This window comes from Kosakonia pseudosacchari, from assembly GCF_900184035.1.
In the GTDB taxonomy this organism is placed as follows: domain Bacteria; phylum Pseudomonadota; class Gammaproteobacteria; order Enterobacterales; family Enterobacteriaceae; genus Kosakonia; species Kosakonia pseudosacchari.
The window spans coordinates 56765-113569 of sequence record NZ_FXWP01000013.1 but is presented as its reverse complement, the minus strand read 5'-3'; the positions used below and the strand labels follow the sequence as shown (position 1 = coordinate 113569).

Genomic DNA, 56805 nt, shown 5'->3' with positions numbered 1-56805 from the left:
ACCACGTTAACGCGGATACCGCGCCCTTGCAGATCCAGCGCCCATGAACGGGCAAAGTTACGAACCGCCGCTTTACTGGCGCTGTAAACGCTGAAACTGGCGGTGCCTTTCACCGATGTGGTGGAGCCGGTAAGAATGATTGAAGCGTTGTTCACCAGCAGCGGGAGCGCTTTTTGCACGGTAAACAGCACTCCACGCACGTTGGTCGCAAAAATGCGGTCGAAATGCTCTTCCGTAATCGCCCCCAGCGGCATCATGTCGCCGCCACCGGCGTTAGCAAACAGGATGTCGAGCCGCCCGGCGCTTTTCGCAATCTGGGCAAAGACAGCATCGAGATCCGCCATTACCGACGCATCGGCGCGAATTCCGGTGGCGCTGGAACCAATGCGTTCAACCGCTGCGTCCAGTTCCGCCTGGCGACGACCGGTAATAAAGACACGCGCCCCCTGCTCTGCCAGCTCTTGTGCGGTTGCCAGACCAATGCCGCTTGTCCCGCCAGTTACCAGTGCGATTTTGCCATTCAGTTGTGTGCTCATTGTTGTACTCCTCGGTTCAGTTAAGGGATGTTCCTGCAACAGACCAGCTTGCCGTCTCAGGTATGGCGCTACTCTACCTTTGACGTTTTTATTGAAAAATACCGAAAAATGAAAATGACTATTCACCTCTGTGTATAATCAACAGCACACCAACGGAGGAACTCGCATGGATCAATTACTGGCAATACGCGCTTTCGCCCGCGTGGTCGAAGCGGGAAACTTTACCCGGGCGGCGGATTCGCTGGAGATGCCCAACGCGACATTGAGCAAACTGGTGCAGGAGCTGGAAGCACATCTTGGTGTGCGGTTATTGCAGCGCACTACACGCCGCGTAATGGTGACGCCGGAAGGGCGTGACTATTATGAAAAAACCACCCGTATACTTCGCGATCTCGACGATATCGATGGTTCGTTCAATGCCGCGCGCGGCACGCCAGGCGGGCAGCTTCGCGTCGATATTGGCGGTTCTACGGCGAAAGATGTATTGATCCCTGCCCTGCCGGATTTTCTGGCGCGCTATCCGGATATTCGCCTCGACTTAGGCGTTGCCGACCGCACGGTGGATCTGATTAGCGATAATGTGGATTGCGTGATCCGCGGCGGGCCACTGGATAGCTCATCGCTGATTGCCCGCCGTATTGGCTCTGCCACGCTCATTACCTGCGCAACGCCGGAATATCTGAAAACATTTGGTACACCGGCCTACCCGGAAGAGCTAAAAAACGGCCACCGGCTGGTCAGCTACCTTTCGCCGCAAACCGGCAGAGCGTTTCCGTTGCGTTTTGAGCGCGATGGCGAGAAAACCGAAATCAAAGTGGCGCACCGGATTGGTATTAATGAGAGCAACGCACATCTCGCCGCCGGGATGGCGGGGCTGGGGATTATCCAGACCTTCAGTTATTCACTCGGTGCCGCGCTAAAAGCGGGTACGCTGGTGGAGATCCTGCGGCCATGGCGGCCAGAGCCGTACCCTTTTCATGTGGTGTATCCGCAAAACCGCCACGTTACGCATCGTCTGCGGGTGTTTATTGACTGGCTGCTGGAGATATTTCCCCAGCGGGTGGGAAAATAACCGCGAAATAATCCGCAACAACGTTGTCCTGAATCTGCTTATTCGCACGCAAAAGCGCCAACTCAGCGATAACGCGTATCCGCGGCTGCGGTTGGCAGCAATGCTATGGTGATATTGAACGGTGAATTTATCGTGCCGCGCGTTTTCTCGCAGGCTGAACGTCTTAAAAAATAGGATAGGGATAAGGCCAGGCAGTTTCGGTTTAATATCCTTAATACCCGCGAACAGGATAAAACCGACACTTCATCATTTATGCGACACGCGGCATGCGCCACAACGCGCGATATCCAGCCACGCAATTATTACTGTATGTAATTAAAAGATGAGTATGAAAAAGGAACCTCAACTGACGGTCAATAAGGTGGGTTTTTATGATTTCCGATATCAACTGGAGCGTGCCGAGCCTGCTACCAATCGAGAATATTCTCAATAGCGTCTGGCGCGGACAAAATTTCTTAGCGACATATTGTGGAAAGACCTGAGCTAACCATATGGGTTCATGTTTAATGAAGCATTTAGCCGCGCTGAAATTGCCGCTTGCGCTAACGCAAATCCAAAAGAAAAAACGCGCCAGTTCCGCGATAACGTTTACCGTTTCAAACAAGCGCTATACCTGTAATGACTCCTTGTTAAGAAAAATCTACACCTGACAAGCGAAAGTCAATGCAAAGATATAGGTTATTTCGTGATGAACAAGCGGCATTAACTAACGATTCCGATAAAAATAACCCTTAAATTCTGTGGCTTTTTTTAATGCCGCATTGGTACTAAATTACCCTGAGCAAGATACTTCCAAAGTCATAGGGTTGCACAATCACATATATATTTGCTAAAACCTATAATTCCGTATTGATTTTTATGTCGTTATCACTAAAAATTAATTCCGATAGATTATTCATTTTTCCGCACACGGAGTGACGCTATGTCAGAAGCACTTAAATCACTTAATAACATTCGCACCCTGCGAGTTCAGGCCCGTGAGCTTACCCTTGAAGCTCTTGAAGAGATGCTTGAAAAACTGTCAGTTGTTGTTGAAGAACGTCGTGAAGAAGAATCTTCTCTACGTAAAGAACAAGAAGAGAAAGAAGCCAAGCTGGCTGCGTTTCGTCAAAAACTGCTGGATGAAGGTATCGATCCAACCGAACTTTTATCCTCGCTGAAAGGACAAACGACGAAATCAAAATCTGTTCGTGCACCACGCCCTGCCAAATATAAGTATATTGATGAAGACGGCACGGAAAAAAGCTGGACCGGCCAGGGCCGCACGCCGAAAGTGATTGCCAAAGCACTGGAAGATGGTAAAAAACTGGAAGATTTTGCCATCTAAAAATAAAGGGTTTGTCTTTATCCCACCCTGCATTTTTATCGCTTTCTAACGCAACATCTGCATGCGTTATTGTTCCCCGCCGCCCCGGCGGGGATTCTGTTTTTGTTGTTCAAAAGACCACTTCAGCCTGCACACCAAAACTTATTTGATAATCCTTACCGTCGTTAAAGCTCTGGCTATCGATCTCATGCTCTAACGCTTTCAGGTAAGTACTATAGAGGCGAAGTTCCGGTCGGGAATTAAGAATGCTGGTATCCACTTTATACACCTGCGCCAGCGTCACCTTATAACCAGATTCATCCGATGTGGAATTATTGACACGATTTTTGTGCGTGAAATACCCCAACTCCAGCGCCGTCTGCATGTTTTGATTCCAGATCCATGACGGACGAATAACCGCACGCGCGGTGGTAAAGTCCGTATGCGCCCCGGTATATGTCGAGTAAAGATCGTGGCCGCGACCATACACCAGCGCGTGCGCCATGATAATCTTCTCACCCAGATAGATCTCCCCCTGATCCACTAACCGCCAGCCAATACCGCCGCTGTGAATACCGTAGTAAGAACTATTGTAATCAAAATCAGGATTGGCGCTGGAAATATTCATAAACTGGCTGGCAAGGGAGTTATTTGCCACTTGCAGCGTCAATTCATTTGAGCCTTTCAGAATGGGCTTACGCAAAATCGCCTGCCCAAGCCAGGAGGATTTCACCTGATAATAATCATTATCCGCCTGCGCTTTTTTCTGCTCATCCGTCTGGTTAGCAAACGCATATTTCGCGCCAAGCTCCAGCGTCGTATTTTCCGTGACAGGAAGATTCTTGTAGCGAACTTCAGCGATATTGACGTTAACCTGCGTGGTATCGCTACAATTGGAAGAACCCGCCGCACAGACTGTGCTGTAGTTATCAATATCGTTACGCGTTATTGCCATACTGAGTGCGCCAACCGGCAGCTTCCAGTTTTCTATCCCTACGCCTGCACCGGAAAGTGTGCGATTGCTTTTCCAGTCCAGAAGCTGAATTTCATACTGTGGCAGCGTATGTTTCCCCACCCAGACCGAAGCCTCCGGCGCAAAAGGAAGTAGCCCGTTGCCTTCAACATAGAGCTTACTCAGTTTGCCCATACCGCCGCCCGACATCCCTTTTTCAAAGGACTCATTACTCTGGGTTAACCCGAGATCGCCCTCAAATTGCACGTTCGCCCAGATAGATTTGTCGCCATCGCGCCATGCCCGTTTTTTTAATGACAAGTTGTACCAACCGTCATATTCGTTACCAAAACGCCCCAGCGAGCCCACTGCCCAGGATTTCGGTCCGCCATTGGTGGTGGTTGCCCAACCTGAGCGGAAATAACCGGAATATTTAAAGCCGGTATCGTCCTGCACATATTGGCTTATTTTTTTCAGTGTCCCAGGCGATAGCTCCGGATCCGCTTTCGCTTGCGCTGCCGAAGCCTGCACCGTCGCAGTAGATTGCGCCGCAGGCGCGGCTGACGAGGCAAGGTTGCGTTGCTGCGCGCGATCTTTTTCTTCATAGGCTTGCAGTTTCTGCTGCGTAACGCGCAACTGCGCTTCCAGCGCCGCCATGCGCTGTTCAAGCGTTAGCTGCTGCGCCGTTGCCCCGCTGCCCGCGCCGTAACAGGATAATAACGCCACGGCAATACATGTCTTTTTAGAAATTATGTTGTTTACCTTCATGAGTTCCCCTCGGTATTGCCCCCAAAAAACAAAAAGACCCGCAACCGACGGAAAACACGCCGTCAGTTGCAGGTCTCGCCTGAATAAAATCAGTAACGTCCTGTGGGGGTAGATCACTTAACGCATAAACACGTTTTCACAGCTTGCGGCGACAACCGCCCCCGCCGCAAATAACCTCCCGTTCGCCGCGAGAGTTACACCAATAGCGCCATTACCGGCTCGCCAAAACGGGACTGGGGTTTATCGCTAATGTGGAATTCGCGCCAGGCTTCGCTGTTGGTAATGACCACCGGCGTCACCGTGTCATAACCCGCCTGTTTAATTTCATCGAGATCGAAGGTCAGCAGAAGCTGGCCTTGTTTGACTTCATCGCCTTCATTCACCTGCATATGGAAATATTGCCCCTCGAGTTGCACGGTATTAATCCCGACGTGGATCAGGATTTCCGCACCCGCCGTGGAGCGAATGCCAATGGCATGACCGCTGGCGAAGGTGCTGGCGATATGGCCGTCGACCGGAGAATAAATCCGTCCCTCATCCGGAATAATGGCAAAGCCCGGCCCGACAATACCGGCCGAAAAGACCTTATCATCCACTTCTGTCAGCGGAATTACCGCGCCAGAAACCGGCGCGGTAATCTGCTCAGGTGCCAGCGCAACGGTTTTCGGCATCACCGGTTGATGCGCGGCATGCTTTTTTCCATCCGCAGACACGACAGGCATCGCTTGCACGGAAGGTTCGTCAAAACCCACGATCAGCGTCAGCACCAGGCTGCCAATAAACGCCACGGCACAGCCGATAAGAAAACCGATAAAACCGTCGCCGTAGAAGATAGGCAGCGTCAGCAACCCAGGCATCCCCATTGAAATCGCCGAGCTTTTGGCATATCCCACCACCGCACCGCCAAAGGCCGCCGCGATCACCGCGCAGATAAACGGTTTTTTCAGCTTCAGGGTGACGCCGTAGACGCCCGGTTCGGTAATGCCGAACAACGAGGCGATAAAAGTACTGCCCGCCAGCGCTTTCAGCTTTTTGTCTTTCGCGCGCAGCATTACCGCCAGCAACGCACCGGACTGGGCGAAAACCGAGGGGCTGGAGGCAGCTTTAAGAAAGCTGTGTCCCATTACCGAAATGTCGTTGATAAAGACGGTAACAAAGCCCCAGTGCACGCCGAAAATCACCAACACCTGCCAGGCGGCAGCCATCAGCGCACTGGCGATAATCGGGTTGAAGCCGTAAATCGAAACAAATAAAGACGCGACAAACTCACTGATAGAAATGCCAATCGGCCCGATGGTCATTAACGTAAGCGGCACCATCAGCGTCAGCAGGAAAAACGGCGTCAGAATATTGCGCACGCTTTCATGAATATGCCGATTGAGAAAGCGCTCAATGATCGACATCAGCCAGACGCTGAAAATAATCGGGATCACCGAACCGGTATATTTCATCATCACCACTGGCAGGCCAAAAAAGCTCACCGGCTGGCCGCCATCAAATAGCCCTTGAATAGTCGGGTAAATAAGTGCGCCGGCAATCGACACGGCAACAAAAATATTGGTTTCAAATTTGCGCGCCGACGTGATGGCTAACAGCATCGGCAGAAAATAGAACAGGCTGTCGGAGGCGGCATGCAAAATAATATAGGTGCTCTCTTTATTGCTCAGCCATCCGGCCGCCAGCACAATCGCCAGCGCGCCTTTTAGTACACCGGCTGCGGCCATCGCACCTAATAATGGCGTGAAAATTCCGGCCACCAAATCGATCAAACGACCTAACAGCGAGGCTGTATTTTGCGCCGGTTCCGCAGGTTGTTTCTTTTTATCATCCTCCAGTAATCCGGAGATGGCGCCAAACGCGCGGAACACGTCCGGCACGCGGTTGCCAATCACCACCTGTAACTGGCCGGAGCCATTCACCACGGTAATGACGCCGTCCAGCGCTTCGAGCTCTGCCAGCCGCACTTTACTGCTATCGATAATTTTAAAGCGTAAACGCGTCGCGCAATGTACCAGCGTCGCAACGTTGCTCTCCCCACCTACCAGCTGCAGAATATTTTCTGCCAGTACTTTGTTATTCATAATGAGACTTCCCGTTTCACAAACGACAGTAATAATCAGGACACCCTGGTGTTGCCTGCATCCGCTGGCCAGCTGGAAAAAAGCAAAAAAAAACCTGGATAAAATAGTGTGTAAACACACTGCTTTATCCAGGTCTCGCCCAGAATTTCTCTGGTGACGTCCTTAACTAACGCCCTCTTTCTAACAAGCCGCGCAGGCAATTACCACCGCAAATGATCAATTTGTGAAAATCATCACGCAAATAGCGTTGCCACGGAATTGAACAGCCAGGCAAATACAGAACTCCGGTCACATTTATCAAAATTATGCATTGTCTACCTGAACGACGCTCTTTATAACCATGCCCACAGGACGTTACATCACCTTTGGCGAAACCTGCTTTCCGTTGCTCCACCAGGCAACGGAAAGCAGGTTTTTTTGTTTTTTAAGAGAGGGAAAAACATAATGTCACTTCCAAAAACGCTATTAAGCACCTTACTGGCGCTCTCCCTTGGCGCGGCCAGCACTACCCTACAAGCCGCTACCGAACAACCCGTGACCGGAAAAACCCGCATCCTGATTTTGTCTGATATCGGCAACGAGCCCGATGATTCGCAATCGCTGGTGCGTTTTTTGGTGTACAGCAATGAGTTTGATGTCGAAGGGCTGGTCGCCACCACCTCCACCTGGCTGCGTGACAAAGTGAACCCGCAGATGATGCTCAAACGTATTGATGCCTATGAACAGGTGCTGCCGAATTTACGCAAACATGCCAACGGTTACCCCAGCGCTGATGCGCTGCGCGACGTCGTGCGTGCTGGTCGCGCCGGTTACGGCATGGATTATGTCGGCGCGGGAAAATCCACGCCGGCGTCACAACTGATAATCAACGCCGTGGATAAACACGATGCGCGCCCGTTGTGGATTGATGTCTGGGGCGGCGCGGTCGATCTGGCGCAAGCGCTATACGACGTGCGGGCGACGCGTTCACCGCAAGAGGTGGCGGCGTTCGTGAAAAAGATCCGTGTGTATGCCATTTCCGATCAGGATAATACCGGCGAGTGGATCCGCGCGCAGTTCCCGGATCTGCGTTATATCACCAGTATTCATGCATGGAATGATTACTTTATTGCCACCTGGACAGGCATGTCGTCGCGTTATGCCGAAGGCGGCGATATGCGCCAGGTGAACAACGACTGGCTGGCGAAAAATATACGCAACCGGGGCCCGCTGGGTGCGCTTTACCCGGCAATCGAGTACACCATGGAAGGCGATACGCCCTCGTTTCTCTACTTATTGAATAATGGGCTGAATGCGCCGGAACACCCGGAGTATGGCGGCTGGGGTGGGCGTTATGCAGCGGTCAATCCTGATAGTCGCAGCGGTTTGCGCACCAGCACCTCGGATACCGTGACCGGCGTTGACGGCAAAAGCCGCCGCACTGCCAGCGCCACTATCTGGCGCTGGCGCGAAGCGTTTCAGAATGATTTTGCCGCGCGGATGGCGTGGAGCATTACCCCGGAGGTGAAAAAGGCGAACCACAACCCGCAGTTGGTGCTCAACGGTAAACCCGGAACGGAGATAGTGACATTGCAGGTGAAGCCCGGCGAGGTGGTGACGCTGTCGGCGAAAGGCTCGCATGACCCGGATAACAACCGCCTGAGTTACCGCTGGTGGCAGTATAAAGAACCCACCGCGACCAGCATGGGCATCCATTTCGCACCAGAACTGACGCTGGAGAACGGTGATTCAATCAATGCCCGTTTTACCGCACCACAGGTTAAAACGGCGACGCCGTTCCACATCATTTTGCAGGTGCAGGATGATGGCACGCCGCCACTTTTCGCCTACCGCCGCGCGATTGTCACCGTGACGCCATAAGCGCTAAATGCCGGATGGGTGTAAGCCACATCCGGCATCTCTTGCGCTCACATTACGGCGCTAAGATTGCCCCATTACTGCTGATCACATCGCGATACCAGAAGAAGCTTTTCTTACGCCGACGCGCCAGCGTGCCATTCCCGGCATCATCGCGGTCCACATAGATAAAGCCATAGCGTTTCGACATTTGCGCGGTTCCGGCGCTGACCAGATCAATCGGCCCCCAACTGGTATACCCCAGCAGTTCCACGCCATCTTCAATCGCCTCTCTGACCTGCACCAAATGTGCCTGCAAATACTGGATGCGGTAATCATCTTCAATTGTGCCGTCCGCGGCGGGAACATCTTTCGCCCCCAGACCGTTCTCCACAATAAACAGCGGTTTCTGGTAACGATCGTGCAATTCATTAAGCAAAAAACGCAGCCCTTGCGGATCTATCTGCCAGCCCCATTCGGAGCTTTCAAGGTACGGGTTGGGGATCATGCGCATAATATTGGTGCGCGAGCTTTGATAGAGCTCCGGCTGTGCGGCGGCGCAACCGCTCATGTAATAGCTGAACGAGATGAAATCGACCGTCTCTTGCAGATCCCGCTCATCCTGCCCGGTGATAGTGAGCGTAATATTGTTTTCGCGGAAAAAGCGGCCAATCCACGCCGGATACGCACCACGCGCCTGAACATCGCCAAAAAACAGCCAGTCGCGATTGACACGCTGCGATTGCAGCACATCTTCTGGTTTACAGGTCATCGGGTAACGAATGCCACCCAGCAACATGCTGCCGATTTTGGCATCCGGGATGATTTCATGGCAGGCTTTTACCGCGCGGGCGCTCGCCACCAACTGATGATGAATGGCCTGATAGATCTCCTGCTTGCTTCGCTCACCCGCAAGCCCGACGCCGGTAAACGGCGCATGCAATGCCATGTTGATTTCGTTAAACGTCAGCCAATATTTCACCTTATGGCGATAGCGGGTTAAGACCGTGCGCGCGTAGCGCTCGAACAGATCGATCACCTTCCGGCTGCTCCAGCCGTCATAGTTTTTCACCAACCCGTAAGGCATTTCGTAGTGTGACAGTGTGATCAACGGCTGGATGCCATAGCGCGCCATTTCATCAAACAGCCGATCGTAAAAAGCCAGCCCCTCTTCATTTGGTTCGCTTTCATCACCATTCGGGTAGATGCGCGTCCAGGCAATCGAGGTACGCAGCACTTTAAATCCCATCTCGGCAAAGAGCTGAATATCTTCCGGGTAGCGGTGGTAAAAATCGATGGCCATATCTTTAATACCGGTGCTGTTCGCGTCACGTTCAACGACATTACCGTGTATTCCCTGCGGTTGCAGATCGGAAGTGGAAACCCCTTTTCCTCCCTCGTTCCATGCGCCTTCGACCTGGTTTGCGGCAACTGAACCGCCCCAGAGAAAACCTTCGGGAAATCTCATTTGCATCGTTACTTTCTCCTTTGTCTTGCCGTCGTTAACCACCGCTCAGGCGATTGATATGAATTGTCAGGAACATCACTTCATCGGTGGTGAGCTGGCACTGGTAATTTTTTTCAACATAATCATTAACTTTCATCGCACAGGCGTAGGCGGCCGGCATCATGCTGGTGATCCCCTGATAGATACTGTCGTCGCCGTGCGCGACGGTATTGCGGTGCAGCAAACGCAGTGCAAAAAATTTGAGGTGTGTGATAAGCCGCTGATAATTTAGCGATTCTTCGTCATAGGTCAGGTGCAGATCGTACTTCAGGATTGTCAGCACATCTTTAATGATGGTGGCGCTCTGCATGGTGCTTTGCATGTCGCTGTTATTTTTGGCGTTCGCCAGATGCAGTGCGATAAAGCCGGCTTCATCCTCCGGCAGGCTAATGCCGAGTTTAGTGTTGATAAGCTGCAATGCCTCAAGCCCCACCGCATATTCCTGGGCATAAAACCGTTTAATGTCCCACAGTAAAAAGTTCTTAATGACCAGCCCGTTGGCTTGCCGCTGGATAGCAAAATTTAAATGATCGCTTAACGCCAGGAACAGTGTGTCCTGCACCGTGATCGCCAGCCGCTGCTGAGCCAGCGTAATGATCTGCTGCGTGACAGCCAGGTAAGGGGGCGGAATTTCCGCCAGAAGTTGCGAAAGGACGTCCGCCAGCCCTTCCGACTTTTTGACGAACTGGCTTTCAATCTGGCTACTGTCGACCTTATCGCCCTGTCGTTTGCCAAAACCAATGCCCCGCCCAATGGCTACGATCTCTTCATGCTTTGCATTGGTGAGCAGGACAGCGTTATTGCTGAGTATTTTTTCTACTTTCATTTCAGCTTTCTCACTGTTAATCCTGATGTCTTTTCCGGGAGCAAGCGCCCGGAAAAAAAGCAAAAAAAAACCTGACTCCATTACCGCCACACTTAGCAGCAATGGAATCAGGTTTCGCTCAGTTTTCTTCTGATTACGCCCTGGGAACCCTTATAACGAATCGGACAAGGCGGCTCAAGCCTTCAAAACAGGAACTGTGATGATAATCATGGATGTGTGATCAGTATCCTGATAACCGTGCAATCCGTTGCAGGCTTATACATATATTTTTTGCTATCGGCGGAAATATTTTACCGGGAACATTGACAATCCGCAGAATAAAATAATATTGAATTCGAATCCTTGGCCTGTATAAATGCCATCAAAAATTAATCGCTAAGCTGTTGCGTTTTATCTAATAAATAAAAATTATTACGACTCGCTAAACAGGCTTGTTTTAATAGACCGGACTCTAATTGCAAACCAGGTTCGCAACACAACTGATATATATATTTTTCCAGCAAAGAAGGCGCCGATTGCTCGCCAAAACAGCATGCAGGTTCGCATCCATCACTACAGGCCAGGCACTTCTCATAAGCCTCGATTAACACCCAGCCCTGAACCAGCGTTAACACCGGAGCAGACTGTAATTCCAGCAGGCAGTCACTGACATAAAACGAGTAAGCTTCAAGGGCTGTGCGGCTTGTCGCCTCCATATCGCGCTTTTTTAGTAGCCGCCATATCCTGCCAAAATGACGGACGTGTATGCGGTGAGTATGATCCAAAAACCATGCTTTCGTGAAAGGAGAGCGGCTGTAAGTGTGCTTATCTCCTTCATTATCAGCGAATATATTGCAGACGCCCCTGTTCGCTAAAAATAATACCAGAGACATCTTTTGCAGTTCAGAAATATAAGATTTATTCATTGCTTCACAAAAGAATATAAGAATTTACTGTAGCACCCATAATCAATAATACATTTTACATGAAACTTTGCCACAAAGATTTCAATGTTACTTAATAAAAATTTGTTACCCGTATCCCAAAAACAATACTTAAATAAAACGCAAACTAATGTTTTCTTAATAAAGAGACTTAAAGCGGAGCAAATGGGTAGAGTTTGCACAAACCAGCATAAAGTAGAGGGTTATTGTACAGGCATTCAGCGAATGCCCGTGGTAACTGCAAGGCGATTCCCCTGAGCCTCTTAAAGTTGTTTACGCAAAAAAATCCGGCTGGTTCCCTCAGGGAGGCAATCTATCCGGCCAAACTCTTCCCACCCATTCTTTTTATAAAACTCTGGCGCCTGGAAACTGATGGTGTAAAGGAAACCGGAGATACAGCCGCGCTTTCGCCCTTCCGCTTCAAACTGCCGCAGTAGTGTTTCGCCTAAACGTTGCCCACGAAGCACTTCCGGAAGATAAACCAGATCAATAAACAGCAACCCCAGAGAAGTACGGCCAATCATCCCGCCAATGACTTCACCGGTTTTTGCATCTTTAACCAATACGCTCAAAGGTTTACGATCGTTGATACCGGTGATTTCATCATTAAAAGCATTCAGTCCTTGTTCCACCTGGAAAAAATTAGCCGCGACCGCCTGATCTGAAACGCTAACCACATAATTTGCCATGACTTCCCCCGCACGAAAGCACGCATAGATTCCTTGATTTGCACCAATAAAGATGAAAATTCAGTGCAAAACTCCCGCTAAAGCTTATTTAAATCATACCGTTATCTTTGTTAACCACTTTTTGCTCAAAGTCAGGCTCCCGGCGTGTTCATTGATAGAACCGGTCCCTGGGATTAACCGTTGTAAACAGAAAAAAGAAGGAAAAAAAGTGAAAATTAAAGCATTAGCGCTCAGCGTACTCTCTGTCACCCTGCTGGCCGGATGTGCGGGAACCAGCACGCACCCGGTAAAAGCCTCCAACGGTACAACACTGGAGGTTGCCACCATTTTTAGCCCGCTTGAAATGAATAACAATCGCTATCCTGATGTGAAACTGCGTGAAGTAAGCCCCGCCCATGCGGGCGCCGGCATGGGGCTTTCGCTGCTCAGTGCCGCGCTTGGTGGCGGTGCGGGCAGTGGCGATGCTTTTGATAAAAATAGCTATAAAGGCACCACAATAGATTCCATGCCGGAACCGACATCGCGCTATTTAAGCCCAAAAGCTGAAGTGAAAATTCGCGAATGGCTCGATAAGCAGGGTGGTAATTATGTCTACAAACAGCCGCTGTATATCGCCGCAGCGCAGTGGTCGCTGGTCTACACCGATATGTCTGCGGGCAACAGTAATTATGATCTGGCCTACCGCGTGTTGTTCTATAAACGCGCAGAAGATGGCAATGTGCTGAGCACTTTTGTGAAAGCGGAATGTGCGCCAACGGTGAAAACCGCGCCGCTGGCCGACTGGCGGGCGAATAATTACCAAAAAGTGACGCAGGAAACGCAGAAAATGATGGATGCGTGCCTGCTTGAACTGGAAAACCAACTGCCACGACTGTTGAAGAAATAATCTGAAAAAGCCGCAAATAACTGCGGCTTTTCTTCCACTCTGTATTGATGCCTCTGGTTCGTGCCAAACAGCAGTGTTATACCATTGCTGGCAGCAATAAATAGTATGCTAATGATGGCACGGATGGCCATACGCACTGGTTTGGAGTCAGAGAGGGATTTTCAGATGAGCAACTCTATTTTTATTTCCAAAAGAATGCGCAACTTCATTTTACTGGCGCAGACGAAAAGCATTGCCAGAGCGGCAGAAAAAATACACATGACGGCGTCGCCGTTTGGCAAAAGCATTGTCTCGCTGGAAGAGCAGATTGGTTATCCGCTCTTTACCCGCAAAGATAACAGTATCCGTTTGAATAAAGCCGGGCAGGAACTTTATCAGAAACTTTTCCCGGTTTATGAACGCTTATCAGCAATTGAAAATGAACTTCACTCTTCCGCCCTGCGTTCGCGCAAAATCGTGATTGGCGTCGACAATACCTATCCCACCATTATTTTCGATCAGCTGCTAAGCCTGGGGGATAAATATGACAATATCAGCACCCAGGCTATCGAATTCAGCGACAACGGCGTGATTGACGACCTGCTTGGCCACCAGCTTGATTTTATTATTTCGCCCCAGCAGGTTTCCCCGCGTGTTCTGGGTCTGGAGAACCTCACCGCCACCGAGTTGCCTCCGCTGCGTCTGGGGTTTTTGGTTTCCCGCCGCTACGAGCAAAAACAGCCGCAGGAGTTGTTGCGTGAACTCCCGTGGTTGCAGATGCGCTTTCAGAACCGCGCAAATTTTGAAGCCATGCTCGATTCTCACATGCGCCCTTGCGGGATCCATCCAACCGTTATCTACCGGGCCTACAGTTTTATGGCGAAGATCAGCGCGGTGGAACGCGGGCAGTTTCTTACCGTGATCCCCTATTTCGCATGGCATCTGGTTAACCCCAACACACTGCGATATTTCGATGCGCCAAACGGCCCGATGTATATGCAGGAATATCTCTATTCGTTGAAAAACCATCGATATACCACCGAAATCTGTCAGTGTATTAATGACGATCGCGACGATCCGTGTGGTTTAGCCGAGCATCGATCCTGTGTTCAGTAAATTAGTGTGCAATTCGAATACGCGGCTAAGATCGTGATGAAGATGCCCGCCGGGAGCGGTTTCCAGATAGCGATGAAGGTAATCCCGGTAGTGTGGGTGTGCGCAGTTATCGATAATGGTGCGGGCACGTTCAATGGGCGACAACCCGCGCAGATCGGCGATGCCCTGCTCCGTAATGATCACTTTGACGCTATGCTCGCTGTGATCAACATGGCTGCACATCGGCACAATGGTAGAAATTTTCCCCTCTTTGGCAATCGAGGGCGCCATAAATATCGACAAATAAGCATTACGCTCAAAGTCTCCGCTGCCACCAATACCGTTCATCAGGTTAGCGCCCACGACGTGTGTTGAATTGGCGTGCCCGTAAATATCAAATTCCAGCCCGACATTCAGCGCTATTACTCCAAGCCGGCGGATAATTTCAGGGTTATTGGAAATCTCCTGTGGTCGCAACACGATACGCTCGGCGAAAAAATCCATGTTGTCGTAAATGTTACGCAGCGTCTTGTCGGAAACGGTCAGGCTGGATGCGCTAACGCCGAGGATTTTTCCTGTTTCAAGTAAATGCGCCACCGACTCCTGTAACACTTCGGAGTACATCATAAAAGCCGGGATATCCGGTCTTTCACCGAGCCGCGCCATCACGGCATTATTAATATTGCCTACGCCGCTTTGTAACGGCAGAAACTCGCGTGGAATACGCCCCTGCGCCATTTCCTGGAGCAGGAATGTCACGACATTGTCGGCAATTTGCTGGCAGACAGGTTTTGCACCATCCAGCACATTGCCAGCATCCGGTAATTCGGTATCCACCACAGCCACAATTTTTTGCGGTTCCACCTGCACATAGTGCAAGCCAATTCTGTCCAACGCGCTAAAAATAGCGACACTGTGGCGATACGGCGGCGCCCCAGGCGTGGCTATATCGGCGAGTTCAGCCACCCGCGGGCTGTGGTAGTGATTAAGCTCAATAATGATTTTTTTCGCTTTTCGCAACCAAGTCGGCGCATTGCCAATCCCGCTGGAAAGCCAGATTTTGCCATCGGATGTCAACGCAGAGGCTTCGATCACCGCGATATCAATATCACCAAAAAAGCCGTAGTTCACCATCTGCGCAACTTCACTCAAATGCAGATCTACAAACTTAATCTGCCCCTGGTTGATTTTTTGTCGCATTCCGGATGCGGACTGATACGGCGCGCGCCAACTGACCGCATCCGCCTCCGATAAGGCATCATCAGCCGCCGTGCTGATGGACGCGCCGGTCAGCAAACGAATTTGAAAAGGCTGCTGCATTTGATGCAGCTCCCGTGCCCGACGAGCGATGGCGGCGGGAAGTGCTTTGGGCGAACCTGCCGCAGTAAAGCCACTGAAAGCCACCATATCATCGTGCTGGATGATTTCTGCCGCTTCGTTGGCGCTCAGCCGGGGCCAGGATTGTTTCATTGTCGTCTCCGTTAATCAGCGCCCAAGGAAGTTCGGTTTGCGTTTTTCCATAAACGCGCTCATTCCTTCCTGATAATCCCGGCTGTCATAAACGGCGCGACGCATCCCCTGAATACGTTCAAATTCGTCGGAATTCATGGTGTGTGCTTCGCCAAGCACGCGTAGCTCTTCTTTAATGACCGCAATGGCAAGCGGTGCCTTTTCCGAGATCTGATGCGCCATCTGCAAGGTGAAATCTTCCAGATCGCTGGCGTCGACAACATGGTTCAGAATGCCAACCTCCCGAGCCCGCTGCGCCGTGATGGGTGCCGCAGTGAAAATCAGCTCTTTAACGATATGGAACCCGGCATCGCGCGTCAGGTTATGGATGCCGACCAGGTTATAAGGAACGCCGAGATTAACAGGCGTCATAGAGAAAGTTGAAGAACTGGCGGCAATGATCAGATCGGAACTCATGATCATTTCAAACGCCCCTCCCCAGACGCTTCCTTCCACCATGGAGATCACGGGCTTGGGATATTTTTGGATCATGCGGGTGATCTGGCGCAGCGGGTCATCATAAGAGAGCGGATCGCGCCGCCCCGAAGGTAACTCATGTATATCATGCCCGGCGGAGAAGACTTTCGCGCCGCGAGGCGCTCGCAGGATCACGCAACGGATCTCCGGCTTGTTAAGATCCTCAAGCGCTCGCATTAAATCATCAATAAACACTTTGCTGAGCGCATTAAGCTTGCGCGCGTAATTAAACTCAATGACAGCCACTTTTTGAATAATGTTTACAATCACATACTCATACGACATATCAGTTCCTTTTTACTTTGCAAAATAGTGATGCTGAAGGTATTCACGGATGTGCTGTAAACCTGTTCGCGGTGCTTGCTGCTGATTTTTCACTTCATCAAGCGTTTGGTTAAAATCTTCGCGGAAAGCACGGTGGGCATAAAGCTGGCGCATTGCCTCCTCTTCCACCTGTTTTCGTAGCCATGCCACGGTCTGCTGCTGGCGCAATAACTGAAGACGGCCACTTTTTGTCATCACATCGTAGAAATGAACAATGGTCTGCCAGACTTCCTCCATGCCGTGCTTTTCCAGTGCGCTACAGCTCAACACCGCCGGTCGCCACTGCGGATATTTGTGACGAACGATAGCAAGCGCGCTGTCGTAAATTTGCCGGGCGATGGCGACTGCCGCGCGGTTGTCGCCATCATCTTTGTTGATAACAATGATATCGGCCATTTCCATGATGCCTTTTTTGATGCCTTGTAACTCATCGCCGCCACCAGCGATTTGTAGCGAAACGAAGCAATCAACAACACCTGCGACCTCCGTTTCAGACTGGCCAACACCAACTGTTTCCACTATCACCACATCGTAATTAGAGGCTTCGCACAGCAGTATCAATTCACCGACGTGCGGACTGATACCGCCTGTAGCACCGCCGGAAGGCACCGGCCTAATAAACGCCGCATCGGCTCTGGCCAGTTCCGTCATGCGGGTTTTATCACCCAGCAAACTGCCGCCGCTGAGTGGGCTACTAGGATCGACCGCAATGACCGCCACCCGTTTGCCAAAGTCAACGAGCATCATGCCAAAGGTATTAAGAAAGGTACTTTTCCCGGCACCGGGTGTCCCGGTGATACCAATGCGTATTGCCTTACCCGTCTCAGGCATAATCATGTCCAGCAAGTGTTGGCTCAGCCTCTGATGTCGTGAAAGCTGACTTTCCACCAGCGTCATAGCCTGTGCGAGCGCGACGCGATCGCCCGCGCGCAACCGCCGAACACATTCATCAAGGGTTTGTTCATTAATCATGGCGCTGACTAATCCGAGCCAGTACATCGCGCACGCTTTCCAGCATCGGCGTACCAGGGCCGTAAATGGCTGCCACGCCACGTTCACGCAGGAAGTCATAATCCTGTGGCGGGATCACGCCGCCGGCAATCACGCAAATATCCTCACGGCCATATTTTCTTAACTCGTTGATTAATTCAGGGATCAGCGTCTTGTGGCCTGCTGCCAGTGACGATGCACCAATGACATGCACATCATTTTCCACGGCCAGCCTGGCAATCTCTTGCGGTGTAGAAAACATAGGGCTGAGATCGACATCAAAACCCACATCGGAATAAGCGCTGGCAATGACTTTTGCCCCCCGGTCGTGCCCATCCTGTCCCATTTTCACTATTAAAATGCGCGGACGACGACCATGCTCAGCCAGAAAATGTTGCGTTTGCGTGATGATGGCGTCGAATTCAGCCGCCGCTTTACTGTCCTGCTGATAGCTTTGCGTTATTATCCCCGTAACGCATTGGCTGGGGACCAGGTAGCGGTCAAACGCCACTTCCAGCGCACTGGAAATCTCGCCAAGCGTCGCACGCAATCGTGCGGCATGAATCGCCGCAGCAAGCAGATTTTCGTTGTGTTGGGCGGCGTGGGTCAGCGCGGACAGCGCATCGCGAACGGCAGCGGCATCACGCGTAGCGCGGATCTTTTCAAGTGCGGCGATTTGCTCGTTACGCACCTTCACATTGTCGATTTCCAGTACCGGCGTAACCGCTTCTTTATCGAGCTTGTATTTATTCACACCAACAATGGTGCGTTTCCCCTGGTCGATAAGCGATTGCTCGCGCGCGGAGGCTTCCTCAATCATGCGTTTTGGCAAGCCCGATTCGATAGCCTTCGCCATCCCTCCGGCATCATCTATCTGGCGGATAATTGCACGCGCCTCTTTGATGATTTGATCGGTCAGGGATTCGACATAATAGGAACCGCCGAGCGGATCGACGGTACGGCAAATCTCCGCCTCTTCCTGCAAGATAATTTGCGTGTTACGCGCAATACGCGCCGAAAAATCCGTCGGTAGCCCCAGCGCTTCATCAAACGCATTGGTATGCAGAGACTGGGTACCGCCAAGCGTTGCGGCGAGCGCTTCAATAGTCGTGCGAACAATGTTGTTGTAAGGATCCTGTTCCGTCAGGCTCCAGCCGGATGTCTGGCAATGAGTGCGTAGCGCCAGCGATTTCGGATTGGTCGCGCCAAATCCGCTAACGGCTTCGCTCCACAGATAGCGGGCCGCGCGCAGCATGGCGACATTCATAAACAGATCCATGCCAATACCGAAGAAGAAAGAGAGCCGCGGCGCGAAGTCATCTATTTTCAATCCTGCGGAAAGCGCGGCTTTTATATATTCAATGCCGTCAGCGAGGGTAAACGCGACTTGTTGAATACAGTTAGCCCCCGCCTCCCCCATATGGTAACCGCTGATGCTAATCGTATTAAATTGCGGCATATTGGCGGAACACCAGGCAATTATATCGGCAATAATCCGCATTGATGGTTTAGGTGGGTAAATATAGGTGTTGCGGCAGAGATACTCTTTTAAAATATCATTCTGAATCGTACCCGCTAAGTTTTCAGGAGAAACACCCTGCTCTTCCGCTGCAACAATATAAAATGCCATGATAGGTAAAACCGCACCATTCATTGTCATCGAGACCGACATTTTATCCAGCGGAATAGTGTCGAAGAGTATTTTCATATCTTCCACGGTATCGATAGCAACCCCCGCTTTTCCTACATCACCCGCTACGCGCGGGTTATCCGAGTCGTATCCCCGATGGGTTGGTAAGTCAAACGCAACGGAAAGCCCTTTCTGCCCGGCGGCGAGATTACGTCGGTAAAACGCGTTCGACTCCCTGGCGGTTGAAAACCCGGCGTACTGGCGTATCGTCCACGGTTGGGCGGTATACATGGTGGCGCGCGGCCCGCGCGTATAAGGCGGAAGACCCGGTAGCGTGCCGGTGCTTTCCAGTGCGTTCAGATCGTCAGGAGTATATAACGGCTTAATCGCAATGCCTTCTGGCGTCAGTTTGACCAGAGATTCAACGCTTTTTCCCTTACGACTGAGCTCTTTATTCGCGACATTTTGCCAGTCAGCCATTGTAGCCATAAATATCTCCATTATTCCAAACCAATAACTCACTGGGCAGAAATAGTAATTTCCACTATCAATGTTGTCGCCAGCAAAAAAAGACCTGCGACAATTCATTTTTTGCCGCAGGTTATATTCTGATTTTTATCACGCGCCGATTAATAGCGTGAGCACGTCGCTTATTTAATATTTATGGAAAAAGAACCGTTCAGTTGTTTCCTGTACATGATCATCAGGATTTTCTGCAATATCTCCAGCGACGTGCCTTATATAGTGATTTGGCCCGGAAAGTTGCGGGAAAGACGGAGCCGCCGAACTGGCAGTAGAGGCGAACGTTAAAAGAAGAAAAAACCAGGCTACGCTTAACTTTTTTCCCATCATGCCTATACCTTTCAAGAGAGAGTTAACAGGCAACATACTGAGAGAGAAAGCGTCAGTAAGTGTCAGGGATGTTCAAACCTGTCCCGGCAGTTGTAATCAGTCATGGGAAATGAAAGCCGAAGGAAACAAAAAAACCGCCCTCAGGCGGTATGGTTACAGGTCAGATTCTAACGCATCCTGAATCGCATCGGCGAGGGTGGCAACTTCTTGCGAGACGTTACGTAAATCCATCTGGCTACGAATGCCCGCGTTGGCCGTGGTTGCAGAAACCGCCGCTTTTGAAATTTCCAGCGCTGCCTGTACAGCTAACAAGCGCTTTCTGTTTTCTACCGCCTCATCCCCTGTCGCCCCATCAAGATCAAAATACCCTTCTAACATTACTTTCTCCTTCGGGTTTACCAGCAAAGACCAAGCATACACAGTTGAGCGAGAGGATGAAAACGTAAACACGTTGCGAGCAACCTCGTAAAACGGAGTTGTGACAATAAAGTAATAGATGCCGGGAACAGGCAGCCAGTGTGAAGCGTCAACGATAAAAGGAATTATCAGACAGGAGAGACTCTCTTCGGTGAGCGCGGTAAAAGCAGTTACCTGCCAGGTGGCAGCACTGAAGCTATGAAAAGGTAAAGAGTACGATGACATCACGGATAATTTTGCCTGGCGGTTCATTTACGCTTTATACCGTTTAAGAAGAAACGTTTATAACGCAGAGCGTTGGCTAAAATGTTGGCAAAAAAAAACCGCTCGGACAGAGCGGTAGAAGAACATCACCAGGGAAAATAGGGTTAACGATGATAGCGCGTTAACTATAGTTACTTTCTGTCGCTCTGCCAGTTCAAAAAGCATTAATTAAACCAATTACATAGAGAGCCACCACCTATCAGAAATCGATTACAAATGAGAACAATCTCATTGCCGCCAGATTAATAATTAGCAAACTAATATACGTAACGAATATGCATTTGCATCCCTCAGGAGCAGCCCGGATTTCCTATTCCTGAGGGTCTTTTCTTATTGAAATAATTCCCTGACCTCTGAAATGAAATGCGGAGAAAGATAATCCCCTCCTGAACGACTCATCCTGCGGCTCACGTAAACAACCCAGTGGCGAATGTAAGTCTGCATTAACGCCTCCTTTTCCCTTCATACTCCAGGCCTGTTATTTTCTGCGCGCCAACGGCCATTTCAGGTCTGCCCAATCACGCTATTCGCCGCTTCAATGCAGGCAAAAAAAATTTTTTATTGGTGGCCTTGAAAAAAGCATTGAAGGAATTATTTATATAAGCGGACAAGCAAAGCTTGCCTTTAAGTTGAACTTTTGAATGGATTATTCAGGAGGTTAAGTTATGGCACTCAAAACCTTGTCAGCACTCCCCGGTTTCACAGACTCTGTTTTTGCTGACCGTTTCAATCGTATCGACCGACTTTTCAGCCAGTTAACCGGCGACTCACCGGTGGCGTCATTACCTGCTTATGACCTGAAAAAAGTCGATGCAAGCAATTACCAGTTACACGTAAGCGTCCCCGGCTGGAAAGAAGACGAACTCGAAATCGAGACCGTCGGCGGGGTACTAAATGTATCAGGTAAACGCGCAGAAAATGAATCTCATGATGAGCAGAGCTGGATATACAAAGGCATTCGCCGCGCGGATTTCCGTCTGAGTTTTTCACTTCCGGAACATACCAAAGTAAGCAACGCAAAACTCGAAAATGGCATATTGCAGGTGTCCATTTATCAGGAAATTCCCGAAAGCGAAAAACCGCGCAAGATTGCCATTGAAAACACACAAAAAGCCATTGAACATCAGGCTTGATAGCTTTTCTTCTTTCTCTACGGCCCGCGCATGCGGGCCTTTTCTTATCTGTTCCTGATACGTAGTTTTACCGACACCATAAATTTTTCGCAGAAGGCGTAACCAGCAGAAGAGCGTTGTAATTCATTACTGTGACGCGCCCATCCTCGAGCGACAGCATGAAAAGCCACACGATTCTGGCGCTGTGGAAAAGGATTACGGGTAATATGCTCAGGGATAGTGTATGGTTGCAGGCCATTTATCAGGAAATACTCTATGCCACAACGCAAAGACTCAAAAAACAATCGCAATTACCTCACCAAATGTGCCTGCCCTCACTGTTCACAACAGTCAGAACATAGCTTCTCCCGAGTCCAGAAAGGCGCAGCGTTAATGTGCCCGCACTGCAGTAAAATTTTCCATCATGACAAAGCTGCTTTCGCTTAAAACCGGGCTATGTTGAGAAACCGGTCTAAATATCAGGGCCGGTTATCGAATCAGACGGTTCTGACGATAAAAATCCGCAGCACTCATTTCTGCCTGAATCAGGCCAGCATCATTGTTTTTAAGTAACCGCAGGACGACATGCAAAGAGAGATTGCATGGGTAAAGCAACTGTTGGATCACTTCAGCAGTTGTCCAGTCGTTAACCTCACCAACGGTGTGGCTCACATCGCAATGTTCCTCACCCGGCTCTGTTCGCAGGCTCGCGCTCACGTTAAGCCGCGTAGAATGCGTAGAATGAGCTCTCATATTGCGGCCACAGTAGTGATTACCCTATCAGGGTCTTGCCTATGGAGCGGTTCCCGTGCACGCCCTGCGCCCCGTTATTTATAACTTTATAAGTATCAATCAATTCATCCACACTTCAGGCCAGCCGGATGCCGGAAGGATGTAGAACCACAACAAAACTATTTCATCCTTCATTATTGAAATCTCGACCATAATATATCCAGGGGTGATACGGCTAATAACAGGGGCACTTATGAAAAACTTAATACTCAGTGTGATTGCAAAAATCTCGAAAATGGATGCGGAAGCCAAGCTACTTGCCGCTAAAGTGGAAGCGCAGTCTTTACTCATCGGGGCATTACTGCTGACACTTGGCAAAAACGGTGGCATGAATGAAATGCTTGATAACGTAAAAAAAGCGATTAACGCAGCGCTTGATGCGGCTGATATGCCACTGAAATCAGATGCAGAATTACTTATGAATGAATTTAACAATCTTATTCAGTTAACTCAGTTGCTTGAAACAAACGACGCAGAAATTGATATAGAAGCGTTAAAAGGCGCGTCCGATAAAATTTAACGCAATTCGTTTATTAATCATAAGGCTGGAAAAATAAACCTCCGGCCTTCTATTAATTACTGCCACCGCACCATCTGTTAACCATATCATTTGTCGTGAACACCCTAAGCGCTACAAAGCCAGCAGCAATGCACAAAGCCTGCATATGATCATCGTTTATATTGCCATCCAGCAACGAAGCACAATCAAGCCACTGTCAGCACAGATACTGTTGCAGCCCATTTAGTTGATGACTGATGTTTTGATTCGCGCTCTGAGGGTGAAATCATCCGCGAGTCTGGCCCATCAAGTCTGTACCGGAAGTCTCTACCATGTCGATGATGATGCAATCCTGACACCTGGCATCAATCCGACCAGATACGCTGTCCCAATGTTATCCCGATCCGGTTTGGCCGTGGCTCCACTGGTTTTATTTGCCTAACTGAACGATATTAAATATTCACATCGCACCGGTATTCGCGACAGAACATTTCTTGTTCGTTAGTGAGCGCCACAGTATTTCTTAAGGAGAGGTTATGAAGCCAGTAGAAGACGCGATTAATGACCTGCAGTGTCGTGCTTTAGCGTATGAAATCATTTTTCAGTCCATTTGCTCAGAGTTGCCGCAAGTGTTCATCGAGAAAGCCGTGGAGAACATTGAGCTTAACTTCAAAGCATTTGAATCTGGCACGCATTCTGAAGCAGGGAAAGCAAAGCTTGAAGCGGCGAAAGCGATTGCCTCAAGAATCATAGGAGCAAAGATTTAACCTCTCTCCCAAGCGTGATCCTAAGGTGGAGGGGAAATCACCATCATTTCCTCTCCGCTTTTTTCTTTGCTGGGTTGTCGTGCTCGTTGTGGTCAGCAATGGGAGCCGGAAAAGCAGAGAAATAGTGCGTAAACATGCTCACTGACACCGGACCATTTAACCGGGCACGCGAAGCACATTGGCTCAATTTTCGGGCCTGTGTCGCGAATATGTCCCACAACGGAAATGAAAAAGGAAGTGAAGGAAGCGTAATACATTGTTTTTAAATGGTACGCCCTACAGGGTTCGAACCTGTGACCTACGGCTTAGAAGGCCGTTGCTCTATCCAGCTGAGCTAAGGGCGCATTACGTGGATGCTCACCGTTGAGGTGGAAACGCCTGGAATTATACGGTCAGCGCCTGGTGAGTCAATGTATTTTCCGCTGGTTGCTTGCTTAGTGAACGACGCTGCGCATTTTCGCAACATCTGCCCTGTTTATGCCCGAAAAGACCTGGTTTTTCTACTTATCCTGATCGCTTCCTGGGAAAAGTCCCATGTCTCTTTAAGTATTCGCGCCTATATCCCCTGCTTTGTGAAGGACAAAATGTTTCCATTAACTAATGTAATGGAGCCTATACGTGACAAATAGAGCGAAACAAAAAAAAGGCCGGGGTTATCAACGTAAATCAGAACCGATTATACAGCGCGATAATAATGATGGGATGCGTCACCGTCAGCCAGCGATTCCCGTGCCCACAAACAGGGTTGAACACGATTCCTGGTCGTTTACGCTGCGGTTATTACACGACCCGACACGAAACTTAACATTGCCGAAAGCAACTCACCAACCCTTGCCTGGTCTGCCGCTTAATTCTCAGCCTAACGCCATCTCGTTTATGGACATCCCGACGTTATATCGCTCTGATTTAGCGGTTGAGCCATTGAACATGCAGGTATTTTTCGCATACAGCGGCACGCAACACATTCTCTGCCACCACACTATCACCAGGTGCCACGCTTCTGGTGCTGCGTTTTGTCTGGATGATCCCACCCGGGAAGCGCCAGAGGATTTTGCCGATACAGGCTGGCAGATATCCGGTCTACGGGTTGAGAAAAAGGCAACCTGGCAGCGACCTTATACGTCCGATATTCTCAAACCGGGCACAAACCAGGGCACTCATTTTACCCATATGGCATCCATAAAATGGAGCGAAACCGCCACACAGTGCGATACAGCACAACAGCCAGGCGCGCAATTTGCGCATGGTTTTTTTTGGCCAACACTTTTCTGTCTCGAAAAGTGAAATACGTTTGCGAGGGAAAATGCGAACTGTCATCCGCCGGGAGAAAAATCGCCGCCACAGGCCCGACTACCGGGAGTTACCTTACCGGGAATATCCGCCGCCTGTGTTTGACAGGCTGGAACATCTTACTCAGCAGCTCAGTTTCGCCCTGCCCGAATGCATCATCAGCCAGATATTAATTTCAACCGATAGCTTTCTCAGCTATGCATGGAATAGAGGTCTCTTCTCCGGTAAACGCAACGCCGTGTTTTCATCGCTCGATTTAGCACATCATCAGTTCGCAAAGCCGCATCTCTCGCACCTGATCGTGGATATGGAAAGCCTGCTCACATCGCGTTTTAGCGCCCTGGAAACCCTGCGACAGCTCGCTTCGCATAATCGCAAACTTCATATCTATCTGTTAGCGACAAAAAGCGACACGCCACTGTTCAATTTCCTGCGCGCGGCGGGCCCCTTTCGCGTATTAAAACGGGATCTCCCTGTCACGCCATTCAGGCAGGCGCTGTTGACTCCGGCCTCGGCTGTGGATGTTTCACGCAAATTCCCGCCGGTAGAGTGGCAGATGTTCACCGCGCTGGCGCAAGGAAAAACGCTGAAACATGTCGCTCACCTGCTCAATCTGCCTTACCATCGCATTGTTTATCGTCTCAACACGCAGCTGAGCCAACTTGGGTTGCCCGACCGGCAAAGTTTGCTTCATTTACTGCATCGCTTAACGATTAATGCGAATCACTATTGGGGATAACAGTCGTTGCCTTCCTTCTCTCCTAAGAAATTACTTAGTCAAGTTTCGATGCCGGGTATATTTTTTACATAAAACCAACAATTACAACTATTCCTGGCATTATCTCTTTTTTTAAAATTCACGCTGATTTCACCCAGCACGCATATGGTTATCCGCCGTTATCGTAATGAAATTGCGGTAACAGTTATTAACAAGAAGAAAACAATCAAATAATTACATTGTTTTAACCATTAAAAAGAGCGTAAAAAACCACGTTTATCAAAATCAGCAAGCCTTCATTCCAAATATTCCACCACCTATTATTGCCATCAGAACTTCATATTCAGAAATAGCCTTCATGATCTCTTAACGCTTTTCTGCCAGAACTTCCCAGGTATAATTACAGTGACTTATTAATAATTACTATATCTCTCTGTATTAGCACGTAATTGATATTCCCCCCACATTCGTAGGTTACGAGTGGAAATAACTTAGCGAGTAAGGATGCTATCGGTTTTCCCAGGGAATGATTCTTCCTCATAGAATACTTGAAGTTACATTCACCCTTTCGATGTCTGTCGCACTTACGTAAAGGCGTGACATTAAAAAAACAAACTGAGGCGAAAAAATGAAACCGGCTTCCGTTATCATTATGGACGAATATCCTATTGTCAGGATGTCGATAGAGGTGCTTTTAGAGAAAAATCAGAACGTAAAAGTGGTACTAAAAACGGATGATAGCCGTGCGGCGCTTGATTATATCCGTACGCTTCCCGTTGATCTGGTTATTCTGGATATTGAACTCCCGAAAACAGATGGTTTTACATTACTTAGAAGAATCAAAGCGATACGAGAAGACGTTAACGTGCTTTTTTTATCATCAAAATCTGAATCATTCTATGCAGCACGCGCCATTCGCGCTGGCGCTAATGGTTTTGTCAGCAAGCGGAAAGAACTCAACGATATTTATAACGCAGTAAAGATGATTCTTGCCGGGTACTCCTTCTTCCCATCCGAGACGCTGAGTTATATAAATCAACCAGGCAAAAAGAAAGGGGAACAGCGGGATATGCCGCTCTCTAATAGAGAAGTAACCGTATTACGCTATCTCGCCAATGGATTATCGAACAAAGAAATTGCGGAACAACTTTTATTAAGCAACAAGACCATCAGCGCCCATAAATCGAATATTTTTTCGAAACTTGGCGTGCATACCATTGTCGAGTTGATTGATTACGCCAAATCACACGAACTGCTATAGCAATATACGCCCGGAAAAAGATCTCCGGGCGTATGCGCTATTGAAAAAAATTAATAGTAATTAATCGCGAAAGTCGCATCGGCATTTGCTGTGCCGGCTACAGGATTATCTGCCAGTGCGATGTAATTTGCGTAGAACTGCAGCGTTGCATTGCCATTGCTATCCACTGCGACATCCTGGCTGGCGTTCTCCAGCGCGAGCGGCGTGCGATCTCTGTCGCGCAGCTCAATAGCCACTTTCTGTGCCATCACGCTATCGTTTAACGCCAACAGTGACGGATTGCTGGCGGCCCTGCCTGAAAATGTGATCGACGCGCTGCCCGGTGGGCACCCGGCTAATCGCAAGCTAAAACGTACCGGGGGCGTTGTGTTACCCGCATTTTGCAACTGCTTCGTCGGCCAACGGCCTAATTTCACCGTCTTATCGCTGTCGGCCGTCTCGACATAACAGGTAAAATCCACCACCGTCGCGCGGAGCTGAATGTTAATTTCCCCAAGCGGCGTATCGGCAATTGCTAATGGGCTCAGCCAGCACCCAACCAGCATTACATGGCGCGGTTTGATAAACATCGCGGCTCCTTAATCATAATCAACGCGCAAATAGCCCCGCGCCACAAAATCGCCCTCGGCGGGTTTGAAGCCTGTGACACTCACCGGCCACGCACTGATATCAACACGCGCAGCGGCGTTGTCATCTAGCTGGAAAGGAATTTTGCTACCCAGCGTATTGGGGGTAAGCGGGTTCCCCTCACTATCGCCCACGATAAACCCCACGTCAGGGTTGTCAGAAACCATCATATCCCCGGTGGCTTTTTCCGCTTCCAGGCGCATAGAAAGATAGGCCTGGGCGTCAACATTGGTACACGCTATTGCCACGGTTTTAATTTGCGGATTAACGCCGTCCGGGCGGTTCCCCGGCCCGGCCTGGGTGAAGAGCGCGGCGCCAATATTATCAAATTCAAATTCAACGACCTGGCCTGCATTGAGCTTGCAGCTTTGCGGCACTTCCACTTTGCCGCTGTAGCTAATGGTATAGACCGGTACCGCGAGCGCATCGGTGTTTGTACTGGTGACATACACCCGAAACATGGTCTGACGCGGGATCGGCACCATATTGATAAACGGCCGCAACACCCTAAGTCTAAAGATAAGCTTCGAGTCCATTACGCCAAAAGGCTTGTGGTTGGGTACGTTAGGATGTGTTCCCATGCGGATGAAATTCCTCGGCGGAAAAAAGATGCCGGCATAATCATCCGTGATGCTCATCGCCCCTTCCAGATAATCATTTAACTTCAAGTACTTGTAACCACCATCAGTGGTATTTGTCGGCATGTCAGAGACATAGCTTCGGTAGGTATAATTCACGTTGGTACCGGTGGGACAGATAGCCTGAACGCCAACCCAGCCCGATTTTTCCGGCAGCGTCACCACCTCTCCAACATGGTTATTCCCGCTGGTAAACAGGTTCGACAGGTCATAATAGATATCCGTCGGTATACCGTTGGCGTTTACGCAAATAGTGGCCTGTGTTGACGTCGCTATCAGCAACAACAAGCCGCAAAGCAGCACATGAAATCTGTTCATAAAATTATCCTTGTTCACAACGGGCGCTTGTAATGACCACGGCCTGTTGCAGGCTTGCTTCCGGTAAGGCGTAGCGAGCCAGGCAGCGTGACTGCGCGCCGTCTCCCCACTGCACCAGCAGTTCACCCAGCAAGGGCAAACCGCTTAAGTACGCCTGGCCGTCCTCACCCACCATGCCGGTTACGCCGCTGCCGGTTTCACGCACCACCGAACCAAACGGCACCGGGCGATCGCCGCGCATGAGCGTAATCAGTGCGCGTACGCCAATCCGGGTGTCAAAGTTGGCGCGGACCAGCGCCCCCTGCGTGGGCACAACGCTACTGACGCTGTTTTGCACATCGGTGTGGATATCCATCGTGTTGGTATCAAGCGCAATGCGGTTGTAACGATAAACGGTGGCATAAGGGACGACCGCGTAGCCTCGCCAGTCGGTTTGCACCCCGGTCTGATTTTCCACACGCACGCCCTGCGCACCCGGCGCTTTGATAAGTACGTTGGTATCGCCAAGCGGCTGGCTAAAGGTCACCCCGTCGGCGTGCGCGACCACGCCACCGCCAAGTTGCCAGTTATATTCGTGCTGGTAGGGATCGTAGTTATAACCGAGACCGAGCGTGCCCCAGCCGGCTTGCCAGTTGGCATTGGCGCTACCGCTGTAGCCATTTGTGCTGCTGTGCCCCTGGCTTACGATGTAACTGAGGTTGCGTCCTTCAAGTAATGTGCCGCCCACCCCGCTCTGCCAGCCATTTTGCCCGTTGCTGTTACGGCTAGCGTTAAGGTTGACATACGTGCGATCCAGCGCGCTTCCCCGGCTGTAGCGCTGCCCGCTCAGGGCGCTAAACGGTACGGAAAGATTCAACGCAATAATACGATCCGTGTTATTGATGCCGGGTGAGCGGTTCCACGACCAGGTAAGCGAGTAGCTCATCCCCCGCCAGCCGCTGGCGTAACCGATTTGATACCAGCTGCTGGGCTTAATATTGTTCCAGTAAGTTTGTTGGCTGCCGGAAATATACAACGAGCCGTAATCCCCCAGGTTTTGCGAGATATTGACCTGAAAGCGCCCTTTTCTGTTGTTGTTGAGGTTGTGGTAGCTAACAAGTACCGGTTTTGGCCGCCGCCCCCCTTCACTCTCGTCCTGGTCTTCATACTCATAACCCTCCATGCGGCGATAGGCGACATCACTCAGCGTGTAAAAACCACGCGTCGAGTAGCGATACCCGAGCAACTGAAAGTTGGTGCCGTACTGGTTGAGTGATTTGGCATACAAAAAGCGCAGCGATTGCCCCTGATGCGTGCTGCCATCCGCCAGCTCACTGCGCGCCTGGGTAAAATCGAGCGATATCGCCCCCCAGCCGCCAAGGTTTTTGCCAGCCCCCATCACAAAGGCGTTATAGCGCTTCGCCAGTTGAGTTCCGCCATAAGCGGTGTAACCGCCGCCCAGGCCGCCGATCACGCTCCCCTGAACAAAAGAAGGGGAAGATTGTTGATCGTTGCCGCTGCGAAAATTCCCGGCCACGAGGTCATATTTAAAACGCCCTTCACGTTGCAGAATTGGCACCGTCGAATACGGCACCGTATAACGTTGTTGGCTGCCGTCCTTCTCATCGACTGTCACGTCCAGATCGCCGCTGGATGAGGTAGGGTTCAAGTCAGAAATGACAAAAGCGCCCGCCGAAACATAACTCTGATAAATGACATACCCGTTCTGGCGGATAGTTAATTTGGCTGGCGTACGCGCAATACCGCGTACGGTTGGCGCATAACCTTGCAGGCTATCAGGAAACATATTGTCGGAAGAGTAAAGGCGCACCCCGCGAAAACCGAGACTATCAAAAACGTCGCTGCCGGTATTACTGTCGCCCATCACCAGCTCGCTTTTCAGCGGGATAAGGGAACGTTGCAACCAGCTTCCGATATTCTTCCAGCTCCGGGTATGTTCCGTTCCGCTGCTGCTGTAGCGCCAGGCCCCATTATTACGTAACCGCCATGGGCCATAATTCAGCCCGCTTTGTAAGCTCAGAAAACCGTTATTGCTGCCGGAGCTGTGGCTGCCTGTAAAGCTATAGTTAAGCAACGCAGCGGTAATGCCATCGTCCCACTCCTCTGAAGGAATGTAACCGCGTGCGCTATTGAGCAACGAAGCCTGGGGTAGCCCAATATTCAGCCGCATTGATGAGAAATCAAACGCGGCTTCGGCACCCGGTATGGCGGTCGTGATATCGATACAGGCGTCAGCCTGGTTACTGAGCAGCGCCGGAAAAGCGCGAATATTAACGCCCAACCGCTTGAGCAAATCGATATTGAAGCAGGGCATCAGGCCGCCGGAAGCGGGCGTCGCCCCGTGATGGGCAATATCGAAACGCAGATCCTGCGTCGCGATAAATTCATCATTGCGCCAGATATCCACCCGATAAACACCCGGAGGCTGGTTACCTTTTTCAAAACGCGACAAATCCGCAACGGCAGCGGCATCTTCCGATAAAAACGCCGGATTGAAGTAGGTCTCAGCACGGCTCATCGCCGGGTGCAACACCGCCAGCAGCGACAACGCCAGCCGCGAGTAAGCTGAAGGAGACGTGCGCTTGTTCATAGGCATCCCTGTCATTTGTCTGTGTTATGGCAGACCAACGGTTTTCACCGGCGTCAGCGCACCGTAATCATTTACCGTCTGGAAAGTCACGCCGCCCTGAACATCAGGAGGAATAAGCACCTGGGCGCGGCTTTTGGGCGCGACCATGACATTGTCGAGCTTCTGGTTGCCCATATGAACATTCACCAAAGTGATGTAATACGCGGAGGGATTCGTGATATTCAGGTGTTTATCGAGACGCGAAAACTGCAGTTTTGCAGGCGCATCTTCCGTTAACCCGGTTAGACTTTTCGGGCGAACAAACAGCTTAATGCGAGAGAGAACGGCCAGTTGCAGCACGTTTTTGTCCGTGGCGTTTTCTTTATTCACCGATGGAATCGCTTTTACGCTCAACCAGAACAGAGATTCGCGGTCGTCGGGTAATGGTTGCCCGGCGTAAATAATCCGCAGCGTGTTTTCACTCTCCGGCTCACTAACAAAAAGCGGCGGGGTCACGACAAACGTTTTTTCTTTTTCTCCACGACTATTTTCCACCCACGAATTCACCAGAAAACGGGATTTTCCATCGCTATTAGAAATAGAAAGAGAGGTCTGCTTATCCTCGGCAGGATAAATAACACGGGTGGCGCCAAGTGCTATTCCACCAGCGGCTTTTACCGGCAGCGAAATAGATAATAAAAGACTGACAATCCAACCTGGTTTTAAAAATATGTTCATAGCGAAAACAACTCTTCAGAATATTATGATGCCTGCAAGAAATACGTCAGGGGTAGACCAGGGTAAACCAGACATCGGAACGCAAGTGTCCTGGCGTAATACGTTCCGTAATAGCCCGGTAGCGCGCGGAAAAATGCAGCGTGATTTCATCGGCAACCAGCGTGGAATAAGCGTGCGGCATACTGTTGGGTATAATTTGCCGTTGCTGTTGATCAAACAGCGCCAGCCCAATGCCTTCAGCCCCTTCTCCTCCCGTGCTGTGTGCGACAAAAACTTGCGGATCTTCCGGCGGCGTTTGCCCGGAAAACACCACACCGACATAGCGGGACACATCCGCATCACACGCCGTTAAACGCAGTGCAAACCCTGTGCTTATGGGAGAGAAACTGCCGATGCCGGAAAATGCATCCGTACGGTGCTGCCCCATCTGTACATGTAAATCTTCACTCTCCGGCGCAACCGCACATGCGCCATTGACCAGCGATCCGCGCAGGTGAACGCGTCCACCGTCAACGACTGCCGCCTTTGCCAGTAAAGGCATCATGCACAACATGAGTGCCTGCCTGAGACCTGTTCTCATCATGGGTAATTTCTCGCATTACACTATTAAGCGCCTCGTCCCTGAGGCCGCGTCATCCCTGAAAGTAATGGGTTACTGGTAGTTCATGATGAACGTCGCATCCGCATTTGCCTGCCCTGGTGTCGCGGTCGCGCTGGTGGCCTTATAACGTGCGGAGAAATGCAAGGTGTTGGTGCCTGCAAGCAGATCCTGTGCGGTGGAGAAGGTTGCGCCGTCCGGGCTCAGCGTTTTGGAGGCGTTATCAAGAATTTCGATCCCCACCCCGCTCGCCGTTGTGCTGTTGTCACCGGAGGTGACCGCCAGCAGCGTATTATCGGTGGCATCGGCCTGGCCTGAAAACGCGACGGAGGCCGTCGGGAAGATATTTGGATCACAATCATTAAGCACAATGCTGAACGGCACCGATCCACTGGTAGCCCCTACGCCCGTGAAGGAGGCGGTGCGATATTGCCCCAGAGTCACGGTCTGGTCGGCGGAAGCGGTGCTGACAGCGCAAGCTGCATTCACCAGTTCCCCTTCAAAATGCACATTGCCGCCGCTTACGGTGTCTGCTTGTACGGCTCCCGCCATCAGCATCAATCCTGCAGCAACAGAACTAGCCATTAATTTCATATTCATACTATTTTCCTTGAAATAAAGAGTTGCGATTCCGACATCCTGCCGAAAACCGTTTGAGACTCGCTTACGCTAAATACCAGATGAAAGAACCTTTTCCTGTGAAGATATAACGCATCGGGAACAACTTATTCGCTTCCCATTTCTCCCCAGGGAAAACACCCGATATTTTTCTCTGTGGACATAACAACTAGCCACAACATGACAATAGTGATTTCGTAAAAATTAAAATATTCGCCAATACTGTCATTACGCCAGGTCTGTTCTTATTACGGCTTAGGAAAAGGCCTGGCTTTTATTTATTAAACGGATAAGAAATAGCCGTAACTGCCTGTAACCGTGACTTAATAGCGGCGTTTCTTAGGGGTGATGAATTGTTGAAATTTGGTTAACAACTCGCGACGACAAAACCTGTGCTCTGCCGGGATTTCAGGCGCAGCGGTGGCGAAATCCGCAAACGGTAACTGACAGCGCGCCGCGCTTCTGACAAAATAGTCGCCATCCCCTTAGTTGATATGACAGATGGAATCCTCTCTCTGATGGCAGCAAAGATTATTGATGGTAAAACGATTGCGCAGCAGGTGCGCTCTGAGGTTGCTGAAAAAGTTCGGGCGCGCGTTGCGGCAGGATTTCGCGCTCCTGGCCTGGCGGTCGTACTGGTTGGCAGCAACCCGGCATCACAAATTTATGTCGGCAGCAAGCGCAAAGCCTGTGAGGAAGTGGGTTTCATCTCCCGCTCTTACGATCTCCCGGAAACCACCAGCGAAGCAGAACTGCTGGCGCTTATCGACAAGCTGAACGCCGATACCACCATTGACGGTATTCTGGTTCAGCTGCCGCTGCCTGCGGGCATCGACAATGTGAAAGTGCTGGAACGCATCGCGCCGGATAAAGACGTTGATGGTTTCCACCCGTATAACGTAGGCCGCCTGTGCCAGCGTGCGCCGCGTCTGCGCCCGTGTACACCGCGCGGCATCGTCACGCTGCTGGAGCGTTACAATATTGACACCTTCGGCCTCAACGCCGTGGTGATTGGCGCGTCCAATATCGTTGGTCGTCCGATGAGCATGGAGTTGCTGCTGGCCGGTTGCACCACCACCGTAACGCATCGCTTCACGAAAAACCTGCGCCAGCACGTGGAAAACGCCGACCTGCTGATTGTCGCCGTGGGTAAACCGGGCTTTATTCCCGGCGAGTGGATCAAAGAAGGCGCGATCGTGATTGATGTCGGTATTAACCGCCTGGAAAATGGCAAAGTCGTCGGCGATGTGATTTATGAAGAAGCCGCCGCGCGAGCAGCGTATATTACGCCGGTACCGGGTGGCGTTGGCCCAATGACGGTCGCCACCCTGATCCAGAACACGCTGCAAGCGTGTGAAGAATACCATGATGTAAAAGGCGTATAAAATGGCAACATTTTCTCTCGGTAAACATCCGCACGTTGAGCTGTGCGATCTGCTGAAACTCGAAGGCTGGAGCGAAAGCGGCGCACAAGCGAAAATCGCCATTGCCGATGGCTTTGTCAAAGTGGATGGCGCGGTTGAAACGCGCAAACGCTGCAAAATCGTCGCCGGTCAAACGGTGAGTTTTGAAGGTCAAAGCGTTACCGTCACCGCGTAATCACGCGTAGCAAGCCGGGTTTCGCGTCACCGCAGCCCGGCATTTTCTTTCTCATTCCCCTTCCGTCATCACGGTTAATTACCGATCAACCTCAAAGAATCATTAATTCATCTGGCTAAATGTGAAAATTTAGTTGCAGCCCGTTACGGCTTATCTCACGATAAGTAGAACGTTCTACTAAAACGTTCTACTAACAATGTCGGCGCCAAAAGAGCGCTACTTCGGGGGAAATCAGCATGAGTCTGATATCAGGGTTTGTTAAATCATTGTCTAAATTGTCGATGATTGGCCGCGCGTTAATGTTGCCAATCTCGTTGCTGCCAGCCGCTGGTTTGTTACTTGCTTTCGGCGATAAATTCCACTTACCGCTGATGATGAACGCAGGTGGCGTTATCTTCGATAACCTGCCGATGTTGTTCGCCATTGGCTCGGCGGTCGGGCTCGCTTCAGAATCCGGGATTGCGGCACTTTCAGCGGCGGTATCGGTGTTCATTACCAATATCACTATCGGCACCATGTTAGGTATCACGCCGGAAATGGCCTCGCAGGGCGGGAAATACGCCATGGTGGTCGGCATTCCAACCCTGCAAATGGGCGTTTTTGGCGGCCTGATCTGCGGTATTCTTGCCGCCTGGTGCTATAACCGCTTCCACACCATGCAGTTACCGGAATTCCTTGGCTTCTTCTCTGGTAAGCGTTTTGTGGCTATCGCCACGGCATTCTTATCCTTTTTGCTCGGTCTGCTGCTGCCGTATGTCTGGCAACATATTCAGGCGGGTATCGATGCGCTTTCCGTGATCGTCAATGGCGATAATCAGGCCGCTTCGACGTTTATTTTCGGCTTAGTCGAACGCGCGCTGATCCCGCTTGGTCTGCACCATATCTGGTATCCTTCGTTCTGGTATTCGTTTGGCGATTACACCACGCAGGCCGGCCAGGTGATCCATGGCGATCAAACTATCTGGTTCAAAATGCTGGAAGAAGGGGTGAAATCCTTTAGCAGTGATACCTACCAGAACGCCGGTAAATTTATGCAGGGTGAGTTCCCGCTGATGCTGTTTGCGCTGCCTGCGGCCTGCCTTGCGATGTACCACGAAGCGCATACCCGTAATAAGAAGATCGCGTTTGGTATCCTCTTTTCTGCGGCGCTGACCTGCTTCCTGACGGGCATTACCGAGCCGGTTGAATTCACCTTTATCTTCGTTGCGCCTATTCTCTACGTTTTTAACGCCATCATGGCCGGTCTGGCGTATATGACGATGTATCTGCTACACGCGCACATCGCGAAATCCTTCTCCGCCGGATTTATCGACTACTTATCGTTTGGCATCCTGCCGTCGTTTAACGGTTATCAAACCAACTTCCTTAACGCGGTGATCGTTGGCATTCCGATGGCGCTGATTTATTACTTCACCTTCCGTTTCGTGATCCGTCGCTTCGACGTGAAAACGCCGGGACGCACGGAAGTTACCGCAGTGGCAGATGATAAAACCGACACCGAACTGGCAACTGAGATCATCGCCATGCTGGGCGGCGCGCAGAATATCGACTCCGTCGGTTCCTGTATCACCCGTTTGCGCCTGGAAGTGGCAAAAAGCGACATGGTGGATAAAGATGGCCTTAACGGCCTGGGCGCGCGCGGCGTGGTATTTGTCGGCGATAGCGGTATTCAGGTTATTTTCGGCGCGAGGGCGCAATTTATCGCCCAGACCATGTCCACAATGATCGGCAAATAATAAGATACCGGGTTGGCGCGTCCAGCACGCGCCATATCAGGTGGAAAAACAGGGAAAATCAGGGAGCGAGTTTGAAGAAAGTCAGCATCATTGATGTCGCTAAACAGGCGGGCGTTTCCGTTTCCACCGTCTCGCTGGTGCTGCGCCAGAAAGGGAAAATATCACAAGCGACGATCGGTAAAGTCCATGCCGCTATCGATGCGCTCGGCTATGTTCACAATATTGCTGCCGCCAACCTTCGCGCCAACACGTCTAATCTGATTGGGCTTATCCTGCGCGATTTCAGCGACAGCTTCTCGATAAAAGTGATGGCCAGCATCGTGCAGGAGCTGGAAAAACAGGGGTACATGGTTTTTCTTGGCCAGCCGCTCAACGATGGCGATCACCTGGAACGCTGCCTGCTGTCTTTCAAACAACAAGGCGTGGCCGGAGTGATTTATCTCGCCTCCGATACGCGCAGCTCAACGCTTCCCGCTCAAATTCGTGACTGCCCGCTACCGCTGGTGGTGGTGTCGCAGTCGCTGCTCAATGAAGAGTGCAACCTTGTCATGCGTGATAACCGTCAGGCCGCCAGCCTGGCGACGCGCTATCTCATCGAACGCGGGCACCGCAACATTGCCTACATTGGCGGCATTGAAGGCGATTTGATCCGCCAGCAGCGTCTGCTGGGGTTTCGCACCACAATGACGCAGAACGGGCTGGTAGTACGCGAAGAAGCCACCCCAGCCTGTAGCGATGATACCCGCGCGGCAAGCTATGCCGTCCGCCAGTTACTGGAAAAAAATAGCACCCTTACCGCCCTGCTCTGCCACTCGCCGGATGCCATGATAGGCTCCATCGCCGGGATCCACCAAACCGGGCATACGGTGGGCAAAGATGTGTTCCTTTCTCAGCAAGTGGCGCTCGTCGGCTTTGAAGATATGCTGCACGTCAATCTCACCTCGCCTTCCTTTACCTATGTTTCGTCCGCCAGCGAAGAGACCGGGCGCCAGGCAGCGGGGTTGATCATTCGTAAGCTGAAAGAGCCCACTCTACAAACGCAGCGCGTTACCCTTTCCGGCCAGCTGATTGCCCGCGAGTCTGCGTAATCTGCACACGTCGGACAGACCGCAGCGTACTGACGGGCTGTAAGCTGGCATCGGCTAAAAACCGGCTATCCTGGTTCTCTTCTGACAATAAAAGATTCAGAAAACCCCGCAGTTTACCCGGCAGGCGCTTCGGCTATAATTTCGTTTTTCTTCAGAGACCTGCGTTATGCCAACGATTGTTACACATGCTGCTGTTCCGCTTTGTCTGGGGTTGGGGCTCGGCAGTAAAGTGATCCCGCGCAGCTTATTGCTGGCAGGGATAGGGCTGGCTATGTTGCCCGATGCCGACGTGCTGGCGTTTAAATTCGGTGTCGCTTACGGCAATGTTTTCGGTCATCGCGGGTTTACCCACTCGTTGCTGTTTGCTTTTGTGGTACCGCTATTGGTGACCTGGCTTGGGCGAAAACACTTCAAAGCGAGTCTGGCGCGCTGCTGGGCGTTTCTCACCGTGTCGCTGCTGTCGCACAGCTTGCTGGATTCCATCACTACCGGTGGGAAAGGCGTCGGCTGGCTGTGGCCGTGGTCGGATGAACGATTTTTTGCGCCGTGGCAGGTGATCAAAGTCGCGCCGTTTGCACTGTCTCGCTACACCACACCGTACGGGCACCAGGTGATTATCTCGGAGCTGCTGTGGGTGTGGCTGCCGGGTGTGATTCTGATGCTGCTGTTGTGGAAAATGCGGCGGGGATAAATACTGACCACCGGCAGTACCAGTGGAGTTGAACGAACAACAAAAAAGCGGCCGAAGCCGCTTTTTTTCTTACTTACGACGCCAGGTTGTGCCCTGCGGGCCATCTTCCAGCACGATACCCATCTCGTTCAGACGGTCACGCGCGGCATCGGCTGCCGCCCAGTCTTTTGCTTTACGCGCATCAAGGCGCTGCTGGATAAGCTTTTCGATCTCAGCCACTTCGCTGTCATCAGCCTGCGCACCGCTTTGCAGGAAGAGATCCGGGTCCTGCTCCAGCAGACCCAAAACGCTCGCCAGTTCACGCAGCTTTTTCGCCGCCGCATTTGCGCCCAGTGAATCCCCGTCGTGCTTCAGCGTATTCACTTCGCGCGCGAGGTCAAAAAGCACCGAATAGGCTTCCGGCGTGTTGAAGTCGTCGTCCATCGCGTCGCAGAAGCGCTTCTGGAACAACTCACCGTTCTCGAAATAACGATGTTCCGCATTATCGCTGTCCGTACCACGCAGCGCGTTGTACAGACGCTCCAGCGCAGAACGCGCCTGTTTCAGATTCTCTTCGCTGTAGTTCAACTGGCTGCGATAGTGGCCGGACATCAGGAAGTAGCGCACGGTTTCCGCGTCGTAATACTTGAGCACATCGCGCACGGTAAAGAAGTTGCCGAGCGATTTTGACATCTTCTCGCGATCAACCATCACCATGCCGGAGTGCATCCAGTAATTCACATATTCGCCATCATGCGCACAGGTTGACTGGGCGATTTCGTTTTCGTGGTGCGGGAACATCAGATCGGAACCGCCGCCGTGGATATCAAAATGCGAACCCAGCTGTTTGCAGTTCATCGCCGAACACTCAATGTGCCAGCCTGGACGCCCTTCGCCCCACGGTGATGGCCAGCTCGGTTCGCCAGGCTTGGACATTTTCCACAGCACGAAGTCCATCGGGTTACGTTTGACTTCCGCGACTTCTACGCGCGCGCCCGCCTGCAACTGATCCAGATCCTGGCGCGAAAGCTGGCCGTAAGTCGGATCGGTCGGCACCGAGAACATCACATCGCCGTTTTCGGCAACGTAAGCGTGTTCACGCTCCAGCAGGCGCTGGGTAATTTCAATAATTTCATGGATATGGTGCGTTGCGCGCGGTTCGCTGTCCGGGCGCAGAATGTTGAGCGCGTCAAAATCCTTATGCATCTCGACAATCATGCGGTCGACCAGCGCGACAAAACTTTCGCCGTTTTCATTAGCGCGCTTAATGATTTTGTCGTCAATATCGGTGATATTACGGACATATTTCAGCTTATAGCCGAGAAAACGCAAATAGCGGGAAACCACGTCAAAGGCGACAAACGTACGGCCGTGACCGATATGACAGAGATCGTAAACGGTAATACCACACACGTACATGCCGACTTCCCCGGCATGAATAGGTTTGAATTCCTCTTTTTGGCGCGTCAGTGTATTAAAGATTTTTAACATCGAAGATTCCATGTGGACGTGTGTGGAACGAAAACCGCATATATTACCCGTAATTCAAACCCGAAGCAGCACACTTTGCAAGGTGATCCAGCCTCGCGGTTATGCTATAACAAGCGACTATCTCTGACCCACTGGCGGGTCTACGCACTACACTATCAGAACAGGATGCAATAATGGTTACTTTCCACACTAATCACGGCGACATCGTAATCAAAACCTTTGATGACAAAGCGCCTGAAACAGTTAAAAACTTCCTGGACTACTGCCGTGAAGGTTTCTACAACAACACGATTTTCCACCGTGTTATCAATGGTTTTATGATTCAGGGCGGCGGTTTCGAACCGGGCATGAACCAGAAAGTCACCAAAGACCCGATCAAAAACGAAGCCAACAACGGTCTGAAAAACACCCGTGGTACGCTGGCAATGGCGCGTACTCAGGCGCCGCACTCCGCTACCGCACAGTTCTTCATCAACGTGGCGGATAACGACTTCCTGAACTTCAGCGGCGAAAGCATGCAGGGCTGGGGCTACTGCGTATTTGCCGAAGTGGTTGAAGGCATGGACGTTGTTGACAAGATCAAAGGCGTTTCTACCGGCCGCAGCGGCATGCACCAGGATGTGCCGAAAGAAGACGTTGTGATTGAAAGCGTGGACGTCAGCGAGTAATCGGTGGCGACACTCTTTATCGCAGATTTGCATCTGCAAACAGAAGAACCGGCGATCACCGCCGGTTTTCTGCGTTTTTTGGCCGGTACGGCGCGTGAAGCCGATGCGCTCTACATTTTGGGCGATCTGTTTGAAGCGTGGATCGGCGACGACGATCCCAACCCGCTACATCAGCAAATAGCACACGCGATTAAAGCTCTCGTCGATAGCGGCGTCCCGTGCTATTTCATTCACGGCAACCGTGATTTCCTGCTCGGTCAACGCTTTGCTCAGGCCTGTGGAATGAAGCTTTTACCGCAAGAGCAGGTGCTCAATCTGTATGGCCGCAACGTGCTGATTATGCATGGCGATACGCTCTGCACCGACGATACCGGTTATCAGGCCTTTCGCGCCAAAGTGCACCAACCCTGGCTGCAAACGCTGTTCCTCACCCTGCCGCTGTTTATCCGCCGCCGTATTGCCGCGAAAATGCGCGCGGGTAGCAAAGCGGCCAACAGCAGCAAGCCGCTTTCGATTATGGATGTAAACCAGCACGCCGTGGTGGAAGCCATGGAAAAACACCAGGTGCAGTGGTTGATCCACGGTCATACCCATCGCCCGGCAGTGCATGAACTCACCGCGAATAACGCCCCCGCATTCCGTGCCGTTTTAGGCGCGTGGCACAGCGAAGGCTCGATGGTGCGCGTCAGCGAGAGCGATGTCGAACTGATTCATTTCCCGTTCTGAATACGCTTGCGAACAGGCGTCAAACGCGCGAAACATCGCTACGCAACCGTTTTCCTTGCCCGTTTTACATGCTATTCTCTGTGCCCTCTTATGTAGTCTGAAGCACACCCACAGGAGTTTTGAGACGTATGTCTTCAAGCAACCAACCGGCGCGCATCGCCATTGTTATGGGCTCGAAAAGCGACTGGGCCACCATGCAATTCGCCGCAGAAATCCTCGATACCCTGAACGTTCCGCACCATGTTGAAATCGTCTCCGCACACCGCACCCCGGATAAACTGTTTAGCTTCGCCGAAAGCGCGGAACAAAACGGTTTTCAGGTAATTATTGCCGGTGCCGGTGGCGCGGCGCATCTGCCGGGCATGATCGCGGCGAAAACACTGGTGCCGGTGCTGGGTGTGCCGGTACAAAGCGCGGCGTTAAGCGGTGTGGACAGCCTTTACTCTATCGTGCAGATGCCGCGCGGCATTCCGGTGGGAACGCTGGCGATTGGCAAAGCCGGTGCGGCCAACGCCGCGCTGCTGGCAGCGCAGATCCTGGCGCAGCATGATGCGCAACTGCACCAGCGTCTGGCGGCCTGGCGTCAATCACAAACGGACGAGGTGCTGGATAACCCGGATCCGAGAGGCGCAGCATGAAACAGGTTTGTGTATTAGGCAACGGTCAGCTTGGCCGGATGTTGCGCCAGGCCGGTGAACCGCTCAGCATTGCGGTCTGGCCTGTCGGGCTGGACGACGCCCCGGAATCCGTTCCCTTTCAGCAAAGTGTAATCACCGCCGAAATCGAACGCTGGCCAGAAACGGCGTTAACGCGCGAACTGGCGCGTCACCCGGCGTTTGTTAACCGCGATGTGTTTCCGATCATTGCCGATCGCCTGACGCAAAAACAGTTATTCGACAACCTCGAACTGGCTACCGCGCCGTGGCAGTTGCTGGCGGATAAAAGCGAATGGCCTGCCGTGTTTTCCCGCCTGGGGGAACTGGCGATTGTTAAGCGCCGCGTGGGGGGCTATGACGGTCGCGGGCAGTGGCGTTTACGCGCAGGCGAAACGGATCAGTTGCCGGACGACTGCTACGGCGAGTGCATTGTTGAACAGGGCATCAATTTTTCCGGTGAAGTGTCGCTGGTCGGCGCGCGCGCGCGTGATGGCAGCACCGTTTTCTACCCGCTGACGCACAATCTGCATCAGGATGGCATTTTGCGTACCAGCGTGGTTTTCCCGCAGGCTAACGCCGCCCAGCAACAGCAGGCGGAAAACATGCTTTCTGCCATCATGCATGAGCTGAACTACGTCGGCGTGATGGCGATGGAGTGCTTCGTCACGCCGGGCGGGTTACTGATTAACGAACTGGCGCCGCGCGTGCATAACAGCGGCCACTGGACGCAGAATGGCGCGTCTATCAGCCAGTTTGAACTGCATCTGCGTGCGGTGGTGGATCTGCCGTTGCCGCCGCCAGTGGTTAACAGCCCGTCGGTGATGATCAACCTGATTGGCAGCGATCTGAACTATGACTGGTTAAAGCTGCCGCTGGTACACCTGCACTGGTATGACAAAGAGGTGCGTCCGGGGCGCAAAGTGGGTCATTTGAACCTGAACGATGATGACACCGCCCGTCTGAGCGCCACGCTGGAAGCGCTGGTGCCGCTGTTGCCGCCGGAGTACGCGAGCGGCATTGCCTGGGCGCAGTCAAAACTGCAGTAATCTCCCGCCGGGGAATTGATCTCCCCTGTTCGGGGCGTAAAATCTGCACGCTGGTGGGGTTACCACCAGCGTTTTGCAGAAGGAAGCCCAATGAACGACGCCACGGATTATCTCGCCCTCCTGCGGGATGAAACGCCTCTTATTGATGTTCGCGCACCGGTTGAGTTCGCCAAAGGTGCCATGCCCGCCGCCATCAATCTGCCCTTAATGAACGACCGCGAACGTGCGGCTGTGGGCACCTGCTATAAACGCGAAGGGGCAGAAGCCGCGCTTCGTCTGGGTCATCAACTGGTCAGTGGCGAAACCCGTGAACAACGCATCGAAGCATGGCGGCAAGCCTGCGCGCAATATCCGCAGGGTTACCTTTGTTGCGCCCGCGGCGGTCAGCGTTCGCATATCGTTCAGCAATGGTTACGTGAAAGCCAGGTTCACTATCCGCTGGTGGTCGGTGGTTATAAAGCGCTGCGCCAGTCCGCGATAGAAGCCACACAACAACAGATGCAACGCCCGGCGCTGCTGGTGGGTGGCTGCACCGGGAGTGGCAAAACGTTGCTGGTGCGTTCGCAGCGTAACGGCATCGATCTTGAAGGCCTCGCCCGGCATCGCGGTTCCTCGTTTGGCCGGACGTTACAACCGCAGCGTTCACAGGCCAGCTTCGAAAACCAGCTAGCGGCGGCATTACTGAAAGTGACGCCCGCGTTCTGGCTACTGGAAGACGAAAGCGCCGCGATTGGGGCGAACCACCTGCCAGAGGTAGTACGCACGAGAATGGCGCAATCGCCGCTGGTGGTGGTGGACGATCCCTTTGCACAACGCCTGGAGCGTTTGCGCGTCGACTATTTCGTCGCGATGCACGCGGCGTTTATCACCCGCGACGGTGAGGAAGAAGGCTGGCGGCAATATGCGGAATATCTGCGCCACGGGCTTTTTGCCATTCGCCGCCGTCTGGGGTTACAGCGCTATGCGGAATTAACGCGGCACCTGGAAAACGCGCTGGGCCAGCAGCAGCGCAGCGGCAGTACCGAGGAACACTTCGCGTGGCTCGTGCCGCTGCTGGAGGAGTACTACGATCCGATGTACCGCTACCAGCTTGAGAAGCGCGCGAAAGCCATTCGCTTTCGCGGCACGTTTACAGAAGTAGCAGCCTGGCTGGCGGCACACAATCCTTAATGGCGATCGCGTTTATCGGCGCGTTTTGCCAGCCAGTCCCCCAGTACCTGGACTATCTGCACCAGAATAATCAGCGCGATAACCGTTACGATCATTACCTGGGTTTCATAACGGTAATAGCCGTAGCGGATCGCCAGATCGCCCACACCACCACCGCCAACAATCCCGGCCATCGCTGAATACCCAATCAGGCTGACGAGCGTAATAGTCAGGCCGCGCAGCAGACCCGCGCTGGCTTCCGGCAGCAGTACCGTACAGATAATGCGCAGCGGACTGGCACCAAAGGCTTCCGCCGCTTCAATAATGCCTTTATCCACTTCGCGCAGGGCGCTATCGACCAGCCGCGCATAAAAGGCAATCGCCGCGACAGAGAGCGGCACAGATGCGGCAATCGGCCCAATGGTATTGCCGAGTAAAAACTGCGTAATGGGCAGCAAAAGCACCAGCAGAATAACAAACGGCACCGAGCGAATAATGTTCACCAGCACCGTGCTCACCAGATACACAGAGCGGTTTTGCCAGAACAGATGCCGATCAGTCACGAAAATCAGGAAACCGAGCGGCAAACCGCCGACAATCGCCAGCACCGTCGAGATACTTAACATCTGGAAGGTTTCGCCAAAGGCGAGGCTCAGATCGGCCAGTAAATCATCCATGGATCACCTCCACCTGCGCAGTACGGTTGCGAATATAGTCCACGGCGTCACTCACTGCCGCCGGGTTTTCCGCCGAGGTCAGTTGCACCACCAGAATGCCCAGCGCGCGCTCACCGATGTATTCGATTTTGCCGTGCAGAATATTCACCGCGACGCCAAACTTCACCGCTGCGTCGGAGAGCACCGGTTGCTCGGCGGAGTCGCCAATAAACAGGATTTTTAATAACTGCCCCGGAAGATGCTGCTGCAAACGCTCCGGCAAGGTCAGATTCAATGTATGTGACACCAGTTGCCGGGTGAAGGCGTGTTGCGGATGGGCAAAAACATCAAACACATCGCCCTCCTCCACCACTTTACCGCCGGACATCACCGCCACCCGATCGCAGATCGATTTGATCACGTTCATCTCGTGGGTGATCAGCACAATGGTGATCCCCAGTTGTTCATTGATCTGCTTGAGCAGGGCGAGAATGGTGGCGGAGGTTTCCAGATCCAGCGCCGAGGTCGGCTCATCACACAGCAACACATCCGGGTGATTAGCGATGGCGCGCGCAATACCGACCCGCTGCTTCTGCCCGCCACTTAATTGCACCGGGTAACGGCTGGCTTTATCGCTTAACCCCACCAGTTCAAGGATCTCGGTCACGCGCGGAGCGATTTTACTGCGCTCCCATCCCGCCGCTTTCAGGCTGAAGGCCACATTTTGCGCCACGGTACGAGTATGCATCAGGTTGAAGTGCTGGAAAATCATGCCAATACGCTGACGCGCTTTACGTAAGGTGATGCCTTCCAGCGCCGAAATAGCCACCCCATTGATTTTGACGTTACCCTGGCTTGGGCGTTGCAGCGCATTTAGCGTGCGCAGCAGCGTACTTTTGCCCGCACCGCTGGTGCCCACAATGCCGAAGATCTCACCCGGCGCAATGCGCAGCGAGACATCGTCTACCGCCCGGGTTGTAGTCGTACTGCCGCGCGCTGCGGGGAAATCCACGCACACTTTTTCTATTTCAATCATGCAAACCTCAAACGACAAAAGGCAGGCCGCAGCCTGCCCGTCAACTCAGCCGGAGTGTTATTTTTTATCCGCGCTCTGCATCCAGTCTGGTTTCTGGAACGCCGCGTAAACATTGTTTGGATCGTCAATTACCGCGCGGTAAGCCGGCGATTTCACCACCCCGACAATATCCTTCGCGAACGGTTTGTCGGCATCTTCCGTACGCACCGCAACGATATTTTTCAGGTTCTCATCCAGATGCTCTTGTTTGAGCGCAGAGGAGAGTTTCAGCCCGGCGGCAATGGCAAAGTTGCCATTGACCAGTGAGGCGGTCACGCCATCCAGCGTGCGCGGCAGCTGCGCCGCTTCCAGCGGTTTAAACACCAGCCCTTTCGGGTTGCTGGCGATATCACGCTCGGAGGCTTTGGTCGGGTCGATATTCGCTTTGATAGTGATAAGATCCAGCGATTGCAGGAAACGCAGCCCGCGCGCCAGATTGGTCGGGTCGTTGGAGAGCGTAACGATATCGCCCTTTTTCAGTTCATCCAGGCTTTTGATTTTGCGTGAATAAAAGCCCATACCCGCCGTCGGCACGGTAATCAGCTTGGTTAATTTCAGGCCTTTATCGGCCGTGAATTTGTCAAAATAAAGGCTGTGCTGGAACAGGTTGGCATCAATACTGCCATTCGCCAGCGCCATATTCGGCTGTACGTAATCGCTAAATTCACGCACCACCACTTTATAACCTTTCTCTTTTAACGACGGCGCAATCGCCTGTTTCACCATATCGCCGTATGGCCCAGGCGCGACGCCGAAAACGATGGTGTGCGGATCGCTGCTCGCGTGAGCAAACGGTAAGCCGCAGGCCAGAAGTAATGCGCCGAAGGTCGCGCGTAAGCTGAGACGACGTCCCATAAATTCTCCCTAACGAGTTGAGCTGCTGTGTGACGCGACGTACAGTGCGGCGCGTTCCATTTTCACCTGATTGATAAGACTGCTGAATAAGATGGCATAAACACAGCGCAGCGGTAATTGAAATATATTCAACATGCTGTGAACTATGTCACTGAATGGCGGGGAGATCTTTGCGGGGTAAGGCGATGAAGCATAACGAAAAGCCCTGCCCTTAATGGGTTTTCCGGCTTCTCGTTATGCTATTAATTGCTAAGCATTGCCGGATTTAAGCGAAGCATTAAACCCGGCGAATACAGACTTTTTAGAAGTCGTAACGCAGACGAACGATGTTCATGTCGCCCAGATCGTCGGTGCTGCTGGTGAATACGTGTTCGTAATCGACACGGAAACCGTAATCCAGCTGGAAGGTCACACCCACACCGTTATCAATACGCTGGTAATCACGACCGGTGGTGTATTGCAGACGGTCACCCATTACGTACGGCTGTACGTATTTAAGCGCGTACTGTCCAACCGGGATTTTGTATCCGGCAAAGTATTCAATACCCCACGCGTCGCCCGCGAAGTAGTCGTGAATATTTTTCTGACCAGTAGTGAGGAAGTTTTCGTACCAGCCACCGCCGAAGGAGAAGGTCCAGTTATCCGGCGTCCAGCTCAGCGCGGTGCCATAAATATTCTGGCTGTAAGTCTCGGTGCCGCCAGTGTTGACGTTACGCATGTCGGCCTGGGTGTAGTTCCACGCCGTACCCCATGTCAGGTCTTTGGCAATGTGGTAATCCACGCCCAGAGAACCGCCGCCTTTACGTTTGTAACGCAGGCCATTGCCACGCAGCAGATCGTTATCAGAGAACAGGTAAGATGCATAGATATCAGCATCACCGAAGCTGTTCTTATATTTCAGCATCTTACGTGAACGGTAAGAACCGTCGTAATCGCCGTTGATACCGTTACCGGAAGCCTGGGCTTTCATGTCGTAATCCCAGATATCGGTTTTCGCGCCAACTACGTCGTAGTACACGCTGTTCTGCTGACCGAAGGTCATGGTACCCCAGGTCTTGCTTTTCAGACCGGTGTAGAGCATGCGGCGAGTGGTGTTATGCGCGCCGTCTGCATAGTGGTTATCCCAGTCGAACAGCGCCGGAATGTTCACACCCAGTTCGTAGTAGTTAACCCAGCTAATATCATCGAACAGGTAGTAATCGGTCGCGAAACGGAAACGGGTCCCACCGTCGTAACCATTACGCTTGAAGGAGCCTTTGTCACCGTCGCCCATCATGTTATCGAATTGCGGACGAATAGAACCACCAACGGTGAAGTTCAGGCGGCTTAACGGATTACCGGCCTGCGGATCTTGCTTAAGTACCGTAATTTCCGCCTGAGTTGCGAAAGACGTCAATGCCACTGCTGCGCCGATGGCTGTCGCCAGAGCGGTTGTTTTTATTTTCATGGTTTTTCCTTGATGGATAGACACCACTAGTAAGTTACTAGCGGCGGAATATTAACGTCTAAAAGCTTCTATTTGGTGGGGTTTTTTTGTTGTTTTGTGCTGGTAAACAATTGCCAGGGGAACTTTTACACTTTGAAACAGACGCACACCGATAGAATTATCGGCATGCGTTTCGTTGAGCCAATATTGATGAAGGGATTAATTACTGAATTGACGAAACAGTGCTTTTCCTTTAAGCAACCGTGCGCCAAGCCAGCCGCCACACAGCGAAAGCAGCAGTGCGCCGCACAATGGTAGCGTAATCCACAACCGCCAGTCCGGCTCCCACGGAAAGTCAAAGACGCGGGTTTGCAGCACCGCCAGCGCGGTTTCCGCGCCCATCGCCGCGACCAGCCCGGAAACCAGCCCCAGCAGTGCGAATTCACACCACAACGTGGTTCGTAGCAGCCGCTTGCCCGCGCCAAGCGTGCGGTAAACCACCAGCTCCTGGTGACGCTGACGCATACCAACTTGTACCTGCGCCAGCAGCAGCAACACGCCGCAGGCGGTGACCAGCACCACCATCACTTCCAGCGCCCGGCTTACCTGCTCAAGCACCTGACCGACCTGTTTTAAAATCGCGCCAATATCCAGCAGGCTGATGGTCGGAAACTCCCGGTTCAGTTGCGTTAACATGCCGTTGCCATTTTGCCAGCGGAAACTGGTGAGCCAACTCTGCGGCTGGCCGTCCAGCGCTCCCGCAGGGAAGATAAAGAAGAAGTTTGGCCGCATGCTTTCCCAGTCCACTTTCCGCAGGCTGCTGATGGTGGCGCTGAATTCCTGCGTATCGCCCATAAACGTCACGGAATCGCCCAGCTTCAGGCCTAACCGCTGCGCCAGCCCCTCTTCAACAGAGACCTCCCCGTTTTTCGGCGGCCAGCTTCCGGCGGTAACCGGGTTGTGATCCGGGCGCTGCTGCTGCCAGGTGAGATTGAGTTCGCGATTCAGCGCCTCATCCTGGTTGCCCTCCGTCGACTGGCCGTTAATTTGCGTCATCCTCGCGCGCGCAATCGGGAAGAATGGCTGGGCGTCAACATGGTGCTGCGAAAGAAACGCTTTCAGCGGTGTCACTTGTTCCGGTGCGATATTGATTAAAAAGTAGTTCGGGCTGTCCGGCGGCAACTGCTGTTGCCACCGGTTAAGCAGATCGCCGCGCAGCACCAGCAGCATCGCCAGCAACATAAAGGAGAGTGAAAACGCCGAAAGCTGGCTCAACGTTGACCATGGCTGACGCAGCAGCCGGTTCACCGCAAGGCGCAACGGTAGCGCCTTAAATGTCAGGCGTTTGAGCACATTAAGCAGCAGCCAGCCCACCACACCGCACAGCAAGGCCAGTACCACGGCACCCGCCAGCACAGCCCACAGCAGCATACTGCCGCCCATCAGCCAGGCGAGTAGCAGCACGGCCACCGCGCAGATCACCGGCACGTAGAATTTCAAAGGCCAGACATTGGCCACCGCATCACGTCGCAGCACGCGCAGCGGCTGCGTCGCCAGCAGCAAGCGATAGGGTCGCAACCCCACCAGCAGCGAAATCACCACCATCGCTCCCACTGCCCACAGCCACGGCCACAAACTGGCGGGCGGCAGCGCAGCAGGCAGTACCGGCTTGAGCAGCACCATTAATACGCTTTCGAACACCAGCCCGATAACACCGCCGGTTACCACTGATAGCGCCAGTACCATTAACCACTGCCCGACAATCACTTTGCGTAATTGCGCCCGGCCCGCGCCAAGGGTTTTCAATACCGCCACCAGATCGTAGCGACTGCGGCAATAATGCCCCATCGCCACCGCGACGGCGGCTATCGCCAGCAGCAGCGTTAATAAGGCAGATAACAACAGGAACTGCTGCGAACGCTGCAAGGATTTACCCAGCGCACCTTCATCCTGTTCCAGCCCGTACCAGCGGTGCTCCGGTTTCAACTGCGGCAGCAACCATTTTTCGTATGCATCTAACTGCGCGGGCGTTCCACCAAATTTCACCCGCCAGCTGACGCGGCTACCCGGCTGCACCGCGCCAGTTTTCGCCACATCGGCAGTGTTCATTAACAGGCGCGGCGCCATCTGGAATGGGTTAAAGCCTGAATCCGGCTCCTGTACGACTTCCCCGGCGATACGTAATGTGGCATCACCCACATCAATAGAATCCCCGGTTTTTAAATTGAGCAGCGCCATTAATCGTGGTGCCAGTAGCACCGTTCCCGCTTGCGGTTTTAACCCGGGCGGGCTGGTTTGCAGCTCGCCATAAAGGGGGTAAATGTCATCAACGGCTTTCACATCGGCGAGTTGCGGCGTGTCCCCGGCAAAGGTCATGGTGGCAAAACTGATTTGCTCGCTGACCCTCAGCCCTGATTTTCGCGCTTCATCCAGCCACGCCTGGGGTATTTCACGAGAGCTGCGCAACGCTCTGTCGCCCGCCATAAATTCCCGGCTCTGCTGGCTGAGCCCTTTTTCCATGCGATCGCTGATGTTGCCGAGCGCCAACACACAAGCAACCGCCAGGCTGAGCGCCATCCAGACAATCAGCAGCGACGGCGAGCGCCATTCGCGCCAGAACCAACGGGCTATCATGCTTCCTCCCGCAGTTCACCGTTCACCAGCCGCAACCGCCGGTCGCATCGCGCGGCCAGCTGCGGATCGTGCGTCACCAGCAGCAGCGTGGTGCCGTATTGTTGATTCATGGAAAAGAGCAAATCAGCGATCTTGTCGCCGGTTTGCCTGTCGAGATTGCCGGTAGGTTCATCGGCGAACAGCACCGCCGGGCGGCCGTTGAACGCGCGAGCCAGCGCCACCCGCTGCTGTTCACCGCCGGAGAGCTGCGCAGGCAGATGATCCAGCCGTTTACCCAGCCCTAACTCTTCCAGTAACGCTTTCGCGCTACTGCGGCTTTGATTGCTGTTTTCGCCGCGCAGCAATGCCGGGAGTTCGACGTTTTCCAGGGCATTCAGCGTGGGAATGAGCATAAAAGATTGAAAAACAAAGCCGACATTTTGTGCGCGCAGTTGCGCACGCGCCTCTTCATCCATGGTTTGCAGCGGTTTGCCGAGCAGGTTCACCTCGCCGCTGCTACCGTCATCTAACCCGGCGAGGATCGCTAATAAGGTGGACTTGCCGGAGCCGGATTCGCCAATCAGGGCGATGGTCTCGGCTGGTTTGACAACCAGCTCAACTCCGGTAAGGATGGAAAGCTCATGCTCCCCCTGACCGACGGACTTCTTAAGATGATGAACTTCAACAATGTTTTCCGCTGGCATTTGCCCTTCCTGTTTTTGCTTTTGTTAACCTTTCGCGCCGCGGCGGCGGACACGTTACTCATTCTTGGCGACAGTCTGAGCGCCGGGTATCGCATGGCGGCGAATGCCGCGTGGCCTGCGCTGCTCAATGACAAATGGCAGCAAAAACCGACGGTCATCAATGCCAGCATCAGCGGCGACACCTCGCAGCAAGGGATGGCGCGCCTGCCTGCACTGCTCAAAGAGCATCAACCGCGCTGGGTGCTGGTGGAGCTGGGCGGTAATGATGGTCTGCGCGGTTTCGCGCCGCAGCAAACAGAGCAAACGCTGCGGCAGATAGTGCAGGCGGTGAAAGCCGCCAACGCGCAACCGCTGTTAATGCAAATTCGGCTCCCTGCCAACTACGGTCGCCGCTATAATGAAGCCTTTAGCGCCATTTATCCTAAGCTTGCCAAGGAGTTGGATGTTCCTCTGCTGCCATTTTTTATGGAAGAGGTCTATCTGAAACCGCAATGGATGCAGGATGATGGCATCCATCCCAACCGCGATGCGCAGCCGTTTATCGCAGACTGGATGGCAACGCGACTGGCGCCTTTAGTTAACCACGACTCCTGATTGTTCAGGCACGCCCCCAGGTAAAGTTATGCAAAAAGCAGTCTTAATAACAGGATGTTCCAGCGGTATCGGGCTGGAAAGCGCACGCGAACTGAAGCGTCAGGGTTTTCGCGTGCTGGCGGCCTGCCGTAAACCGGACGATGTCGCCCGGATGGCAAGCGAAGGCTTTACCGGCATTTTGCTCGATCTTGACGACGCGCAAAGCGTGATACGCGCCGCCGCTGAAGTGATAGCGCTGACCGACAATCGTCTGTACGGGATTTTCAATAACGCCGGATACGGTGTTTATGGCCCGCTTGATACCATCAGCCGCGAACAGCTGGAACAGCAGTTTTCCAGTAACTTTTTTGGCACCCACCAGCTCACTATGCTGCTGCTGCCTGCGATGCTGCCGCACGACGAGGGGCGCATTGTCATGACCTCCTCGGTGATGGGTCTGATCTCAACGCCAGGGCGCGGCGCTTATGCCGCCAGCAAGTATGCGCTGGAAGCCTGGTCCGATGCTTTGCGAATGGAGCTACGCCATACGGGGATCAAAGTGAGCCTGATTGAACCCGGCCCGATTCGCACGCGCTTTACCGACAACGTCAACCAGACGCAAAGCGATAAACCGGTGGAAAACCCTGGTATCGCCGCACGTTTTACGCTGGGGCCGGAAGCAGTCGTCGCCAAAGTGCGCCATGCTTTTGAGAGCAACAACCCGAAATTGCGCTACCCGGTAACGCTGGTGACATGGGCGGTTACCTTTTTAAAACGCCTGCTGCCGACGCGCATGATGGATAAAATTTTGCACGGGTGAGTTGAAGGCGCGAAGCCTCTCCCCCATGTATGACGAAACAGTGAAATAAAGAGAACTTAGTATGTCTGCACAGAATATTGTCAATATTACCGAAATGAACCTGCAACAGGTGCTTGAGCAATCCGTTGCCACGCCGGTGCTGTTCTATTTTTGGTCCGAACGCAGCCAGCACTGTCAGCAGCTGACGCCGGTGCTGGAGAACCTCGCCACCCAGTACAACGGGCAATTTATCCTGGCGAAAGTCGATTGCGACGCAGAGCAGATGGTGGCATCGCAGTTTGGCTTACGCGCCATTCCTACTGTTTATCTGTTCCAGAATGGTCAGCCGGTTGACGGTTTCCAGGGGCCGCAACCGGAAGAAGCGATTCGCGCGCTGCTGGATAAAGTGCTGCCGCGCGAAGAGGAGCTGAAAGCGCAACAAGCCATGCAACTGATGCAGGAAGGCAAGCACATCGACGCGCTGCCGCTGCTGAAAGAGGCCAGCCAACTGGCGCCGCAAAACAGCGAAATCACTCTGCTGCTGGCGGAAACGCTGATTGTGTTAAACCGTGCGGATGAAGCCGAAGCGGCGCTGAAAACGGTTCCGTTACAGGATCAAGATACCCGTTACCAGGGGCTTATCGCGCAGATCGAACTGCTGAAAAAAGCCGCCGATACGCCGGAAATTCAGCAACTACAACAACAGGTTGCAGACAACCCGCAGGACGCGCTGCTGGCAACCCAACTGGCATTGCAGCTGCACCAGGTGGGCCGCAACGAAGAAGCGCTGGAACTGCTGTTTAGCCACCTGCGTAAAGATCTGAGCGCTGCCAACGGCGAAGCGCGCAAAATGCTGCAAGAGATCCTCGCCGCGCTCGGCACCGGCGACGCGCTGGCATCGAAATACCGCCGCCAGCTTTACTCCCTGCTCTACTAATTTCCCTGCTAAATTTGGCGATCGCGCTGTTTTCATCGCTAATTCGGGCTAAGATGGCATCAAATTAAACAGGAGGTTTTTTTGATGCCAATCGTCATTCTGGTTCTTATCTTCGTCGCGCTGGTGGTGGTTATTTCTGGCGTGAAAATCGTACCGCAAGGCTTCCAGTGGACGGTGGAACGCTTTGGCCGTTTCACCCGCACGCTGCAGCCAGGTTTAAGCCTGGTGGTGCCGTTTATGGATCGTATTGGTCGTAAGATCAATATGATGGAACAGGTTCTCGATATCCCCTCGCAGGAAGTTATTTCCAAAGACAACGCCAATGTCACCATTGACGCCGTGTGCTTTATTCAGGTCATCGACGCGCCTCGTGCCGCCTATGAGGTGAGCAACCTGGAGCTGGCGATCATCAACCTGACCATGACCAACATCCGTACCGTGCTCGGCTCGATGGAGCTGGACGAAATGCTCTCGCAGCGCGACAGCATCAACACCCGCCTGCTGCATATTGTCGATGAAGCCACCAATCCGTGGGGCGTGAAAGTTACCCGTATTGAAATTCGCGACGTGCGCCCACCAGCGGAATTGATTGCCTCGATGAACGCGCAGATGAAAGCGGAACGGACCAAGCGTGCTTATATTCTTGAAGCCGAAGGGATCCGCCAGGCGGAGATCCTGAAAGCCGAAGGGGAAAAACAGTCGCAGATCCTCAAAGCGGAAGGCGATCGCCAGTCAGCGTTCCTGCAGGCGGAAGCGCGTGAACGTTCGGCAGAAGCAGAAGCTCGCGCCACGCAGATGGTATCTGAAGCGATCGCCGCCGGGGATATTCAGGCGGTGAATTACTTCGTGGCGCAGAAATACACCGACGCGCTGCAACAAATCGGCTCGGCGAACAACAGCAAAGTGGTGATGATGCCGCTGGATGCCAGCAGCCTGATGGGTTCGATCGCCGGCATCGCCGAACTGGTGAAAGACAGCGCCGGCGAGCGTAAAAAATGATTGCCGCCCTGCTGCTCGAACATACACACCTTGCCTGGCTGGTGCTCGGCGGCCTGTTGCTGGCTGCGGAAATGCTGGGCGGTAACGGCTATCTATTGTGGAGCGGCGTTGCGGCGGTAGTCACCGGGTTGCTGGCGTGGGTTATTCCCTTCGGCTGGGAGTGGCAAGGTGTACTGTTCGCCGTACTGACCATGCTGGCCGCCTGGCTGTGGTGGCAGTGGCTTTCGCGGCGGGTAAAACAGCAAAAACCTGCCGATGCGTCGCTGAACCTGCGTGGACAACAACTCATAGGCCGCCGCTTCCAGCTTGATAACGCGCTGGTGAATGGTCGGGGCCATATGCGCGTGGGCGACAGTTCGTGGCCGGTCAGCGCCGACGACGATCTCGCTGCCGGAACGCGCGTTGAGGTGACAGCCGTTGAAGGCATCACCTTGCGCATCAAAGCCGTAAACGAATAACCCTAACGCAAGGATTCAGGGAATGATAAAACGCAGCCGCCTCGCGCTGGGCTTGTGCCTCTCTTTTACCGCCAGCGCCCCCGCGCTGGCGTCGTCTGATATCGATAGCTGCACCTGGGGGAGCTCAGGATGTTTCGTCACCAGCCCGCCGGTGCTGGGCATTGATACAGACACTCGCGATAACCTGCTGCGTCTGGTGGATGAGCAAAAAGGATTTTTGCCGCTGCGCCAGCCCATGCCGCAAGATTTCACGCGCAGCCGAAGCTTCTATTTCGGTGTTCATCACGATGACACTACCGCCCCGATGGCAACGGCGGAACCGATTTCCAGTGACGACGCCCTGCGCCAGCAAATGAAAGCGCTGGGCATCAAACCTGATGATCAAATTCCTCCGGCGCTATTACGCCTGATTGCCGAAGGTGACACGGCGCAAACAGCAACTGGCGAAGATTTTGCGTCCGATGAGCTGGAAAACCGCTTTGTGTCGCGCAATAACGAGACACTTTCAGGCTTTTTCGCCGCCCTGCTGGACGAAACGGCGTTGACGCCGGAACAGCGCCTGGCGCTGGCGAAAGCGCGGATGGCGGCAAATGGTAGCGGTGTAGTGATCATCAATTCGCTGAGCTTCCCGGAAGGTTCTGCCGCTCTCGGTTTCCGTACCTATTTACAGGGCGCTAATGCGTTCTATGCCGGTGATTATGCGGCCGCCGCGCAAGCTTTTACCGCGCTGGCCAGCAGCCCGCAGCCGTGGCTTGCCGAAACGGCCAGCTATATGTTGATGCGCACCGCGCTCAACGCCAGTAGCGCCAATGCTAACGGTGAATATGGCGATTTCGACGTTACAAAAGTGGACAAAGCCCAGGCGCAGAAAGCGCGGGATGCGGCGCTTCATTATCTGAAAAGCTGGCCGCAGGGTCGCTACGCAGAATCGGCGCAGGGGATGTTGCGCCGCATCAACTGGTATTTGCAGGACTGGAACGCGCTGGCGGCGCTCTATGAACAGGCGCTGTCACAGACGGCCAGCGGTGATGCGTTAATCGCGCTGGTGAATGAAAGCGACAACAAACTTCTCGAATGGGGTGGTGACAACTTTATCAGCACACCGGATGCCTCGCTGATGACATTTATCCTGACGCTGCGCCGTCTGCGCGATAACCAATGCGATGAAAAGCATCCCTGTATCGATCAAGCCTGGCTCGACAGTATCAAAGCCGATTTCGACAAAAATAAACGCAGTGACCTGTGGAATTACCTGCGTCTGAAGCTGGCTTTCAGCAAGCAGGATTACGCCACCGTGCGCAGCGCTATCACCCCGGCGCAAACCCTGCCGCCGCGCAATATCCTCGCCTTTAGCGAGCAAGTGCTGTACGGCGAAGCGCTGATGGCGCAAAAGCAGTGGCCGGACGCCAAAGCGCAC

54 protein-coding genes and 1 tRNA gene (2 of these 55 only partly in view) are annotated in these 56805 nt (G+C 52.6%); 28 read left to right on the top strand and 27 right to left on the bottom strand.

Annotation, left to right across the window (positions count from 1 at the left end; all coding sequences use genetic code 11):
• Positions 1 to 536 carry the 5' portion of an SDR family NAD(P)-dependent oxidoreductase gene (locus BN2591_RS10510; protein ID WP_086871263.1) on the bottom strand. Its footprint begins 214 nt before the window's first position, so 536 of the gene's 750 nt are visible here — the first part of the coding sequence; its start codon is at positions 534 to 536; its stop codon lies beyond the left edge, outside the window.
• Positions 537 to 702: 166 nt separating this feature from the next.
• On the opposite strand from BN2591_RS10510, the gene BN2591_RS10505 reads away from it, so the two are divergent.
• Both BN2591_RS10505 and BN2591_RS10500 read left to right on the top strand, forming a co-directional pair.
• Positions 703 to 1608: a LysR family transcriptional regulator gene (locus BN2591_RS10505; protein WP_086871261.1), complete on the top strand. Its 906-nt coding sequence runs from the start codon at positions 703 to 705 to the stop codon at positions 1606 to 1608.
• A gap of 922 nt (positions 1609 to 2530) precedes the next feature.
• Positions 2531 to 2935 carry an H-NS family histone-like protein gene (locus BN2591_RS10500; protein WP_017455745.1) on the top strand — a complete coding sequence of 135 codons (405 nt, stop codon included), beginning with the start codon at positions 2531 to 2533 and terminating at the stop codon, positions 2933 to 2935.
• 109 nt (positions 2936 to 3044) lie between these two features.
• Here the strand turns inward: BN2591_RS10500 and BN2591_RS10495 are convergent, their stop codons facing one another.
• The gene (locus tag BN2591_RS10495) at positions 3045 to 4592 is read right to left on the bottom strand and encodes a carbohydrate porin (RefSeq protein WP_244172999.1); all 1548 of its coding nucleotides are present in this window, start codon (positions 4590 to 4592) and stop codon (positions 3045 to 3047) included.
• A 236-nt stretch (positions 4593 to 4828) separates the two neighbouring features.
• Positions 4829 to 6715, bottom strand: coding sequence for a beta-glucoside-specific PTS transporter subunit IIABC (locus BN2591_RS10490; RefSeq protein WP_086871257.1), 1887 nt, complete (start codon positions 6713 to 6715; stop codon positions 4829 to 4831).
• Between the two features lie 444 nt (positions 6716 to 7159).
• On the opposite strand from BN2591_RS10490, the gene BN2591_RS10485 reads away from it, so the two are divergent.
• Entirely contained in the window at positions 7160 to 8575 is a 1416-nt protein-coding gene (locus tag BN2591_RS10485) for a DUF1593 domain-containing protein (RefSeq protein WP_086871255.1), read from the top strand.
• A 52-nt stretch (positions 8576 to 8627) separates the two neighbouring features.
• Here BN2591_RS10485 and BN2591_RS10480 read toward each other — a convergent pair whose 3' ends face one another.
• The 4 genes from BN2591_RS10480 to BN2591_RS10465 all read right to left on the bottom strand — a co-directional run bounded on the left by BN2591_RS10480 (position 8628) and on the right by BN2591_RS10465 (position 12496).
• The gene (locus BN2591_RS10480) at positions 8628 to 10025 is read right to left on the bottom strand and encodes a glycoside hydrolase family 1 protein (protein ID WP_086871253.1); all 1398 of its coding nucleotides are present in this window, start codon (positions 10023 to 10025) and stop codon (positions 8628 to 8630) included.
• 28 nt (positions 10026 to 10053) lie between these two features.
• Entirely contained in the window at positions 10054 to 10884 is an 831-nt protein-coding gene (licT, locus tag BN2591_RS10475) for a BglG family transcription antiterminator LicT (protein ID WP_086871251.1), read from the bottom strand.
• Positions 10885 to 11252: 368 nt separating this feature from the next.
• Positions 11253 to 11789, bottom strand: coding sequence for a FlhC family transcriptional regulator (locus BN2591_RS10470; RefSeq protein WP_086871249.1), 537 nt, complete (start codon positions 11787 to 11789; stop codon positions 11253 to 11255).
• Positions 11790 to 12070: 281 nt separating this feature from the next.
• Positions 12071 to 12496 (bottom strand): GNAT family N-acetyltransferase, encoded by a 426-nt coding sequence (locus BN2591_RS10465; protein WP_086871247.1) that lies wholly within the window; start codon positions 12494 to 12496, stop codon positions 12071 to 12073.
• A 208-nt stretch (positions 12497 to 12704) separates the two neighbouring features.
• Here BN2591_RS10465 and BN2591_RS10460 point away from each other — a divergent pair, with 208 nt between their 5' ends.
• A complete protein-coding gene (locus BN2591_RS10460; protein WP_086872123.1) occupies positions 12705 to 13382 on the top strand; it encodes a hypothetical protein in 678 nt (225 codons plus the stop codon).
• A gap of 165 nt (positions 13383 to 13547) precedes the next feature.
• Positions 13548 to 14477 (top strand): LysR family transcriptional regulator SrsR, encoded by a 930-nt coding sequence (gene srsR / locus BN2591_RS10455; protein ID WP_086871245.1) that lies wholly within the window; start codon positions 13548 to 13550, stop codon positions 14475 to 14477.
• On the opposite strand, the gene BN2591_RS10450 is transcribed toward srsR, so the two are convergent.
• The 5 genes from BN2591_RS10450 to BN2591_RS24985 form a co-directional block, all read right to left on the bottom strand.
• Entirely contained in the window at positions 14448 to 15926 is a 1479-nt protein-coding gene (locus BN2591_RS10450; protein WP_086871243.1) for a succinate CoA transferase, read from the bottom strand. The two genes, srsR and BN2591_RS10450, sit on opposite strands and share 30 nt — an antisense overlap.
• A gap of 15 nt (positions 15927 to 15941) precedes the next feature.
• Positions 15942 to 16727 carry a methylmalonyl-CoA decarboxylase gene (gene scpB, locus BN2591_RS10445; RefSeq protein WP_086871241.1) on the bottom strand — a complete coding sequence of 262 codons (786 nt, stop codon included), beginning with the start codon at positions 16725 to 16727 and terminating at the stop codon, positions 15942 to 15944.
• Between the two features lie 12 nt (positions 16728 to 16739).
• Complete coding sequence (gene meaB / locus BN2591_RS10440) at positions 16740 to 17738, bottom strand: methylmalonyl Co-A mutase-associated GTPase MeaB (RefSeq protein WP_086872121.1); 999 nt, start codon at positions 17736 to 17738, stop codon at positions 16740 to 16742.
• Positions 17731 to 19875, bottom strand: a complete 2145-nt coding sequence (gene scpA, locus BN2591_RS10435) for a methylmalonyl-CoA mutase (RefSeq protein WP_086871239.1) — start codon at positions 19873 to 19875, stop codon at positions 17731 to 17733. Before scpA ends, meaB begins: the two co-directional genes overlap by 8 nt.
• 516 nt (positions 19876 to 20391) lie before the next feature.
• Positions 20392 to 20907: a hypothetical protein gene (locus BN2591_RS24985; protein ID WP_425268951.1), complete on the bottom strand. Its 516-nt coding sequence runs from the start codon at positions 20905 to 20907 to the stop codon at positions 20392 to 20394.
• A 677-nt stretch (positions 20908 to 21584) separates the two neighbouring features.
• Between BN2591_RS24985 and BN2591_RS10425 the strand changes: the two genes are divergently transcribed.
• Positions 21585 to 22052 carry an Hsp20 family protein gene (locus BN2591_RS10425; RefSeq protein WP_086871237.1) on the top strand — a complete coding sequence of 156 codons (468 nt, stop codon included), beginning with the start codon at positions 21585 to 21587 and terminating at the stop codon, positions 22050 to 22052.
• 255 nt (positions 22053 to 22307) lie between these two features.
• On the top strand, positions 22308 to 22478 hold the full coding sequence (locus BN2591_RS24730) for a YnfU family zinc-binding protein (protein ID WP_217992431.1): 171 nt from the start codon (positions 22308 to 22310) through the stop codon (positions 22476 to 22478).
• A 42-nt stretch (positions 22479 to 22520) separates the two neighbouring features.
• Here the strand turns inward: BN2591_RS24730 and BN2591_RS10415 are convergent, their stop codons facing one another.
• Positions 22521 to 22703, bottom strand: coding sequence for a hypothetical protein (locus tag BN2591_RS10415; RefSeq protein ID WP_086871233.1), 183 nt, complete (start codon positions 22701 to 22703; stop codon positions 22521 to 22523).
• A gap of 313 nt (positions 22704 to 23016) precedes the next feature.
• Here BN2591_RS10415 and iraP point away from each other — a divergent pair, with 313 nt between their 5' ends.
• Positions 23017 to 23343 carry an anti-adapter protein IraP gene (gene iraP / locus BN2591_RS10410; protein WP_086871231.1) on the top strand — a complete coding sequence of 109 codons (327 nt, stop codon included), beginning with the start codon at positions 23017 to 23019 and terminating at the stop codon, positions 23341 to 23343.
• A gap of 515 nt (positions 23344 to 23858) precedes the next feature.
• Entirely contained in the window at positions 23859 to 24089 is a 231-nt protein-coding gene (locus BN2591_RS10405; RefSeq protein WP_086871229.1) for a hypothetical protein, read from the top strand.
• A gap of 267 nt (positions 24090 to 24356) precedes the next feature.
• Here the strand turns inward: BN2591_RS10405 and BN2591_RS10400 are convergent.
• Positions 24357 to 24433 (bottom strand) — tRNA-Arg (locus BN2591_RS10400).
• A gap of 274 nt (positions 24434 to 24707) precedes the next feature.
• Between BN2591_RS10400 and BN2591_RS24260 the strand changes: the two genes are divergently transcribed.
• From BN2591_RS24260 to fimZ, 3 genes are all read left to right on the top strand, one after another.
• Positions 24708 to 25373: a hypothetical protein gene (locus tag BN2591_RS24260; protein WP_143468245.1), complete on the top strand. Its 666-nt coding sequence runs from the start codon at positions 24708 to 24710 to the stop codon at positions 25371 to 25373.
• A 19-nt stretch (positions 25374 to 25392) separates the two neighbouring features.
• A complete protein-coding gene (gene fimY / locus BN2591_RS10385; protein ID WP_244172998.1) occupies positions 25393 to 26118 on the top strand; it encodes a fimbria biosynthesis regulator FimY in 726 nt (241 codons plus the stop codon).
• Between the two features lie 607 nt (positions 26119 to 26725).
• Positions 26726 to 27358 carry a fimbria biosynthesis transcriptional regulator FimZ gene (fimZ, locus tag BN2591_RS10380; RefSeq protein WP_020456855.1) on the top strand — a complete coding sequence of 211 codons (633 nt, stop codon included), beginning with the start codon at positions 26726 to 26728 and terminating at the stop codon, positions 27356 to 27358.
• Between the two features lie 50 nt (positions 27359 to 27408).
• Here fimZ and sfmF read toward each other — a convergent pair whose 3' ends face one another.
• From sfmF to fimA, 6 genes are all read right to left on the bottom strand, one after another.
• Positions 27409 to 27927 (bottom strand): fimbria assembly protein, encoded by a 519-nt coding sequence (gene sfmF / locus BN2591_RS10375; RefSeq protein ID WP_086871221.1) that lies wholly within the window; start codon positions 27925 to 27927, stop codon positions 27409 to 27411.
• A gap of 9 nt (positions 27928 to 27936) precedes the next feature.
• Positions 27937 to 28941: a type 1 fimbria D-mannose specific adhesin FimH gene (gene fimH, locus BN2591_RS10370; RefSeq protein WP_086871219.1), complete on the bottom strand. Its 1005-nt coding sequence runs from the start codon at positions 28939 to 28941 to the stop codon at positions 27937 to 27939.
• A 4-nt stretch (positions 28942 to 28945) separates the two neighbouring features.
• Positions 28946 to 31531, bottom strand: a complete 2586-nt coding sequence (locus BN2591_RS10365) for a fimbrial biogenesis usher protein (protein ID WP_086871217.1) — start codon at positions 31529 to 31531, stop codon at positions 28946 to 28948.
• Between the two features lie 24 nt (positions 31532 to 31555).
• Positions 31556 to 32248: a type 1 fimbria chaperone FimC gene (gene fimC / locus BN2591_RS10360; protein WP_086871215.1), complete on the bottom strand. Its 693-nt coding sequence runs from the start codon at positions 32246 to 32248 to the stop codon at positions 31556 to 31558.
• A gap of 46 nt (positions 32249 to 32294) precedes the next feature.
• Positions 32295 to 32831, bottom strand: a complete 537-nt coding sequence (gene fimI / locus BN2591_RS10355; protein WP_086871213.1) for a type 1 fimbrial protein subunit FimI — start codon at positions 32829 to 32831, stop codon at positions 32295 to 32297.
• A 69-nt stretch (positions 32832 to 32900) separates the two neighbouring features.
• The gene (fimA, locus tag BN2591_RS10350; RefSeq protein WP_086871211.1) at positions 32901 to 33446 is read right to left on the bottom strand and encodes a type 1 fimbrial major subunit FimA; all 546 of its coding nucleotides are present in this window, start codon (positions 33444 to 33446) and stop codon (positions 32901 to 32903) included.
• Between the two features lie 536 nt (positions 33447 to 33982).
• Between fimA and folD the strand changes: the two genes are divergently transcribed.
• From folD to BN2591_RS10325, 5 genes are all read left to right on the top strand, one after another.
• Positions 33983 to 34849, top strand: coding sequence for a bifunctional methylenetetrahydrofolate dehydrogenase/methenyltetrahydrofolate cyclohydrolase FolD (gene folD, locus BN2591_RS10345; RefSeq protein WP_086871209.1), 867 nt, complete (start codon positions 33983 to 33985; stop codon positions 34847 to 34849).
• A 1-nt stretch (position 34850) separates the two neighbouring features.
• Positions 34851 to 35063, top strand: a complete 213-nt coding sequence (gene ybcJ, locus BN2591_RS10340; RefSeq protein ID WP_017455715.1) for a ribosome-associated protein YbcJ — start codon at positions 34851 to 34853, stop codon at positions 35061 to 35063.
• 236 nt (positions 35064 to 35299) lie between these two features.
• Positions 35300 to 36799: a PTS transporter subunit EIIC gene (locus tag BN2591_RS10335; protein ID WP_086871207.1), complete on the top strand. Its 1500-nt coding sequence runs from the start codon at positions 35300 to 35302 to the stop codon at positions 36797 to 36799.
• A 71-nt stretch (positions 36800 to 36870) separates the two neighbouring features.
• Positions 36871 to 37887, top strand: coding sequence for a Mal regulon transcriptional regulator MalI (malI, locus tag BN2591_RS10330; protein WP_086871205.1), 1017 nt, complete (start codon positions 36871 to 36873; stop codon positions 37885 to 37887).
• 166 nt (positions 37888 to 38053) lie between these two features.
• Positions 38054 to 38578 carry a metal-dependent hydrolase gene (locus BN2591_RS10325; RefSeq protein ID WP_086871203.1) on the top strand — a complete coding sequence of 175 codons (525 nt, stop codon included), beginning with the start codon at positions 38054 to 38056 and terminating at the stop codon, positions 38576 to 38578.
• Between the two features lie 69 nt (positions 38579 to 38647).
• On the opposite strand, the gene cysS is transcribed toward BN2591_RS10325, so the two are convergent.
• The gene (cysS, locus tag BN2591_RS10320) at positions 38648 to 40048 is read right to left on the bottom strand and encodes a cysteine--tRNA ligase (protein ID WP_086871201.1); all 1401 of its coding nucleotides are present in this window, start codon (positions 40046 to 40048) and stop codon (positions 38648 to 38650) included.
• Positions 40049 to 40221: 173 nt separating this feature from the next.
• Between cysS and ppiB the strand changes: the two genes are divergently transcribed.
• The 5 genes from ppiB to mnmH all read left to right on the top strand — a co-directional run bounded on the left by ppiB (position 40222) and on the right by mnmH (position 44314).
• Positions 40222 to 40716 carry a peptidylprolyl isomerase B gene (gene ppiB / locus BN2591_RS10315; protein ID WP_020456843.1) on the top strand — a complete coding sequence of 165 codons (495 nt, stop codon included), beginning with the start codon at positions 40222 to 40224 and terminating at the stop codon, positions 40714 to 40716.
• A 3-nt stretch (positions 40717 to 40719) separates the two neighbouring features.
• Positions 40720 to 41442 carry a UDP-2,3-diacylglucosamine diphosphatase gene (gene lpxH / locus BN2591_RS10310; RefSeq protein ID WP_086871199.1) on the top strand — a complete coding sequence of 241 codons (723 nt, stop codon included), beginning with the start codon at positions 40720 to 40722 and terminating at the stop codon, positions 41440 to 41442.
• Between the two features lie 128 nt (positions 41443 to 41570).
• The gene (purE, locus tag BN2591_RS10305; RefSeq protein WP_086871197.1) at positions 41571 to 42080 is read left to right on the top strand and encodes a 5-(carboxyamino)imidazole ribonucleotide mutase; all 510 of its coding nucleotides are present in this window, start codon (positions 41571 to 41573) and stop codon (positions 42078 to 42080) included.
• A complete protein-coding gene (gene purK / locus BN2591_RS10300) occupies positions 42077 to 43144 on the top strand; it encodes a 5-(carboxyamino)imidazole ribonucleotide synthase (protein WP_086871195.1) in 1068 nt (355 codons plus the stop codon). Before purE ends, purK begins: the two co-directional genes overlap by 4 nt.
• A gap of 90 nt (positions 43145 to 43234) precedes the next feature.
• Positions 43235 to 44314 carry a tRNA 2-selenouridine(34) synthase MnmH gene (gene mnmH, locus BN2591_RS10295; RefSeq protein ID WP_086871193.1) on the top strand — a complete coding sequence of 360 codons (1080 nt, stop codon included), beginning with the start codon at positions 43235 to 43237 and terminating at the stop codon, positions 44312 to 44314.
• Here mnmH and BN2591_RS10290 read toward each other — a convergent pair.
• The 6 genes from BN2591_RS10290 to ybbA form a co-directional block, all read right to left on the bottom strand.
• The gene (locus BN2591_RS10290; protein WP_086871191.1) at positions 44311 to 44970 is read right to left on the bottom strand and encodes a methionine ABC transporter permease; all 660 of its coding nucleotides are present in this window, start codon (positions 44968 to 44970) and stop codon (positions 44311 to 44313) included. The two genes, mnmH and BN2591_RS10290, sit on opposite strands and share 4 nt — an antisense overlap.
• Positions 44963 to 45985 (bottom strand): virulence-associated ABC transporter ATP-binding protein SfbB, encoded by a 1023-nt coding sequence (gene sfbB, locus BN2591_RS10285; RefSeq protein WP_086871189.1) that lies wholly within the window; start codon positions 45983 to 45985, stop codon positions 44963 to 44965. Before sfbB ends, BN2591_RS10290 begins: the two co-directional genes overlap by 8 nt.
• A 57-nt stretch (positions 45986 to 46042) precedes the next feature.
• A complete protein-coding gene (locus BN2591_RS10280) occupies positions 46043 to 46879 on the bottom strand; it encodes a MetQ/NlpA family ABC transporter substrate-binding protein (RefSeq protein WP_086871186.1) in 837 nt (278 codons plus the stop codon).
• A 301-nt stretch (positions 46880 to 47180) separates the two neighbouring features.
• Positions 47181 to 48326 (bottom strand): porin, encoded by a 1146-nt coding sequence (locus BN2591_RS10275; RefSeq protein ID WP_086871184.1) that lies wholly within the window; start codon positions 48324 to 48326, stop codon positions 47181 to 47183.
• Between the two features lie 198 nt (positions 48327 to 48524).
• Positions 48525 to 50939, bottom strand: a complete 2415-nt coding sequence (gene ybbP, locus BN2591_RS10270) for a putative ABC transporter permease subunit YbbP (protein ID WP_086871182.1) — start codon at positions 50937 to 50939, stop codon at positions 48525 to 48527.
• Entirely contained in the window at positions 50936 to 51622 is a 687-nt protein-coding gene (ybbA, locus tag BN2591_RS10265; RefSeq protein WP_086871180.1) for a putative ABC transporter ATP-binding protein YbbA, read from the bottom strand. The genes ybbP and ybbA overlap by 4 nt, the downstream gene beginning before the upstream one ends.
• Here ybbA and tesA point away from each other — a divergent pair.
• The 6 genes from tesA to BN2591_RS10235 form a co-directional block, all read left to right on the top strand.
• Positions 51593 to 52216: a multifunctional acyl-CoA thioesterase I/protease I/lysophospholipase L1 gene (gene tesA, locus BN2591_RS10260; protein WP_162494949.1), complete on the top strand. Its 624-nt coding sequence runs from the start codon at positions 51593 to 51595 to the stop codon at positions 52214 to 52216. The two genes, ybbA and tesA, sit on opposite strands and share 30 nt — an antisense overlap.
• A 28-nt stretch (positions 52217 to 52244) precedes the next feature.
• Entirely contained in the window at positions 52245 to 53015 is a 771-nt protein-coding gene (locus BN2591_RS10255; protein ID WP_086871176.1) for an SDR family oxidoreductase, read from the top strand.
• Positions 53016 to 53076: 61 nt separating this feature from the next.
• Complete coding sequence (locus BN2591_RS10250; protein ID WP_086871174.1) at positions 53077 to 53931, top strand: co-chaperone YbbN; 855 nt, start codon at positions 53077 to 53079, stop codon at positions 53929 to 53931.
• Positions 53932 to 54015: 84 nt separating this feature from the next.
• Positions 54016 to 54930 (top strand): SPFH domain-containing protein, encoded by a 915-nt coding sequence (locus tag BN2591_RS10245; protein WP_017455696.1) that lies wholly within the window; start codon positions 54016 to 54018, stop codon positions 54928 to 54930.
• Positions 54927 to 55388 (top strand): NfeD family protein, encoded by a 462-nt coding sequence (locus BN2591_RS10240; RefSeq protein WP_065369131.1) that lies wholly within the window; start codon positions 54927 to 54929, stop codon positions 55386 to 55388. The genes BN2591_RS10245 and BN2591_RS10240 overlap by 4 nt, the downstream gene beginning before the upstream one ends.
• Before the next feature lie 22 nt (positions 55389 to 55410).
• Positions 55411 to 56805: the 5' portion of a PA5441 family protein gene (locus BN2591_RS10235; protein WP_086871171.1), read on the top strand. 798 nt of this gene lie beyond the right edge of the window; only the first 1395 of its 2193 coding nucleotides appear in the window; its start codon is at positions 55411 to 55413; its stop codon lies beyond the right edge, outside the window.

What these genes read in the sequence shown, in the direction of transcription:
- BN2591_RS10325 (WP_086871203.1), top strand. Translation starts at nt 38,054, where the DNA reads ATGCCAACGATTGTTACACATGCTGCTGTTCCGCTTTGTCTGGGGTTG.
- BN2591_RS10290 (WP_086871191.1), bottom strand. Translation starts at nt 44,970, where the DNA reads ATGGATGATTTACTGGCCGATCTGAGCCTCGCCTTTGGCGAAACCTTC.
- BN2591_RS10250 (WP_086871174.1), top strand. Translation starts at nt 53,077, where the DNA reads ATGTCTGCACAGAATATTGTCAATATTACCGAAATGAACCTGCAACAG.
- BN2591_RS10465 (WP_086871247.1), bottom strand. Translation starts at nt 12,496, where the DNA reads ATGGCAAATTATGTGGTTAGCGTTTCAGATCAGGCGGTCGCGGCTAAT.
- ybbP (WP_086871182.1), bottom strand. Translation starts at nt 50,939, where the DNA reads ATGATAGCCCGTTGGTTCTGGCGCGAATGGCGCTCGCCGTCGCTGCTG.
- purE (WP_086871197.1), top strand. Translation starts at nt 41,571, where the DNA reads ATGTCTTCAAGCAACCAACCGGCGCGCATCGCCATTGTTATGGGCTCG.
- fimC (WP_086871215.1), bottom strand. Translation starts at nt 32,248, where the DNA reads ATGAACATATTTTTAAAACCAGGTTGGATTGTCAGTCTTTTATTATCT.
- BN2591_RS24730 (WP_217992431.1), top strand. Translation starts at nt 22,308, where the DNA reads ATGCCACAACGCAAAGACTCAAAAAACAATCGCAATTACCTCACCAAA.
- cysS (WP_086871201.1), bottom strand. Translation starts at nt 40,048, where the DNA reads ATGTTAAAAATCTTTAATACACTGACGCGCCAAAAAGAGGAATTCAAA.
- BN2591_RS10275 (WP_086871184.1), bottom strand. Translation starts at nt 48,326, where the DNA reads ATGAAAATAAAAACAACCGCTCTGGCGACAGCCATCGGCGCAGCAGTG.
- fimY (WP_244172998.1), top strand. Translation starts at nt 25,393, where the DNA reads ATGCGAACTGTCATCCGCCGGGAGAAAAATCGCCGCCACAGGCCCGAC.
- srsR (WP_086871245.1), top strand. Translation starts at nt 13,548, where the DNA reads ATGAGCAACTCTATTTTTATTTCCAAAAGAATGCGCAACTTCATTTTA.
- BN2591_RS10480 (WP_086871253.1), bottom strand. Translation starts at nt 10,025, where the DNA reads ATGCAAATGAGATTTCCCGAAGGTTTTCTCTGGGGCGGTTCAGTTGCC.
- BN2591_RS10255 (WP_086871176.1), top strand. Translation starts at nt 52,245, where the DNA reads ATGCAAAAAGCAGTCTTAATAACAGGATGTTCCAGCGGTATCGGGCTG.
- folD (WP_086871209.1), top strand. Translation starts at nt 33,983, where the DNA reads ATGGCAGCAAAGATTATTGATGGTAAAACGATTGCGCAGCAGGTGCGC.
- tesA (WP_162494949.1), top strand. Translation starts at nt 51,593, where the DNA reads ATGAACTTCAACAATGTTTTCCGCTGGCATTTGCCCTTCCTGTTTTTG.
- BN2591_RS10280 (WP_086871186.1), bottom strand. Translation starts at nt 46,879, where the DNA reads ATGGGACGTCGTCTCAGCTTACGCGCGACCTTCGGCGCATTACTTCTG.
- fimA (WP_086871211.1), bottom strand. Translation starts at nt 33,446, where the DNA reads ATGAATATGAAATTAATGGCTAGTTCTGTTGCTGCAGGATTGATGCTG.
- ybcJ (WP_017455715.1), top strand. Translation starts at nt 34,851, where the DNA reads ATGGCAACATTTTCTCTCGGTAAACATCCGCACGTTGAGCTGTGCGAT.
- BN2591_RS10490 (WP_086871257.1), bottom strand. Translation starts at nt 6,715, where the DNA reads ATGAATAACAAAGTACTGGCAGAAAATATTCTGCAGCTGGTAGGTGGG.
- fimI (WP_086871213.1), bottom strand. Translation starts at nt 32,831, where the DNA reads ATGATGAGAACAGGTCTCAGGCAGGCACTCATGTTGTGCATGATGCCT.
- BN2591_RS10335 (WP_086871207.1), top strand. Translation starts at nt 35,300, where the DNA reads ATGAGTCTGATATCAGGGTTTGTTAAATCATTGTCTAAATTGTCGATG.
- sfbB (WP_086871189.1), bottom strand. Translation starts at nt 45,985, where the DNA reads ATGATTGAAATAGAAAAAGTGTGCGTGGATTTCCCCGCAGCGCGCGGC.
- BN2591_RS24985 (WP_425268951.1), bottom strand. Translation starts at nt 20,907, where the DNA reads ATGAACCGCCAGGCAAAATTATCCGTGATGTCATCGTACTCTTTACCT.
- mnmH (WP_086871193.1), top strand. Translation starts at nt 43,235, where the DNA reads ATGAACGACGCCACGGATTATCTCGCCCTCCTGCGGGATGAAACGCCT.
- BN2591_RS10505 (WP_086871261.1), top strand. Translation starts at nt 703, where the DNA reads ATGGATCAATTACTGGCAATACGCGCTTTCGCCCGCGTGGTCGAAGCG.
- ybbA (WP_086871180.1), bottom strand. Translation starts at nt 51,622, where the DNA reads ATGCCAGCGGAAAACATTGTTGAAGTTCATCATCTTAAGAAGTCCGTC.
- BN2591_RS10425 (WP_086871237.1), top strand. Translation starts at nt 21,585, where the DNA reads ATGGCACTCAAAACCTTGTCAGCACTCCCCGGTTTCACAGACTCTGTT.
- scpB (WP_086871241.1), bottom strand. Translation starts at nt 16,727, where the DNA reads ATGTCGTATGAGTATGTGATTGTAAACATTATTCAAAAAGTGGCTGTC.
- BN2591_RS10450 (WP_086871243.1), bottom strand. Translation starts at nt 15,926, where the DNA reads ATGAAACAATCCTGGCCCCGGCTGAGCGCCAACGAAGCGGCAGAAATC.
- fimH (WP_086871219.1), bottom strand. Translation starts at nt 28,941, where the DNA reads ATGAACAGATTTCATGTGCTGCTTTGCGGCTTGTTGTTGCTGATAGCG.
- fimZ (WP_020456855.1), top strand. Translation starts at nt 26,726, where the DNA reads ATGAAACCGGCTTCCGTTATCATTATGGACGAATATCCTATTGTCAGG.
- ppiB (WP_020456843.1), top strand. Translation starts at nt 40,222, where the DNA reads ATGGTTACTTTCCACACTAATCACGGCGACATCGTAATCAAAACCTTT.
- sfmF (WP_086871221.1), bottom strand. Translation starts at nt 27,927, where the DNA reads ATGTTTATCAAACCGCGCCATGTAATGCTGGTTGGGTGCTGGCTGAGC.
- scpA (WP_086871239.1), bottom strand. Translation starts at nt 19,875, where the DNA reads ATGGCTACAATGGCTGACTGGCAAAATGTCGCGAATAAAGAGCTCAGT.
- BN2591_RS10500 (WP_017455745.1), top strand. Translation starts at nt 2,531, where the DNA reads ATGTCAGAAGCACTTAAATCACTTAATAACATTCGCACCCTGCGAGTT.
- licT (WP_086871251.1), bottom strand. Translation starts at nt 10,884, where the DNA reads ATGAAAGTAGAAAAAATACTCAGCAATAACGCTGTCCTGCTCACCAAT.
- BN2591_RS10470 (WP_086871249.1), bottom strand. Translation starts at nt 11,789, where the DNA reads ATGAATAAATCTTATATTTCTGAACTGCAAAAGATGTCTCTGGTATTA.
- BN2591_RS10240 (WP_065369131.1), top strand. Translation starts at nt 54,927, where the DNA reads ATGATTGCCGCCCTGCTGCTCGAACATACACACCTTGCCTGGCTGGTG.
- BN2591_RS10245 (WP_017455696.1), top strand. Translation starts at nt 54,016, where the DNA reads ATGCCAATCGTCATTCTGGTTCTTATCTTCGTCGCGCTGGTGGTGGTT.
- BN2591_RS10405 (WP_086871229.1), top strand. Translation starts at nt 23,859, where the DNA reads ATGAAGCCAGTAGAAGACGCGATTAATGACCTGCAGTGTCGTGCTTTA.
- purK (WP_086871195.1), top strand. Translation starts at nt 42,077, where the DNA reads ATGAAACAGGTTTGTGTATTAGGCAACGGTCAGCTTGGCCGGATGTTG.
- BN2591_RS10485 (WP_086871255.1), top strand. Translation starts at nt 7,160, where the DNA reads ATGTCACTTCCAAAAACGCTATTAAGCACCTTACTGGCGCTCTCCCTT.
- meaB (WP_086872121.1), bottom strand. Translation starts at nt 17,738, where the DNA reads ATGATTAATGAACAAACCCTTGATGAATGTGTTCGGCGGTTGCGCGCG.
- BN2591_RS10365 (WP_086871217.1), bottom strand. Translation starts at nt 31,531, where the DNA reads ATGAACAAGCGCACGTCTCCTTCAGCTTACTCGCGGCTGGCGTTGTCG.
- iraP (WP_086871231.1), top strand. Translation starts at nt 23,017, where the DNA reads ATGAAAAACTTAATACTCAGTGTGATTGCAAAAATCTCGAAAATGGAT.